This window comes from Sphingobacterium sp. UBA6317, from assembly GCF_002440385.1.
GTDB lineage: Bacteria > Bacteroidota > Bacteroidia > Sphingobacteriales > Sphingobacteriaceae > Sphingobacterium > Sphingobacterium multivorum.
The window spans coordinates 672-58,342 of sequence record NZ_DJTD01000035.1 but is presented as its reverse complement, the minus strand read 5'-3'; the positions used below and the strand labels follow the sequence as shown (position 1 = coordinate 58,342).

Annotated in this window: 34 protein-coding genes (1 of these 34 only partly in view); 5 read left to right on the top strand and 29 right to left on the bottom strand. The window is 38.7% G+C overall.

The window, feature by feature from the left end; genetic code table 11:
• The 15 genes from B3E92_RS10630 to B3E92_RS10560 all read right to left on the bottom strand — a co-directional run.
• Positions 1–2,382 carry the 5' portion of a SusC/RagA family TonB-linked outer membrane protein gene (locus B3E92_RS10630; protein ID WP_286778572.1) on the bottom strand. Its footprint begins 564 nt before the window's first position, so the window shows 2,382 of its 2,946 coding nt (coding positions 1–2,382); it begins with the start codon at positions 2,380–2,382; its stop codon lies beyond the left edge, outside the window.
• Between the two features lie 289 nt (positions 2,383–2,671).
• On the bottom strand, positions 2,672–4,300 hold the full coding sequence (locus B3E92_RS10625; RefSeq protein ID WP_070561736.1) for a DUF6377 domain-containing protein: 1,629 nt from the start codon (positions 4,298–4,300) through the stop codon (positions 2,672–2,674).
• A gap of 164 nt (positions 4,301–4,464) precedes the next feature.
• Positions 4,465–9,015 (bottom strand): efflux RND transporter permease subunit, encoded by a 4,551-nt coding sequence (locus B3E92_RS10620; RefSeq protein WP_115046909.1) that lies wholly within the window; start codon positions 9,013–9,015, stop codon positions 4,465–4,467.
• A gap of 13 nt (positions 9,016–9,028) precedes the next feature.
• Positions 9,029–10,135, bottom strand: a complete 1,107-nt coding sequence (locus B3E92_RS10615) for an efflux RND transporter periplasmic adaptor subunit (protein ID WP_115046907.1) — start codon at positions 10,133–10,135, stop codon at positions 9,029–9,031.
• Positions 10,136–10,319: 184 nt separating this feature from the next.
• On the bottom strand, positions 10,320–10,682 hold the full coding sequence (locus B3E92_RS10610) for a hypothetical protein (protein ID WP_070561742.1): 363 nt from the start codon (positions 10,680–10,682) through the stop codon (positions 10,320–10,322).
• 145 nt (positions 10,683–10,827) lie between these two features.
• A complete protein-coding gene (locus tag B3E92_RS10605) occupies positions 10,828–11,760 on the bottom strand; it encodes an endonuclease/exonuclease/phosphatase family protein (RefSeq protein ID WP_286727355.1) in 933 nt (310 codons plus the stop codon).
• Positions 11,761–11,766: 6 nt separating this feature from the next.
• Positions 11,767–14,058, bottom strand: a complete 2,292-nt coding sequence (locus B3E92_RS10600; RefSeq protein ID WP_115046905.1) for a GH92 family glycosyl hydrolase — start codon at positions 14,056–14,058, stop codon at positions 11,767–11,769.
• 165 nt (positions 14,059–14,223) lie between these two features.
• Positions 14,224–16,146, bottom strand: a complete 1,923-nt coding sequence (locus B3E92_RS10595; protein WP_286727354.1) for a RagB/SusD family nutrient uptake outer membrane protein — start codon at positions 16,144–16,146, stop codon at positions 14,224–14,226.
• Between the two features lie 19 nt (positions 16,147–16,165).
• Complete coding sequence (locus tag B3E92_RS10590; protein ID WP_286727353.1) at positions 16,166–19,420, bottom strand: SusC/RagA family TonB-linked outer membrane protein; 3,255 nt, start codon at positions 19,418–19,420, stop codon at positions 16,166–16,168.
• 158 nt (positions 19,421–19,578) lie between these two features.
• Positions 19,579–20,280, bottom strand: coding sequence for a response regulator transcription factor (locus tag B3E92_RS10585; RefSeq protein ID WP_070561748.1), 702 nt, complete (start codon positions 20,278–20,280; stop codon positions 19,579–19,581).
• Positions 20,281–21,603 (bottom strand): sensor histidine kinase, encoded by a 1,323-nt coding sequence (locus tag B3E92_RS10580; protein WP_167450447.1) that lies wholly within the window; start codon positions 21,601–21,603, stop codon positions 20,281–20,283.
• A gap of 88 nt (positions 21,604–21,691) precedes the next feature.
• Positions 21,692–23,986 carry a GH92 family glycosyl hydrolase gene (locus B3E92_RS10575; protein WP_115046902.1) on the bottom strand — a complete coding sequence of 765 codons (2,295 nt, stop codon included), beginning with the start codon at positions 23,984–23,986 and terminating at the stop codon, positions 21,692–21,694.
• A 10-nt stretch (positions 23,987–23,996) separates the two neighbouring features.
• The gene (locus tag B3E92_RS10570) at positions 23,997–24,719 is read right to left on the bottom strand and encodes a basic secretory protein-like protein (RefSeq protein ID WP_046674733.1); all 723 of its coding nucleotides are present in this window, start codon (positions 24,717–24,719) and stop codon (positions 23,997–23,999) included.
• A gap of 10 nt (positions 24,720–24,729) precedes the next feature.
• Complete coding sequence (locus B3E92_RS10565; protein WP_286896678.1) at positions 24,730–27,078, bottom strand: GH92 family glycosyl hydrolase; 2,349 nt, start codon at positions 27,076–27,078, stop codon at positions 24,730–24,732.
• 148 nt (positions 27,079–27,226) lie between these two features.
• A complete protein-coding gene (locus B3E92_RS10560; RefSeq protein WP_115046897.1) occupies positions 27,227–28,213 on the bottom strand; it encodes a LacI family DNA-binding transcriptional regulator in 987 nt (328 codons plus the stop codon).
• 417 nt (positions 28,214–28,630) lie between these two features.
• On the opposite strand from B3E92_RS10560, the gene B3E92_RS10555 reads away from it, so the two are divergent.
• Positions 28,631–30,064 (top strand): arylsulfatase, encoded by a 1,434-nt coding sequence (locus B3E92_RS10555; protein ID WP_286896673.1) that lies wholly within the window; start codon positions 28,631–28,633, stop codon positions 30,062–30,064.
• Between the two features lie 208 nt (positions 30,065–30,272).
• Here the strand turns inward: B3E92_RS10555 and B3E92_RS10550 are convergent, their stop codons facing one another.
• The 12 genes from B3E92_RS10550 to B3E92_RS10495 all read right to left on the bottom strand — a co-directional run bounded on the left by B3E92_RS10550 (position 30,273) and on the right by B3E92_RS10495 (position 50,775).
• Positions 30,273–32,750 carry a phosphocholine-specific phospholipase C gene (locus tag B3E92_RS10550; RefSeq protein WP_286896671.1) on the bottom strand — a complete coding sequence of 826 codons (2,478 nt, stop codon included), beginning with the start codon at positions 32,748–32,750 and terminating at the stop codon, positions 30,273–30,275.
• Between the two features lie 142 nt (positions 32,751–32,892).
• The gene (locus tag B3E92_RS10545; protein WP_286896668.1) at positions 32,893–34,416 is read right to left on the bottom strand and encodes a SusD/RagB family nutrient-binding outer membrane lipoprotein; all 1,524 of its coding nucleotides are present in this window, start codon (positions 34,414–34,416) and stop codon (positions 32,893–32,895) included.
• A gap of 22 nt (positions 34,417–34,438) precedes the next feature.
• Positions 34,439–37,786, bottom strand: coding sequence for a SusC/RagA family TonB-linked outer membrane protein (locus B3E92_RS10540; protein ID WP_286896666.1), 3,348 nt, complete (start codon positions 37,784–37,786; stop codon positions 34,439–34,441).
• A gap of 3 nt (positions 37,787–37,789) precedes the next feature.
• Entirely contained in the window at positions 37,790–38,746 is a 957-nt protein-coding gene (locus B3E92_RS10535) for a FecR family protein (RefSeq protein WP_286896664.1), read from the bottom strand.
• Positions 38,747–38,802: 56 nt separating this feature from the next.
• Entirely contained in the window at positions 38,803–39,357 is a 555-nt protein-coding gene (locus B3E92_RS10530; RefSeq protein WP_286896660.1) for an RNA polymerase sigma factor, read from the bottom strand.
• 303 nt (positions 39,358–39,660) lie between these two features.
• Positions 39,661–41,244 (bottom strand): DUF3843 family protein, encoded by a 1,584-nt coding sequence (locus B3E92_RS10525; RefSeq protein WP_201639788.1) that lies wholly within the window; start codon positions 41,242–41,244, stop codon positions 39,661–39,663.
• Positions 41,245–41,406: 162 nt separating this feature from the next.
• The gene (locus B3E92_RS10520) at positions 41,407–42,204 is read right to left on the bottom strand and encodes a tyrosine-protein phosphatase (protein WP_112374014.1); all 798 of its coding nucleotides are present in this window, start codon (positions 42,202–42,204) and stop codon (positions 41,407–41,409) included.
• A 321-nt stretch (positions 42,205–42,525) separates the two neighbouring features.
• The gene (locus tag B3E92_RS10515) at positions 42,526–44,928 is read right to left on the bottom strand and encodes a GumC family protein (RefSeq protein WP_112374015.1); all 2,403 of its coding nucleotides are present in this window, start codon (positions 44,926–44,928) and stop codon (positions 42,526–42,528) included.
• A gap of 18 nt (positions 44,929–44,946) precedes the next feature.
• A complete protein-coding gene (locus tag B3E92_RS10510; protein WP_112374016.1) occupies positions 44,947–45,732 on the bottom strand; it encodes a polysaccharide biosynthesis/export family protein in 786 nt (261 codons plus the stop codon).
• Positions 45,733–45,805: 73 nt separating this feature from the next.
• Positions 45,806–47,737 carry a polysaccharide biosynthesis protein gene (locus B3E92_RS10505; RefSeq protein ID WP_112374017.1) on the bottom strand — a complete coding sequence of 644 codons (1,932 nt, stop codon included), beginning with the start codon at positions 47,735–47,737 and terminating at the stop codon, positions 45,806–45,808.
• Between the two features lie 250 nt (positions 47,738–47,987).
• The gene (locus tag B3E92_RS10500) at positions 47,988–49,979 is read right to left on the bottom strand and encodes a DUF4836 family protein (RefSeq protein ID WP_115046885.1); all 1,992 of its coding nucleotides are present in this window, start codon (positions 49,977–49,979) and stop codon (positions 47,988–47,990) included.
• 91 nt (positions 49,980–50,070) lie between these two features.
• A complete protein-coding gene (locus B3E92_RS10495; protein ID WP_070561817.1) occupies positions 50,071–50,775 on the bottom strand; it encodes a hypothetical protein in 705 nt (234 codons plus the stop codon).
• Between the two features lie 426 nt (positions 50,776–51,201).
• Here B3E92_RS10495 and B3E92_RS10490 point away from each other — a divergent pair, with 426 nt between their 5' ends.
• Positions 51,202–52,806 (top strand): DNA/RNA non-specific endonuclease, encoded by a 1,605-nt coding sequence (locus tag B3E92_RS10490; protein ID WP_286896658.1) that lies wholly within the window; start codon positions 51,202–51,204, stop codon positions 52,804–52,806.
• A 64-nt stretch (positions 52,807–52,870) separates the two neighbouring features.
• Positions 52,871–53,515 (top strand): HAD family hydrolase, encoded by a 645-nt coding sequence (locus tag B3E92_RS10485; protein WP_286778556.1) that lies wholly within the window; start codon positions 52,871–52,873, stop codon positions 53,513–53,515.
• Positions 53,516–53,650: 135 nt separating this feature from the next.
• Here B3E92_RS10485 and B3E92_RS10480 read toward each other — a convergent pair whose 3' ends face one another.
• Positions 53,651–53,857 (bottom strand): hypothetical protein, encoded by a 207-nt coding sequence (locus B3E92_RS10480; protein WP_070561779.1) that lies wholly within the window; start codon positions 53,855–53,857, stop codon positions 53,651–53,653.
• A gap of 210 nt (positions 53,858–54,067) precedes the next feature.
• Here B3E92_RS10480 and B3E92_RS10475 point away from each other — a divergent pair, with 210 nt between their 5' ends.
• On the top strand, positions 54,068–54,346 hold the full coding sequence (locus B3E92_RS10475; RefSeq protein WP_070561781.1) for a DUF4342 domain-containing protein: 279 nt from the start codon (positions 54,068–54,070) through the stop codon (positions 54,344–54,346).
• Between the two features lie 65 nt (positions 54,347–54,411).
• On the opposite strand, the gene B3E92_RS10470 is transcribed toward B3E92_RS10475, so the two are convergent.
• The gene (locus B3E92_RS10470; protein ID WP_286778555.1) at positions 54,412–56,421 is read right to left on the bottom strand and encodes a beta-N-acetylhexosaminidase; all 2,010 of its coding nucleotides are present in this window, start codon (positions 56,419–56,421) and stop codon (positions 54,412–54,414) included.
• Between the two features lie 411 nt (positions 56,422–56,832).
• Here B3E92_RS10470 and B3E92_RS10465 point away from each other — a divergent pair, with 411 nt between their 5' ends.
• The gene (locus tag B3E92_RS10465; protein ID WP_313372308.1) at positions 56,833–57,642 is read left to right on the top strand and encodes a hybrid sensor histidine kinase/response regulator; all 810 of its coding nucleotides are present in this window, start codon (positions 56,833–56,835) and stop codon (positions 57,640–57,642) included.
• Positions 57,643–57,671: the final 29 nt, after the last annotated feature.

The following is a 57,671-nucleotide window of genomic DNA, read 5'->3' as shown; positions in this document are numbered from 1 at the left end:
CTCACCGGTTTCAGGGTTTACGCCATCTGAAATATAACCGAAGAATCCTGCAAGCGATCTTCCGGGCTCATTTTTCACCACAAAATCATTGACATAATCGTTCGTTTTGACATCATAATACACCTGTTGTAAGTCGAGCTGCTGAAGCTTATTTCTGTTGAAAGAGATATTAAAATCTGTGTTCCAAGTCAAGTTACCGGTCAGATTTTTCGAATTTACCGCAAATTCAAAACCATGATTATTCAACCTTCCACCATTTCTTTGGATTGTAGTTGCTTGCTGTCCTGCAGGCAAGCTCGCATTCATTAAAAGATTCTTGGTATCCTTGTTGTAGTAATCGGCGCTGATGCTGAGTCGATTATTCAACATCGTGACATCAAAACCGATACTGGTTGTGCTTGTCGTTTCCCAAGTTAAATCCTTCGCTCTTAAGATTGTTGGTTTATTGATATTTGGTACAGCATTGTCTTTTCCCTCAACAAACCATTGTTGACGTTGGATACCGCTCAATTGCAGGTAAGCATAATCGCCTAATCCGTATTGATTACCTGTCTGTCCCCATCCCCCCCGGATTTTTAAGTCGTTTATCCAGGTTACATCTTTCATAAAATCTTCAGCAGAGATTCTCCAAGCAGCCGATACCGATGGAAAATAGCCCCAGCGTCGTTCTGGACTTAGCTTGGAAGAACCATCGGCACGCATATTTGCGGTCAATAAATACTTGCCATCATAATTGTACATTGCGCGTGCGAAATAGGACATAATCCCCCAATTGGATGCTGTAGATCCTGTTCTATCCCAAGAGATCTTATTTGCAGCATTAAGTGTCTCAATGATTCCATTTGCATAGTTTGAACCATAGATATAGCTTCTGGAGTACTTAGAATCCGTCCATGACGAACCGCCCATTACTTCCAAATTATGCTTTCCGAAGCTCTTCGTGTACGTCAAGAAATTGTCCCACGTTAACACGGTATTTGTATTACGAATATCCGAAGCTTCCCCGAATTGATTTCTTCCCCACGCTGTCGTCCAAGGATCCAAAAAGGTGGTCATCACCCCGGATCTTCGATCTAATGAAAATGAAGTTTTCCATGTTAAGTTAGGCATAAAGGAAATCAATGCACTTCCTGTGGCAACAAGACGGTTTTCGCGGTTATTATTATTTCTTGTCCGGGCTAGGTTTTCCAAAGGACTGGTGATGTTGTTGATCCCATAAAAATTATTATAGAATCGATCTGGATTTGTTGGATCCCATACAGGGGCGTAAGTAGGTGTTGTGATTACAGATGTAACTACTCCACCACGGTTAGAACCCAATCCGGAGGTAATTCCATTATCATTGTTATCGGAATAATTGATATTCGCATTCACCTTTAGCCATTTTCGAACTTGGTTATCAATATTAGCACGAAAATTATATCGTCTAAAAAAGGATCCTTGTAATGTTCCTTTTTCGTTCAAGTACCCTCCACCTAAATAGTAACGAAGCTTCTCATTACCATCCGAGATGGATATTTGATGATTTTGTTGAATACCTGTCTTGTAGGTTTCTTTGAACCAATCCGTTTGATCCAACAATCCCTCCGGCAGATTGATCATACCTATTTCATCCTGTAAGTCTTTGTATTGACTGGTATTTAAAACTTTAACCGTGTTATTGACAACATTGGCCGTCCACTGTGTTCCAAGCGTAATTTTTGCTTCGCCGGCTTTTCCTGATTTTGTCGTAACCAAGATGACACCGTTTGAACCACGCGAGCCGTAGATCGCTGCCGATGAGGCGTCCTTTAGAATTTGAATGTCCGTGATGTCATTGGGAGACAAGAACTTAATATCTTCCACAGGAACTCCATCAACAACATATAAAGGAGTGGTATTACTATTAAAAGACGTTATCCCCCGAATTTGTATCTGAGGTGCTGCACCAGGCTGGCCACTCGGTTGAATAACAGTGACGCCGGCAGCCTTACCTTGAATGGCTTGTCCAAAATTAGTCACAGGTCGCTTTTCAAGGTCTTTCGTGGAAACAGAAGAGATTGCAGTCGTGACATCTTTTCTTTTAACACTACCATAACCGATTACAATGACATCCTCCAGCATATTGGTTGATGAATTCAATTGGACGACCATGGTACTGTTGGCAGGTAATTCTTTGCTGTCGTAGCCAACAAACGTAAATTGGAGTATACTGCCGATGCTAGCAGAAATTTGAAAACGCCCATCTGCATTACTGGAGACTGCATTATTACTTCCTTTTTGTGTAATGGTTACTCCAGAGAGTGGTTTCTGATCTTGAGCATCCAAGATACGTCCACTGACTTGAACTCGGTCTTGGGCAAATACCAAATTCACCAAAGTAAACAAGAAAGCTAGCCCCATTGAAAAGGCAACTTTTCGTGTAAAGTAAATCATATGAAATAAAAAAATTGGTTATTGTTTAATCTTTTGGTTATTCCAAAATGGCAATGAGTTTCCCCTGCTTCATTGCTCAAAACAAAACTAAGATCACCAAGACGGAGAAAAAAGAGCTAGTACTGAAAAAGTACCAGAAAAAAAATGCAAACAGCTAACATAAAGATTATTACAAATTAAATACAGCATTAAAAAGTACCTACAGGAGCGTACAATCGTCTTTAAAACAGCCAATTTTCGGGTATTACCCTACATTTTAGGCCCGGTCGATCACCGCAATCTGACACACAGCAGCTTCAAAAGCATCGCGGTTTCCCGCAGCCTTATTACGCACTTTTGTTCTATAATTATAAACTGTCCGAAGAGAATATCGAAGGAAACTTGCAATCTTCACAGAATCATCGATCCCTAATCGAATCAATGCGAAAATCCGAAGTTCAGTATTTAACAATTCAGTTTTTTTGGGATAGATTTTCTCGTCCTCCTGAAGTAAGGCATTGAATTCATCAACAAAGGTTGGATATAGATTTAAAAAGATACGGTCAAAATTAACATAGAGTTGCTGCACCTCTCTTTCTTCCATTTGCGTTGACTTTAACTGTTCGCGTAAGGCATCCCACTGCTGATTCGTCGCTTTTTTCAACAGTGCTTTTCTGATATCTTCCATTTTATCGATATAACTCGAACACATATCAAAGAATTGCGCAATATATTCTTCTTTAATATGATTGGATTCAGATAATTTAAGGTTAGTCTGGTTTATTTCATCATTCAATGATCGAAGTTGTTGGTTTGTAGCCGATAATTCCGATCGTATCCTTCTCAAATGTTGCACTTGTCTATAAATAATGACAAGTCCAATGATTACACCAATCAATAAAATACTGACGATAATGACCAAGCCTACCAGTTGCCGATTTTGGCTACTGATTTTCTGCTGATAGGCGGCATTGATTATAGGATAAGAAGAGGTACCTTCAATAATGCGATACCGCACTTTACATAACATCGCATCGTCTATGGCTTTTTCAATAAACTGAAAAGCGCGATCGAAATCCTGTTGGTCGTAATACGTTAGCGCCAGATCATGAAAAGATGCGTTGTCGCGATTAGCCATTTCAATATCTGCACTGGCTGATATGGAAAGATAGTAAATTTGACTTTTTGTATCCTTTTCATATTTGTAAATGAGCCCCATAAAATAGGCTATCAGCGCGCGCTGCTCAATATCCTTTTTGTTCTCATTCCAGAGGACCAACAATTGCTTTTTAGCATCCTCACGATTACCATTAAAAAGTGTTTTTATAGCAATGGTTGTACGATACTCCAAGGAAGACTTTGGTAGTACAGTTAACAGAGAATCACGATACTTTTCACTTGCCTGGTAATATTCCGATCGATTATTGCTCTGACCGTAATGACTATAAAAGGAGCTGTAGGTATCGTAATATTTCGCCAAGAGATCCCGGCCAAGATGAGCGGGCTCAACTTGCTTTAACAATTGTGAAGCTTCTATATACCGTCCAATGGTGGAATACACCCAGGCCAAATCGAGATGAATAACCGCCTGTAAGGAGTCATTATTCGGTGGAGCGAGCTTTTGACACAGTAAAATATAAGTAAGTGCTGCGTCAGAATCAAACTTCTTATAATTTTCAAAGATTTCGTAGTTCTTCTTCAAAAATTGAACAGGATTACTTTCTAATGCTTTGGCCTCCTGTTTTAATTTCTCCAATTTATCTTCACGGTTCTTGATGTAAATTTTCTGATTTTCCATCAAATATTCCAATCGTTGCAAAACCCGGGTACTATCGGAATCTACTTGCGCAGATAGGTAAAGACTAAAATGAGCAAAAAGAATAAAAAGAAAAATGCGCTGCAACATAATAAACTCGGTTCAACATCGTGTAGACTAAACTACATAAAAATAACAACAAAAAAGAGGACGTCTCCCGACGGCCTCTTCCCCCGACCCAGTTAAGGGTCCAAGAATTAACAAGTTAATTCTTTATCGCATGAAAAATAGTTTTCTTTTTAATGTATGGCAACCTATTGCCAACCTCCTCCCAAGGCTTTGTATAGTAGAATCTGGTTTAACGTGTTTTCTTTCTCCAATTCTACTTTTCCGATTTGGGCTTCCAGCGACTCCTTCTGGGCTGTAACGACGTCCAAAGAGGTCACCCGTCCAGCAATAAATAGTTCCTGTGCGGCCTCGATAGAGAGCTTTAATGCTTGAACATGCTCATCGACAAAACCACGTCGTCTGCCTATTGCCTCTTGCGTCATAATCACATTAGAAACCTCATTATAAGCATTCAGAACCATTTTTTCATAATCCAAAAAAGCAATCCCATAGTCCGCTTTTGCAATCTCGTACTGCGTTTTCAGTTGCCTTTGGTTAAATATCGGAAGCGTAATACCGCCAAATAAGTTATAAGCAATAGATTTATCCAAATTAAATAACTTGTTAAAGCTAAAGCTCTGCAATCCGATAAATGGACTTATTGCTACAGAAGGCAGAAAAGCCAAACGTGATGCTTCCTGATTATTCGAAGAGGCAATCACTTTCAAATAAGCAGCCTTGATATCGGGACGTTGGTTGACAAGATCATCCGGTGTACCAAAATGCATTGCATGATATAAATCCGCATTTTCAGCATATGTACTTCGTACAATAGGTTGATAAAAACGTCCTAATAAACCGTTTATATGGTGTTCCCAAAGTGCTATCTCTTGGATCAATTGTTCTTTAGCAGCTTTAGAATTGGCCAAAAGCGCTTTAAACTGTTGTACAGAAAGCTCAGTCGCATAACCAGCATCTTTTTTTACTTCAACAACTTCCAGTGCATTCTTATGCAATTCAATATTCCGATTATATACTTTTATCTTTTGATCCAAAGCAATTAGTTCATAATAAGCTGTTGCAATATTAGAGACTAATTCCGTTTCCAAGAGACGCTTTCCCTCCTGCTCTGCTAGGAAGCTAAAATAAGCAGCTTGTTTTTGGCTCTTTAACTTTCCCCAAAGATCAATCTCCCAAGATGAACGAAGTCCGATAAAATAATCTGGGATAAATGGTTCGGGTAATTTTTCATCATTTTTCAAATTCTCCGAGAAATTTGAATCGTAATTACCGATCCCTGACTCAGTATAGTGGCCATACTTCCGTATTCCTCCTTCTACTGTGGCCTCGACCCTAGGACCTAAAGCGGCTTTCCGTTGCTTAAAATAAGCTTGCGCAGATTCCAAACGTAGGATGGATTGACGAATATCCAAATTGTTCTGCAACGCCGAATCAATTAAGGAAACCAACTGCGAATCTTTAAAAATTTCCTTCCAAGGCCGGCTTCCCACATTTAAACTATCTGGCGAAAGATGTTTAGAAAAGGAATTCGGTACGTTTACTTTCTCCGGTTGGAGAGCTTTTTTGGGAACCGAACAACTTCCAAATAAAATAAGTGCGGCAATAACCAAAGAGGCTTGTTTCACAACTTGTTTCTTATTCTCTTTTTTTGAAAATAAGATCACTAAGCCTGGGATGACAATTACCCCCAGTATGGTTCCAATGAGCATTCCACCCACAGCAGCAGTACCGATACTTCGATTACCCAATGCTCCCGCTCCACTGGCCATCATCAAGGGTATCAAACCTGCAATAAAAGCAAAGGAAGTCATTAATATCGGGCGTAAGCGGGCAACTGCTCCTTCGATCGAAGCTGTCACGATATCCATTCCTTGCTTATATTTCAAATTGGCATATTCCACAATCAGAATCGCATTTTTACCTAACAAACCAATCAGCATGACCAATGCGACCTGCGCGTAGATATTGTTTTCCAATCCAAAGACCTTCAAGAAAATGAAAGCACCAAAGATCCCCGCCGGAAGACAGAGCAGAACTGGTAACGGCAATAAGAAGCTTTCGTACTGTGCACATAACAACAGATAAACAAACAGAAGACAAAGTGCGAAAATATACAAAGCCTGATTTCCAGAGATTTTCTGTTCCCGAGTCATACCAGACCATTCGATACTATAACCTTGAGGAAGAGATGACGCTATTTTTTCCACTTCTTCGATCGCTTGTCCAGAACTAAAGCCTGCTGAGGATTGTCCTGTAATCATGGCCGAACTAAACATATTGTAACGGGTAATTTGTTCAGGACCATAAATTCTTTCCATCGAAATAAAGGCATTGTATGGTACCATCTCACCCGTCTCATTCTTCACATATAAACGTAATACATCTTCTGGTCTTTGGCGATATTCGGGACCAGCCTGTACCATGACCTTATACATCTGTCCGTAACGGATGAAATTTGTCGCATAAAGACTTCCCATTAAGGTCTGCAGCGTATTCATGGCATTCTCCACCGATATTCCTTTTTTTGCAGCCATATCGTAGTCCACCTTCAGCATATACTGTGGAAAGTTCACATCAAAACTGGAGTTGATATCCTGAAGAACATCACTTTTTTCCATATCGTCCATAAACTTCTGCAGCACTTCGGCCGTCTTATTGAGATCTTCATTACCACTACGGTCCAATAGACGTAGTTCAAAACCTGATGAGTTACCAAAGCCTGGAACTGTTGGTGGAGGAAAGAAATCAATTTCCGCATCGGCAAAGTCCTTGGTTCTCTCGCGTAAATCTTTAATGACATCATCTACTGTCTGATCTCGCTCTTTCCAGGGCTTCAGATTGATCATCCCCATCCCGTAGGAAGCGCCGGACACTTCGGTAATAATACTATATCCCGATAATGTAGAAACGGTTTCCACAATATCAAGCTGACGTGATACAGAGTCAATTTTATCCAAAACACGTTCGGTACGGTCCACCGTTGCTCCAGGAGGTGTGGTTACAGCGACATAAATCATTCCCTGATCCTCGGTTGGAATAAAGCCCGAAGGTAAGATCGCGCTACTTCCCCAGGTGGCGACAAAGAAAACGCCAAGTAAAAGCAAGGTCAATCCGCGCCGTGCACTTGTTTTTACCAAAATCCCCTTGTAACCAAAGGCTGTCTTATCATAAACTGCGTTGAATTTTTTAAAGAAACGATCGAGCCAATTATTCGATGGTTTGCGATCGTGAGGCGATTTCAAGAAAAGCGCACATAAAGCGGGTGTCAATGTCAACGCGTTGATACCTGAAATAACAATGGCAGCCGCGAGCGTCAATGAAAATTGACGATAAAAAATCCCTACTGGCCCCGATAGAAAGGCAACAGGAACAAATACCGCAGACATGACAAGTGTAATAGCCACAACAGCGCCACCGACTTCTTTCATTGCTTCCAATGTAGCTTCCATAGGCTGCAAATGTTCTTCTTCCATCTTTGCGTATACAGCTTCGACGACCACAATACCATTATCGACCACAATACCTATTGCCAGTACCAGTGCAAATAAGGTCAGTAAGTTGATCGAGAAACCGAGCATCTGCATAAAAAATAAAGCCCCAATTAAACAGACCGGGACAGCCAAAATAGGAATAATAGTCGCCCTAAAATCCTGTAAAAAGATAAATACAACAATAAAAACCAAAAGAAAGGCTTCCAGTAAGGTCTTGATAACGGAAGAAATCGAAGCATCTAAGAAACGTGATACGTCATAGCCCATTGTATAGGTCATTCCGCTTGGAAATTGTGTCTGTTTCAATTCTGCCATGCGATCTTTCACACGTTGAATAACCTCCTGTGCATTTGACCCTGGTAATTGCTTCAACATAATGGAAGCTGAAGGCCGACCATCGGTTTTGGAAACCATTTCATAGTCCAACGAGCCAAATTCGACATCTGCAACGTCTTTAATACGGATAATGGAACCATTGGAATTCGCCCGAATAGGAATATTAGCATATTCCTCTATTTCGGTGAATTTACCAGGATAACGTAACACATATTGTTGCATATTGCGCATCTTATCCGAGCTAATCCCTGTTTGCCCCGGTGCAGCCTCAATATTCTGCTTTCGCAATGCTGCCACCACATCTTCGGTGGAAATATTATACGCTGCCATACGATCAGGTTTAACCCAAACACGCATAGCGTAATCCCGCATTCCCATAATCTGAGCGAGACCGACGCCTTCGATCCGTTTCAGTTCCTTTAGAATGTTGATATCTGCGAAATTGTAAATGAATCTTTCATCCGCAGTTTCATCATCGGTAAAAACATTCAGATACATCAGCATGGAGTTGACCTCTTTTTCGGTGGTTACCCCTGCTTTGATGACCTCTTCAGGGAGTTCATCCAATACCGTTGTTACCCTATTCTGTACGTTTACAGCCGCAATATCTGGATCTGTACCAACTTCAAAAAAGATTTGAATAACCGTGCTGCCGTTATTGGTAGACACTGAATTCATGTAAGTCATCCCAGCTACACCGTTGATTGCTTTTTCCAAAGGAATAGCGACAGCATTTGTACTCACCTCAGCATTGGCACCTGTATAATTGGCATTGACGACGACCGAAGGTGGTACAATGTCCGGAAATTGCGTGATGGGCAATGTAAATAAGGCCAACAACCCTAAAAGTGTAATAAACACCGAAATAACCAACGACAATATGGGTCGTTTTATAAATGTTTCAAACATAATTTATCCTCCCCTACAGTTTCCTCATTTTTGGATTAATCTTCATTCCACTCCGCAGTCCCTGTACTCCCTCATAGACAATCTTGGCGTTGGGATCTAAACCTCCATCCACAATGTAATAATGCCCCACACGTGGGCCCGCTGTAAAAGGTGTCATTTTTACGGTACTATCTGCCTGTACAGTATAAACGTATGTTTTGTCCTGAATTTCAAATACTGATTTTTGGTGTACAAAGGTATGTTGCCCTGTCTGCATTGGCACTGCAATCTTACCTGTTGCACCATGCTTTAGGATATGCTCGGCATTGGGAAATTGAACCCGAAGGGCAATGGATCCAGTATTGGCTTCAAATTCACTTTCTACCAAATGGGCAATTCCCTCGTGTGGATACAGTTCACCATTAGCCAAAATTAACTTGACCGATTTTTGCGTCTCCTTACCGTCCAACTTATCACGCATAAGTGTCAGATACTCCCTTTCAGAAATATCAAAATAAACGTTCACTTTACTTAAATCGGAGATCGTCGTAATTAAGCTACCCTCGGTCAATAAAGAGCCTTCTCTCAATAAGATACGGTCTATACGACCGTCAAAAGGAGCCTGTATAACAGTATAGTCCAATCTTGTCTGTGCCTGATTTACCAAAGCTCGGGCTTCTTCGATTTTAGAATTGGCCGCTTTTAATTGAATTTTCAATAAATTATATTCGGAAGAGCTCACAATATTCTTGTCAACCAATTTTTGAGTTCGTTCCATTTCCAGCTTGATCTTTTGTGCTTCCGCAATGGCATTATCATACTGTGCTTTGGCCTTGGCTAATTCCGAACGATATTCCTCATTATTATACTTAAACAGCATTTGGCCTTTCTTTACCCAAGCCCCCTCGTCTACATAAATTTTATCCAAAAAGCCATTCAATTTGGAACGAATTTCGACGTTTTTTAAGGCTTGAACATCCGCAATATACTCCTGATAAACAGTCGTATCCATTACCATTAAAGGTACTACTGGTATATTTTTGAGTTCTTCTTTCGAATCAGCGTTAGCGTTGGATGAATGGCATGAAGCCAGCATCCCAACCATACCCACGAAAAGGCACAGTAAAAGTAATTTCTTCATAAACGATAAAAAATGTAAAATGTTAAACCCTCCTACGGTATTTTAAAATCAGTCGTTAGGAGAATGTGTTAGATGGGAGCTACAGCAATTCTATAGCGTAAAGAGCGGCCCAAAGCCTTCCATACCATATATAGAAATAAAACTAAATTGTTGCAGCCTCCGCTAGAAAATTAGAGGAGCGTAACTAGAATGGCCTAAAACGGGATAGGAAGCGATAATACCCTGGTAAGCATAGGGTTTTAGATCGGTAAAAAGGATGTTCATCATCTTTTGCAAAACATAATGCCGTAAAGACGATTCCAAAAACAAAAATAAAAATTGGTAGTACTTGACTATTGAGCGAAAATATACGATAATCATCTTGCAATAGTACTTTTTCTTCTTGGGAAGAATGAATGGGTTCCAAATCCAATACGTCATCCAAAAAATACTCCACAATGGTCTCACCTGCATGCAACACCTGTCCAGTTGCCGAGGAGAAAGACTCATAGGTCAACAGATTAAGGTATGCAAAGAGTGTTAAAAAATGAAATATTTTGCCTAACATATCGAAATTTCGAATCACAAAGGTATGACTTTAAATAGCTAAGATTATTTTATTCATGTAAAAAAACCATGACAGCCTAAAAAATTAGCTGTCATGTCCTTAAATATCTCTAGTTTATTAGATTAAAGTCGATAAATTTCAAATGTTACAATTTGATTTTCACCACTAATGGAAAATGATCCGATGGTAATCTTGTCTCGTACTGTTTAAAAGAAAGTTCTTTAGGGAAATCCCCCTTTTTAACCTCTTCACTATTTTCTTTAGCACTACGATAAGATTCTGTTAAAACAGCATAATGCTTTACTTTAATCCGAGGAGTTACGAATACATGATCTATACGGCTGTCTGTCCAAAGATTATTATCGAAAGCATTAAATGTACCGTTCCATGTAAATTTAGTCGGAGCAAGCTCAAAACTATCTTCTATAAAATCGGATTCTTGTAGGATGTTATAAATTTCATTATTTTGATCGACATTGAAATCACCGGTCAATATAGCTAGTTCCCCTTTTACAAACTCTTTCATTTTTTTGACAACCAACCGACTACTTTTTTCCCGGGCTTTGACACCAACATGATCCATATGCAAATTAAAGTACCAAAATTTCTTCCCAGAATTAATTTCCTGCAACTGCACCCAAGTACAAATACGAGGTAAGGCAGCATCCCAACCTTTTGAAGGGCGATCTGGCGTCTCAGAAAGCCAGAAGACGCCACTTTTTAATTTCTTAAATTTCTTCTTTTTGAAAAATATAGGCGCAAACTCTCCCGCAACTTTACCGTCATCCCGACCAACACCAACATAATCATAATCAGTAAGACGTTTTTTCAAATCTACCAATTGATTTACCAATACCTCCTGTGCTCCAAAAACATCGTAATCCACAAAATCAATTAAAGAAGTGATTACTGGAAATCGCTGATCCCAACCGTTACCATTTTTACGATCTCCGTCATTGTCATAACGGATGTTGTAGCTTCCTATTGTAAGACCTATTGAATTTTGTGAAAAGGCATTTAAAACAAATAAATTGATTACAAAAATAAGACTTAGCGATATAATACGTAATTGCTTCATAATATATTATTTTATTTTTTCGTTACTAAAGGAATATGGAGCATCTTCTTTTTTTGTACCTCTATTTTTATTCGGTTCTTCGCTCATTTTGAAATCAAGTTTGGCACCCTGCAATAAATCTTTATAACGGATATAATTATGATTATAAGGCTTTCCATTCCAAGTTAGTTGATCTACGTAGACCTGATTTGCTCCCTGTTGTTTAGCTTGGATATTCACTTTTTTCCCATTTTCGAAATTTAGTGTCACCTTATCGAATTGTGGTGAACCAATCACATATTCGCCCGAGGCAGGAGAAACTGGATAAAATCCCAGCGAAGAGAAGACATACCAGGCTGAAGTCTGCCCGTTATCTTCATCACCACAATAGCCATCTGGTGTAGGCAAATAAAGTTTATCCATTATTTTGCGTACCCAATATTGTGCTTTCCAGGGCTCTGCAGCATAATTATACAGATAAGGCATATGTTGGATAGGCTGATTTCCATGCGCATACTGTCCCATATTCATCACCTGCATTTCACGCATTTCGTGGATCATTCCGCGACTTTTCATACCCTCATAACTCGGAATAACAAACACCGTATCCAACATGGACACAAATGATTTATTACCACCCATCAAATTAATTAAACCTTGAGGGTCATGGAACACACAAAAACTCCAATGCCAAGCATTTCCCTCCGTATATTCTCTTGACCAGGCACTTGGATCAAAATCTGAGACGAACGATCCGTCTGCTTTTTTCCCACGCATAAGTTTTGTACTTGGGTCAAACAGATTTTTATAGTTCATCGCGCGTGTTGCATAAATAGCTGTTTCAGCTTCCGGTTTGCCCAATGCTTTGCCAAATTCATAAATACACCAGTCATTGTATGCATATTCCAATGAACGTGCTACATTTTGGTCTACTTTTACATCAGCAGGTATATAGCCCAATTTATTGTAATATTCATAACCGAAGCGTCCCGTCGAAGAGTGTTTCGGATAGGCACTATTGGCCCCATGCTTGAGCGCTTCCCATAATAGGTCTTTATCATAGCCTTTCCGATCAGTGATCAAGGCATCTGCGACAATAGAAGCGGAATTGTTTCCAATCATCGATGCACGATGTCCTGGCGAAGCCCACTCCGGAAGGTAACCACTCTCCTTATAAGCATTGACCAAACCTTCTTGCATGCGATCGTTCATGGATGGATATAATAAATTCAACAGCGGAAACAAACTTCTGAATGTGTCCCAAAAACCTGTATCTGTAAACATTTCGCCAGGCAGGACCTGCCCATTGTAGGGGCTATAATGCATACGCTTGCCTGTTCCATCAATTTCAGAAAAATCCCTTGGAAAAAGTGTTGAACGATAGAGGCTGGAATAAAATGTACGTAACCGGTCAATATTATGGTCTTCAACCTGTACACGTCCGAGGATTTCGTTCCACTGTGCTTTACCTTCGTCAACAACCTGTTGAAATGTTTTGGACTTCACTTCTTTTAAATTAAGTTCTGCCTGCTCAAAACTTATAAAGGAAGAAGCAATACGGGCTGTGACCTTCTCCCCTCTTTTCAAGGAAGAGAAGCCCACAACTGCTCCGGCGTGATTGTCCTGAATTTCCAATTCATCTTTACTTATCGCTCCGCTTTTAACAGCAGCTTTGTAGGAGAATGGTCTATCGAAAGTAATGACGAAGTAATTCTTGAAATTCTCCGGAACACCACCGCTATTTTTTGTTGAATACCCGATAATCTTATTTTCCTGCGGAATTACTTTAATATAAGACCCCTTATCAAATGCATCAATAATAACATAAGCACTGTCTGTTTTGGGGAAGGTGAACTGAAAGATTGCTGCCCGTTGTGATGGAGACAATTCTGTTGTCACATCGTGATCCGCAAGGTAGACGCTATAATAATAAGGTTTTGCAATTTCCGCTTTATGTGAAAACCAGCTTGCCCGCTTTTCCTGATCAAATAGCGGTGTGCCTGTTATTGGCATGATTGAAAACTGACCATAATCATTGTTCCAAGGGCTTGGCTGGTGCGTTTGCTTAAATCCTTTAATTTTATCAGCCGTGTAAGTATATACCCAACCATCGCCCATATTTCCAGTCTGCGGGGTCCAAAAATTCATACCCCAAGGCCGAGCGATCGCAGGATAAGTATTGCCATTAGACAATTCATACTTCGATTCTGTACCGATCAACGGGTTAACGAAATCAACAGGTGAGGTTTGTTGCGCCATTCCAGCATGCGTCGCGAATAGAAAAAGAATACTACCTGTTAGTTTTTTAATATTAAACATAAATGAAGCGTTTGGTTAAGCTTAAAATTATTAGCAAAAAAGCTAAAACGTATTAGTAAATATAGGTAAGAAATTTAAATATAGTAGATTACCCAGGTCTTTTTCACAAGATGGTTACAAAAAAAACCGCAATCAAATGATTGCGGTTTTTATATCACACTAATACTACCACCCAGGGTTCTGCCCTAATGAGGGCGATTTTTGGATCTCTGAGTTTAAAATAGGAAATAAGTAATGAGTTGGAGCAGTAAAAACTCTACTTTCAACAAAGAAACGTTCCATTTTATAACGTTTATCACCGATTTGGATTTTACCATTTACATCTTCAACAGCTCTCATACCATTAATCATATTTTGAAGTTTCGGATAAGCTGTATTATTATTCTTCCAGTAGTTTATACTTCGTTCATTATTTGTACTACCTGATGCAGTAAAGGTCTGGTATTTAGTTTTCTCCACCGAGCTACTGGGCTCTAGATATAGGCGACTATCAAAAGCTCTCTTATTCTCATAGAAGAATTCGACCCTTCTTTCACGGTAAATGTACTCACGCATCAAATTTTTATCAGCAAGCGTTGTCATAGGCATTGGTGCCATAAAGGATCTAGATCTTACCTGATTAATTAAATCATAGATCTCTTGTGTTGGTCCATCAACTTCGTTAACCGCCTCAGCATAAATGTAAATAAAGTCTGGCAAACGCCAAACTGGAGGCGCACTAATGATAACACTGCCATTCTTATTCCAGGCTTCCTGCAAAAATTTCCTCAGATAATATCCCGTGCGCGTTGCATTATTCGCTCCGATCTGATCGGCACCACTCGCAATATTTGTCTGGGATGGATTATTGTTACCGCCGCGGAATGCTGCACCATGAAATATAATGTCGCGATAAAAACGTGGATCCCTTTTTACTGAAGTATAAGGATTTGCGTCATCATACCCGTCCTGTTTAGCCTTGGTACTATAAATCGGGTAACCAAAGCCATCTGGCGACAAGTACTCATACTCATCTACTTGTTCTTGAACGGGCATCTGACGAGCTCCACCACCGCGGCTTGGCGGATATACATCACCAAACCACCCTTCACCCTTATAGCGCGTAAAAAACAAAACATACTCATTTTTGAACGCCTCCATATCATAAAACATCTGCCATAAGCGTGTATAAACTGTTGAGTTACTCGTGTTTTGACCACCACTATCTCCAAAATCGGTATTTGAGTATTTCTGGTAAAGACTATAACGTTTTCCACCTGCAACCTTACTTTCAAGAACTGCCTTAGCAGCCTCTTTAGCTTTCACCCAACGCTGAGGATCATATGTAGCGTATTCGGACTCAAACTTACGTGTCCCATTATAACCTTTTGCGGCAGCTCCATTCCAAAGTGGTGTAGCGGCCATCCACCGTGCTTCTGCTATCAGCCCAAGACATGCCCCTTTATCGATACGTCCAAAATTCTGCCCCTCCCATTTTTCCGGGACAGCATTATATGCTGTTGTTGCATCAGCTACAATTTTGTCAATAACTTTATGAACTGACTCACGCTCGAAATTCATGTTCTCTGTTGCCGTAACAACATGATCTATGTAAGGTATCTCACCATATATACGAACAGCCATTAAATGAAAGTAAGCTCTTAAAAAGTAGACTTCACCCACGCGCATAGGCAGTGAACCTGGTTCTAGGATATCATCTGGTGTACTATATTTTTTTATTCCTTCCAAAATAACGTTTGTTCTACGGATCCCGTCAAACATACTATTCCAGAATTGACCATTGTCTCCCGGTAGTTCATTGATATTCCAATCACCCGTATTATATCTATTCGTAATATTTCCTTCTACTGTAGAGCCTTCGGCCTCATCGGTTATCGCAGCACTCGAAAAATGATAGAACCACGAAATCGGTTGATTGACATTCTTCGCTTTAGTATATACATCCGTAACGAGCTGATTTACTTTTTCATAACGAGTAAAAACCTCATCTTCCCGGATCTGATCGTCGGGTAATTTGTCCAAATATTTGTTGCAACTTGCGATCATAAAAGCAACCACACCTGCCATAAAAAAAAGTATTTTTTTCATCTTCAATACATTCATAAGGTTAGAAATTAAGATTTATTCCAAAGTTGTAGACTTTTAGAATCGGGTACCAATAACCGCTCGTATTTCCCATTTCAGGATCTATACTTAAATCCTTTAAACCTGACCAGGTAAATAGGTTCATCCCTTGCGCATAAACGCGTAATTGATTTAAACCAATTCTTTTAATAAGATCTTTCGGCAAATTATAACCGATCTCTATATTTTTAAGTCTTAAATATTTAGCATCATATAAAAATAGACTACTATTGCTATTTTTATTATTTTCAGAATTACCTATATGTAAAGCGGGGTAAGTTGCAGTTTCGGCCGTTTCCGGTGTCCAACGTCCCATATGAATTGGTCGAACGGAGCCGAGTTTATCTTGATCAAAAGTCGGGAAATCCCATACAGCCGCATCTTTCAATAAAATTGAAGAATTTAACGCTCCTTGAAACAAAAGACTAAAATCAAAACCCTTGTATTGCAGCGATATTGGTAAACCAAATTGAATCTCCGGGCTCCTAGGATTTCCCATCACTGTGCGATCCCCTAAATCTGTAATTTTACCATCACCATTCAAATCCTTATATACGACGTCGCCAGGTCCTACTGTTCCCCAAGGTTGAAAATTACTCTGATTTAATTTGTCCGCCTCGGCCTGATCTCTAACGAAGTGATCGAAAACATAGACAAAATTTTCATAAAGTCGTTTCCCCGTTGCTTGTCTGTATTCATATTGTCGTGGCACCTCTTGTCGGTAGATCAACTTATTTCTAGAAAAGGTGAAATTAGGTTTTAGAGAAAATCTGAAATTATCCCCAATCATATCTGAATAACTCATCTCAATATCAATACCACGGTTGCGGACCTTTCCAATATTGATCAGCGGAGAGCCTTTACCAACTACGCCAGGAAAACCAATGTCATCCGCCCCCAGTTCAGTAATAATATCATAACGATAATCTTCAAAAACATCAATACTAAAGTTCATCTTATTCTTTAAAAAGCCCATATCAAGACCGATATTGGTTTTTCTAGATTTCTCCCATGTTATATTTTCGTTTGCCAGGCGTCCTTCACGAAGGCCACTTAGTCCATTGTTAAAATTCTGTTCCCCAAAACTATAACCATCTCCTCCCTGAAAAAATGCGAGATATCCGAATCGAGCGTCACCTGGCATTTTATCATTACCCACAAGCCCCATCGAGGCCCTCAGCTTTAAAAAGCTAAGCCAGTCTTTGGTATTCGACATAAATTTCTCCTTGCTAACCACCCAACCCAATGCTCCAGCCGGGAAAAATCCATAACGTTTTCCCTCTATAAAATTTTCGGATCCATTGTAACCAAAGTTAAATTCCGCCAAATATTTTTCTAGATAATTATAGGTAAACTGTCCTGTCATACCTTGATAACGGATATCAACACTGGCTCTTGAATTCGCCGCATCATAGACAGACTGGCTCGAGCGATTGAAAAGCAACATTCCAGTAACATTGTGTTTATCTTTAAATAGACGGTTATAGTTTATTTTTCCTTGAATGAAAGTTCTATTAAAAGGACTACTTTGTGTAAATGAATTTCCAACAGTTTGATCTACCCTATATTTGTTCCCATTTTTATAAGTACCCTCATAGTATTGCGGATTCATAAAAAGATCGATACCATCTGTAGGCTGAAAAGTCGCATAATTGGGATATACCCTATATCCTTCACTATAGGTACCCAGCTCGCGTCTGACCCATTGTTGCTCTCTAGCATCATAGGAAAATATTCCGTCAACAGAAAGTCCCTTGGTAATAAAATCCATATTCCAGCCGGCAGCGAAACTTCCTTCCAAATAGGTGTTTTTTTCTGTATGATATCCTGACCTAGTCAACTCCCCAAGAACATTAAATCGGTAAATTTGATTACCAAACAACAAGCCCGAGGGATTATTCAGCAGATATCCCTGTGTAGAAGGTTGGCTATTGGGTTCGAGAATGATGGGTAAATACGGGGGCTGTGTCATTGCTAGAGTCATCAATCTACTTGCGGAAGTTCCAGGTGAAGTTCGATTGGTAATACGAGCACCTAAATTGAGTTTTACCCACAAGTTTTTAGTAATGTTGACATCAATATTGGACCTAAAATTATAGCGCTGAAATTTAGGAGAGACATTATATTTAGATAAGTCAACATGGTCATAATTATTATCTTGTCCCATATAACCGCCCATCACAAAATATTTCGCAATATCATTACCACCCCTTATTGATAGATTATATTCGTGCTGAGGTGCAGTTCTAAAAATATAATCGAAATAGTCCCAGTTATAACCTAACCCGTCCGAATTATCACCCTTTGCCCTTCGAAAATTGTCTATAGCATCCTGACTAAATAATTTCAAGTTATCGATATTTCCACCAGACCGCTTCGCATCATTCATTAACGCTTCATTGTAGAGAGTCGCGTAATCTGCAGATCCCAAAAGCATAGGCAATTGTGCGGGCGTATTTAGGCCATACGACGCTTTGAAGTCTACGGTTGCTTTATCGGCGGATTGTCCTCGTTTTGTAGTAACAACGATAACCCCATTCGCTCCACGAATTCCGTAGGGTGCCGTAGCTGCTGCATCCTTCAAAATGGAAACAGTCTCAATTTCGTCTGGAGCCAAATAGCTCATATCGCGTTCAATTCCATCCACAATTACAATGGGGGATTGATTACCATAAGTTGACTTACCACGAATAAACAATTCTGAACGATCTACTCCTGGCTCTCCTCCAGCATATTGGTTGACAACCAGTCCTGGTAATCTTCCTGCAAGCATGTTATTAATATTTGCTGCAGGACTCTGTACAAGATCCTTAGTCGTAATCGTTGCGACGGCGCCAACAACATTTCTTTTCTTCTGTGTTGTGTATCCAACAACCACAACATCCTCTAGTGCTTTTACATCTTCTACTAGGCTAACCTGTAACGTTGACCTTCCGCCCGCCACAATTTGTTGAGGCTGAAAACCAATATACGAGAAGGTCAATACCGCATCCTTATAGGGAATTTCTATTCGATATCGACCTGATGCATCTGTTTTCGTTGATTTGCCACTCGCCTTAACCACAATGGTGACACCTTGCAAAACTTTCCCTGTCGAACTGTTTAAAACTGTTCCCTCTACAATAATACCCTCTTGTTGGAAACTGAAGTGGATAGACGCAGCTTTCAATTCGGTCCACAAATTGAACGTGCTACACACCGAAAGCGTAAAAAATAATGGAATTACCTTTCTTTTCATAAATAATAATTAATGATTGGTTTACTAATACAAAAATTGGTCATCAATTAGTTATTCCTTTGGAATGAACATCTCCAAAGAAATCAACCTTAAGCTGATAAACTAATTCGTTTTAGTAAAATTAAAAAGAAAGAAAAGAGAAAGTTGTTAATCGATTGTTAATGACAATTATTGAAATCGACCTCTAAAATAAATCCCACCTTATAAACAGTTTTAATAGCAACATACCGCGATCTTTTCAGCATTTTTCTAATCTTGCATATAAAAACATCAAGACTTCGTCCCAAAAAATAATCGTTATCTCCCCAAAGAGCAAGTAAGATCTCTTCTCTTTTCAAAACAATATTCGGTTTGCTTGCTAAGAAAGTCCAAAGTTCAAATTCACGTGGTGATACAACCTGCCGAGATTTATCATTAAATTCTATTGCAAGTAAATTACGGTCAAGTTTAATGTCACCAATATTGAGTTGTAATTGACAAACAACAGGCTGCTTAACCATATAATTTTGAAGTTTCAGAGACAATTCTTCAACATCAAACGGTTTTGTTATGTAATCATTGCCCCCTAGACGGAGGCCCTTTAATCGATCTGGTTTAGACAGTCTTGCTGTAAGAAAAAGCACAAACTGGTTTTTATTTAACTGAGAAATATATTCAACGAATTGAAACCCATCCCAGTTGGGAAGTTGTATATCTACTACAAGGATATCATATTTATTAATCTTATAATAAGATATTCCCTCTTCAGCAGACATTGCATGACTAACATCAAATCCGAAATTTGACAGATAATCTATGAGCATTGTCGCTAAATCAAGATCATCTTCAATCAGCAATATATGTCCATATTTTGGTATCATCTATTTTATTATTGGTATTGAAATAGAAAATATTGTTCCAGGTTGGGTATCTGATTTAACGTCAATTTTCCATCTATGAATCCGCATGACTTCCTTTACGAAAAAAAGCCCCAGGCCCAGCCCATTTGAAGAAGCTTCTTGTTTACCCCGATATCCCTTCGTGAAAATATACGGCAATTGGTTATGTGAAATACCTATTCCATTGTCTTGTACAGTCATCACCACCGTATCTCTAGCGCCAATACTCAAACGAATATGAATATGCTTTATTCGCTCTTTATTATACTTCAGGCCATTATCGACCAAATTGTTTACCGCGGTAACAAACATAAATGGGTTGACAAGCACCCTAGCCTCTTTAACGTTTTGATCCACTAAGATTTGAATCGTCGCACTTTCTGATACTAAAATCGCAAGATCTTGTTCTAATTGATCCATAAGTTCTACCAAAAAGTGTTCCTCTAGACTCACCTCTTCTTGATTAAACACACTCAAATCAATCGCTTTGTTAACTAATCGATCCAAACGGTTTATCTGACGCATCAAGGTGTCCAAAGTTGTTGACATTTTTAACTTATCATCTTTCGAAACTTTTACCGCCAAATTGGTTAAACCAATTCGTATGGTTGTCAATGGTGTATTGAACTCATGTGTGACATTGTTAATAAAGTCGGAAGCCATTTCTGCCATTCTTTTTTGCTTTATCCAGCTACTATATGTCATCAAATACAACCAAACAATACCAATTATACAGCAGCCCGATAGTAATAATAATGGTAAAATGGCTTTTAATACAGAAAAATTTGTATCAATATTCCCAACATACAACGTAAAAGCCACACGGTTCGACATCTTACTATTTGCGGTTATTGCAATCGACGATACGATATTGTCTTTGTCAATAAACCGAAATTCCCCTCCAATAGGAATATGTTGATCTTTGCCAAAGTCCAGGATTGGTATAAAGGTCTTCGCATCAAAAGTCACCGAAATATCTCTCAACACAATGGCATAACCAAAGCCTTCACCCAAATTGACTTCGGATCTGATGACCTGGAATAGGCTATCCATCGCAGGATGATTTCGAAGCCTCATTATCAAGGTCTTCGCGATACTATCTTTCAGACTATTGAAAGCATTTCTATCGTCTTGATAATAAGATCTCAGACGAACTAAATGAGGCATTAAGGTTGAATCGACAAGTTTCTGTCCGCCCGGGAATATCTTATCGTTGGAAATATGCTTATCGTAAACAACCTTAATTTCCTTTTTTTCTTTTTGAAATAGTTCGCCTCTTTTGATCTCATATGATCTTGCAATCATGAGATACTGTAATATCAAAAACAAAACTAAGCAACAGATAGCTATCCATTTATATACACCTGACCGTCTCATTTTTGCAAACAGACTATTATTTGTTCGGTTTATTACTCATCTCAAAGATTAATTCACCGCCATTTATAATGCTGCTATAAGGTAATAGAAAATCAGCCAATTTCCGCCCATTTAAAGAAACGGATTTAACGTAAACATTCTTCTCAGACTGGTTACGGGCAACTATGGAAAGACTGCGTCCATTTTCAAGATTAACCTTTGCCGATTTGACCAAAGGACTGCCAATCCAATAATTATCTTCCCCAGGTGCCACAGGATAGAAGCCTAATGCAGTAAATAAATACCAAGCAGACATTTGTCCACAGTCATCATTTCCCCCTAAGCCCGCATGACCATTATGATACTGATTCCGTATGATTTGTCTTACACGTGCCTGAGTTTTCCAGGGACTCTTGGTTATATTGTATAAGTATGCCACATGATGGGAAGGTTCATTTCCGTGCACGTAATTTCCGATAATACCATCCCGGGTAATATCCTCCGTATGTTCAAAATATTTATCCGGTAATTCCATGGTAAACAGTGAATCCAAATAAGACTCTAAACGTTTTTTGCCTCCCATTAATGCCATCATTTCAGTAGGTTGATGCGGTACATACAGGCTGTAATTCCATGAATTACCTTCAATAAATCCTTGCCCATGTGTATCCAAAACATCGAATTTCTCCTGAAATTTACCCGCTGAATTCTTCGGACGCATAAATCCAATAGCGGAATCATAGAGTGATTTCCAACTTTCAGCCCTTTTGGAAAAGGTCGTGTAAATATCCTCTTTTCCCAATTTTTTCGCTAATTGCGCTATACACCAATCGTCATACGCATATTCCAATGTATTAGAAACAGATGTTCCCGATACATCTGCAGGAACATACCCCTTATCAATGTAAGCGCCGATTCCCTCATACTGACGTGTATTTGCCGTTTGTACGCAAGCCGCTAGTGCGGCTCCTGCATCGCCTTTGTAAATGCCCTTAAGTATTGCATCAACAATAACAGACACCGAATGATAGCCGCTCATGCACCAATTATCATTCGCATAATGCGACCAAATCGGCAACATCTTCAATACATTCTGGTCATAATGAGCCATCATGGATGCTACAATATCAGCATTACGAGAAGGGTTAATTAAATTCAACAGCGGATGAAAAGCCCGATAAGTATCCCACAGCGAAAATGAAGTATAATTCGTAAAACCTTTGGCGCGGTGCACCTCCTGATCCAAGCCTTTATATTCACCATTCGTATCCATATAGACTGTCGGCATTAAGCTTGCATGGTACATGGCTGTATAAAAATTGACCAGGTCTTCCTTGTTCAACATTTCAGCTTCTATCTTATGCAGCTCCTTTTCCCAAGCTTCTTGGCCTTTCTTAACGTAGCCATCAAAATTCCAGTCCGGAGCCTCAGCCTCCATATTGGCCAATGCATTCTTCATGCTTACTGGACTTAAAGCTACTTTCAGAAGGATGGATTCTTGTGCTTTTGTATCAAAATCCAAGTGTAGCTTAATATTGTGCGCTGCAAGGTCGGGGAAATTATTTTGTTGATCAAACTTACGCCAGAAACCATTATACACAGATTTTCCATCTTCATACTTGGCGCCATAATTCTTAAAAGCTTTTGAGGTCTTTATTGCAAAGTATACGGTGCGCGTTCTCGACCAACCGTTTGTTTGACGGTAGCCTACCAGTGTTGAATCGTTCAATACCTTGACAACGGTCCAAACATTCTTGCCATCATAATTATAAATCCCAGCAGTTAGATCTACGATAAGATGTGAAGCGTCAGACTCTTTGAATGTATAACGGTGGAGCCCTACACGTGTTGTAGTCGTTAATTCAGCCTTAATCTGATGTTTATCCAGTAGAACACTGTAATAATTGGCCTCAGCTCGCTCATTGGCATGTGAGTAGGATGATCGATAACCGTCTTGCGGTCGATCAGCTGTACCCGGATTCAATTGAACTTTTCCTTGTGTCGGCATGATCTGTATATCACCAAGATCGGAGTGACCAGTGCCACTAAAATGTGTATGACTAAACCCGACAATCGTCGGATCATCATACTGATAACCAGCACAATATTTATAAACATCACCGTTGTACCGTCCATTGACAGCATAAGATAATGTATCCGTATCAGGACTTAATTGTACAGCACCGAATGGAACTGTCGCCCCCGGAAAAGTATGTCCCATCTTCGCCGTTCCGATGAGTGGTTTGACATACTGAACTAATTTAGTTTCTTGTGCCTTTAATAGATATGGGACACTAATTAATCCCAAAAAGACTAAACTTCTGATATTCATCGCTTATGAATTATAGTGTGGGATTTTGGCTATAATCGGCCCATAGCTCATCAATAGTTTTACCCGTCTCCACTTTCCAAAAAGCATCACTATAGCTTTTGCTACGCATCGCTGCATCCAATTTTTTGACAAAATCCTTCTTTACATGTAGATTGATCCAGTACAAAAAGCGCGCTGTAATACGATAAGAATCGGTGTATTTCTGCTTTTCGTTATATTCTGGCAGCTTCCAGTTTGCCCCCGCATTATCTATGCCATCATCAAATCGGACAAAATCGGCTATCCCTTCCGTAATCCACCACGGGCCCGCCCCATCGGGGTATGCTTGAACAATATGCATGACTTCATGGGTAACCACGTCAATATCCCCTGGATTTTTGGCAAACCAGGCTGGACTATAACGGACAATCCCACCCGCTGTCGCTGCCACACCTTTATAGTCCGGATCAATAACAAAAGAGACCTTTTTTATAGTCTTTTTATTATATTTCTTGGCTAGTTTAGGATAGTTGGTAAAATATGCCGCTACCAGCCTTTCTTTTAAAGAAGCACTAAAATCTTTGTCTTTATTAATCCAAATTAGGGTATAACCACCTTTACTGATACTATCAATATCCACAGCAACCTTGCGGTCATTTTCGGTATGTTTCCAGTTGTCCTGCGCAAAAAGGGAACAAGAGTATACCAAGCCAAATACAGTAACAACGATTTTTAAGTTTTTTAAGTTTATCATAACCTAATGATTATTTCTTTTTGTTCGATTTCAACTTGATATTTGTTTGCAAATCTGTTGTCATTGAATAAGGCGCTGAATTTTTGGACGCTCCCCTCGTATAATTAGGCTTTGCCGCCATGTCAAAATTAAGTGTCCCACCTTCATGCAATGCTTTGTGACTTAACCAGTTTTTACCATAGTCCTTACCGTTCATTTGCAATGTATTTACATATACATTTTCAGTAGAATTCTTTGGAGCATCAATGGTCAATGTCTTACCATTTTCAAATGTTAGGGTCGCTTTTTTAAATAATGGAGCTCCGAGCACATATTCATCCGTCGCCGGACAAACAGGATAGAATCCAAGCGCTGAAAAAACATACCATGCAGAGGTTTGACCATTATCTTCATCACCACAATAGCCATCAGGTGTAGGCTTATACATTCGGTCCATCACTTGACGCACCCAATATTGTGTTTTCCAAGGTTGGCCAGCGTAATTGTACAAATATGGCATATGCTGAATTGGCTGATTACCATGTGCATATTGCCCCATATTCGCAACTTGCATTTCACGTATTTCATGGATAATACCACCATAATAGCTGTCGTCGAAATCTGGGGACTGAACAAACACCGAATCCAACATGCCCACAAAAGTCTTTTCCCCTCCCATCAGATCGATCAGCCCCTGAATATCGTGAAATACGCTCCACGAATAATGCCAGCTATTTCCTTCTGTGAATGCGTCACCCCATTTCAATGGATTAAAAGGAGCTTGGAATTTTCCATCTTTATTCTTTCCACGCATAAGATTGGTCGATGGATCAAATAAATTCTTATAGTTCTGTGCACGCTTAGCATACAAATCAATTTCAGCCTTCGGACGGTTCAATGCTTTTGCCAATTGGTAGATCGTGAAATCGTCATAGGCATATTCCAATGTACGCGCTGCATTTTCATTGATTTTAACATCATATGGCACATAACCCAAACTATTGTAATATTCAACGCCTTTTCTTCCAACAGCACTCATTGGTCCTTCGTTATTAGCACCGTGTTGTAAAGCTTCATATAACTTATTGATATCATAACCGCGCAATCCCTTCATATAAGCATCCGAAACCACCGAAGCAGAGTTATTACCCACCATGATATCAGCATACCCCGGACTGCTCCATTCAGGAAGAAAGCCTCCTTCTAAATAGGCATTGAGAAGACCTTCCTGCATTTTCTTATTAATGGAAGGATACATAAAATTTAAGAATGGGTACAACGCCCTAAAAGTGTCCCAAAAACCTGTTCCTCCAAATAAATAACCAGGAAGTGTTTTTCCATTATATGGACTGTAATGTACAGCCTTTCCTTGCGCATCAATTTCATATAACTTGTTCGGGAAAAATAAAGTCCGATACATGGTCGAATAAAACGTGCGCAACTGATCGATATCATCACCTTCTACTTTAATTTTCCCTAAGGTCGAATTCCAGATCTGACGTCCGTCTTCTTTTATTTGATCAAAAGATTTGTTACCTAACTCATTTAAGTTTAATAAGGCTTGTTCGGCACTGATAAAGGAAGACGCCACTTTCACCTGCACTGGTTTCGTTTTGTCTTTTACCTTAAACCCGACGATTGCACCAGTGTGATCACCTTTGATCTGAAGTTGCCCATCCTTCTTCTCTTTGCCTTCCCAAGTAGCGACACTTGCAAAAGGTTGATCAAAAACCAAAACAAAATAATTCTTGAAATTAGCTGGCAGTGGACCGCGTGCATATTTCGAAGAATAGCCAATTATCATATTTTTTTCTGGAATAATCTGAACTTCAGATCCCTTTTCATAAGCATCCAAAACAATATAAGCATCGTCTGTTTTATTAAACGAGATCCTAAACATGGCTGCGCGTTCTGTTGGTGTCATCTCTGCAGTCACATCGTGATCCGCTAGATAAACCGAATAATAATACGGTTTTACAATCTCCGCTTTATGCGAAAACCAGCTCGCACGCTCGTCTTGATCAAATACAGGCTTTCCAGTTACAGGCATGATAGAAAAAACACCGTAATCATTCATCCAGGGTGATGGCTGGTGAGTCTGTTTTAATCCACGAATCTTATCAGCGGTATATTGATACTGCCATCCGTCGCCATTTTTTCCTGTTTGTGGTGTCCACATATTCATTCCCCAAGGTCTCGCAATCGAGGGATAGGTGTTACCATTGGACAACTCAAATTTGGATTCGGTACCCATTAATGGATTAACAAGATCGACAGCTTCTAGCTGCTGTCCTCTAAATTTCTGAGCCAAAACCGGTTTTGCGTAAAACAAACCCAAAGACAATAACGACCCTAGAAAAACACTTAAAGATTTCTTCATTATTTAGGATATATAAAAATATTTCTACTAAAACGTATTAGTAAAGATATAAAAAAGAATATTAAATCAAAATAAAGACCTGGAATTGGACAAACACGTCTTATGATTTTTACAATTCAATTTCTATATATTCATTTGCTGTCCCATTTTAGCGTCGCATCAATTTCGTTGAGATGATATATTCTTTTGGTGTAGAAATCCCTTGCTCTATTTCCTTTAACAAAACTTTCACACAAGTTTTAGCTAGAGCTTCCAATGGTTGTTGAATACAGGAAATTTTAGGATTCAAAATATCAAATAATTCATGGTCATCAAAAGAAAACATCGGAAAATTATAGCTATTCTCAGGCGCCGACCGCAATACCTTCAATCCGAGAATACAAAGATAATTTGTGGTAAAAAATAGACCATCTAAGCCTATCTGCTTAGCAGCCCAATTTTTCAACATACGCGAACCTTTCTGCTTCAGGTGCTGATAAGGTAATTGCAATATGCGAGGTTCCATTCCGTATGTGTCACAAAACTCCAAATAAGCACGTTTACGTGCCAACATTTGTGGTTGATCCGAATCGATGGTTACCAGCCCAAAATTTATACAACCAATAGATTTCAAATAGTCACATGCATTCTTCCCACTAACTTCATTGTCAATATGTATATAATGGGTTTCCACTGTTGGAGAATTTCTATCAAAAACGACCAACGGGACCTTATGCTCCAATATTTTGCGCTGATATTCTTCCAGATCTACTGTCGGAGCCAAAATAATACCCTCCACTTTCTTTTCCAACATCGAATCGATGATATCGCGTGCATTTTGCGAATCTCCAAGCGTACTACTGTAGAGGACATGATAATTTTTCTTTCGGAACAATTCCTCTACATACAATGCAAATGGACCAAAAAAAGAATCCCCAATATTCTCTACAATTAGACCAATAGTATTTGACCGTCCCGTTGCTAAACTCTTAGCGAGTGCATTGGGTTTATAGCCAACTTTTTCAACGTATGCAAGTACGCGGCTTTCCAATTCCTTGCTAATGCGTGCTCGCTCGGCTTTGTGATTGATGACTAACGAAACAGTTGATTTAGACACATTGAGTTCCTGTGCTATTTCTTTAATTGATTTGGCCATAAGAGCATTTTCATAAAATTAGGGTGAAATTAGAAAATAAATATGAACATATCGGAGATTACAATTGATAGCACACACTAAATTATTACACAATCGTATGCGTAGGCAGCAAAAACGAACAGATTATCCTATTAAGGCTCTTTCATTACCGTTGTTATCCCTCCACGAGTGCGAGCCAATACAATCAAAAAGATATTTTTGACTAAATTTAACGCTCATTCTTTTTAGAGTAATACTTCTTTAAAATAGAAGTATTACTCTAAAGAACATACGAACCATTATAAATAAAATTAAATAGGACCATAAAATTAAATAGGACCACCTGACTGTTTTAATGGATTAAGTTGCACTGCGATATAAACTAGTGGACAATCTTAGCGAAGAAAAAAATTAATTTTAAGAAATAACCGAATGCAAATGAAAATATCTTTTATGTTATCTCTTTTTTTGACTCTAGCCTCTCTTGCTATAGCTCAAAAGAAGGACCAAAGGCCGAATATTGTACTTATTATGGCAGATGATCTTGGTTATGGAGACCTTGGTGTATACGGTCAGCAAAAAATTGAAACGAGGCATATCGATTCATTGGCTGCCAAAGGGATGAAATTTGACAACTTCTACGCTGGTACATCGGTGTGCGCTCCCTCGCGATCATCTTTAATGACAGGACAGCATACTGGTCACACCTATGTAAGGGGTAACAAAGAAATTGAGCCCGAAGGACAACAACCGCTAGCCGACTCTGTACAAACTTTCGTTATGCTTCTACAACAAGCAGGATATACAACCGGTGCGTTTGGCAAATGGGGACTTGGCATGGTCCATACAACAGGTGCTCCTGATCAAAAAGGATTCGATGAATTCTATGGCTATAACTGCCAACGTCAATCCCATCGCTACTACCCAACTCACCTCTGGCATAATAACGAAAGGATAGAACTCCACGGCAATGGTTTAATGGCCCAAGGACAGTATGCTCCAGCATTAATTCAAGAAAAGACCTTGAAATTTATTGATGAAAATAAAGAAAAACCTTTTTTCCTTTATGTACCTACAGTTCTTCCTCACGCCGAATTATCGGGTCCGGATGACAAATATTATCAGTTATATGCAGACAGGTTTGATGACAAACCACATAAAGGAAATGACTATGGCCCACAAGCGACTGTTTCCGGTTACGCTTCGGTAGAAAAACCGCATGCCATGTATGCGAGTATGGTAAGCCGTATGGATGCTTATGTCGGTCAAATTGTTGATCGTTTACGCGAAAACAAGCTATTGGATAATACAATTATCATTTTTACAAGCGACAACGGATCGCACAAAGAAGGCGGAGCCGATCCCAATTTTTTCAATAGCTCTGGCGGGTTACGCGGCAACAAACGCGACCTCTATGAAGGTGGCATCAAGACCCCTTTCATTGTTTATTGGCATGGTAAAGTTGCGGAAGGAAAAACCTCAAACTACCTGGGTGCTTTTTGGGATATTATGCCGACGATGGTCGAGCTTGCCGGGACAAAAAAACCGCATTATACAGACGGAATTTCATTTTTACCAACGCTGCTAGGTAAAAACAAGCAACAAAAACAGCACCAATACCTGTACTGGGAATTTCATGAAGATGGGGGTCGTCAAGCCCTGCGCCAAGGAGATTGGAAACTTATCTTACAAAAAGTGACAAGTAGCCAACCTACAGCCGAACTATATAATCTCAAACAAGATCCAAAAGAACAACACAATATTGCCCAGGAAAACCCAACGAAAGTAAAAGAATTACGTCAGCTGATTGAAAAAGCGCATGTCGAAAGTGATATTTTCCCATTAACAAGTGTAAATATGCACATAAAATAAGGTTTGGGGAGTAGCAAACTGAGCGTTATTTTCCCCAAAAAACATTAAAATTCCGGAAAGTATAGCAACAGGAAAAAGATACCAAGAAATAGAAATGATTGACTTCCGATAGAGGCACACAAAAGATCCTAGTCCAACGAAGAACTAGGATCGCATAGTTAAAGAATTACCGCCAACAGATGCCACTTATCGATGAATCGTTTGCTTATTATCCTAACTGAGGATCAGTTTTCGAATGGTTACCCGTTTCTACGCGACCAGCGAACTGACGTATAAATTTGGTTCCCTCCACGTGCAGCGTCACATCATACCAACCATGGGTTTTATGAGATTCCACAATCCATTTCGTAGATTTCCCTGCCGCAAGTACAATAGATTTCTTCCAGGTGCTGTAAGCATTATCTTCTACATGTACATGAAATGATTTTTCCCCTTTGTTATGGACCTCCAGTACAAGATTACCCGTCAAAAGACCTTTCTTCCCGATTTGATAGGTCGCTCCAACAGATAAGGGTTCCTCCTGTCCTTTAAATCCTCGCATAAAACCATTAGGTCCGTACACAATCAAATGGTAAAGGTGATCTTTAAAGTCCGCCAAGTTCCAGTCAAAGCTTAGTTCCTGACCAGCAACAACTGCAAATGGCCAAAATTTCACTCCGTCTTTATAACTCGGGCCACTATAGACATTAAATGGGCTATTTAACGATTTACTACCAAATACCTTATTGCCAACTTCTAGTGTCAGATGAATCTGATTGTGTTCCTTAGCAAAAGAGTCTTTGACATAAAGCTCGTAAGCCAACGCGCTGGAGTTTTTCTGACCTTTCTCCTGTCTTGCCAGTAAAGTGGAATGACCTTTAGACCGCAATCCTGCGGCATCCTCTTTCGACCAAACATGAAAATTATTAGGTAGCGGTTTCGATTTCGCTTGATCAATCGCATAAATCTGCTGATTCCGATCAAGGAAAGGCAAATCAACAGCATTCGCTCCCTCAGCTTTCCGAAATATCGATGTCAAATCACCTGTAATGGCCCGGCGCCAAGAGCTGATATTCTCCTCTTTTACCTGCTTGCCCAACTTTTTTTCAAAGAAATGCTCCATAAACTGAATCGTCGATGTGATATCGCAAATCTCCGAATTGACCCAACCGCCTTTTGACCAAGGTGACGCCACAATCAAAGGTACGCGGTAACCGAGCCCCACTGGGCCTTCCGTTGCATTATCTTTTTCTTCACCGTCGGCAAGCTCCTGTGCTAAACTCACATATTCACCGCTATAATCCAATTCCGGAGAGGTCTTTCCTGAATGGCTATCTGCTGGATTAGGTGCTACAAAAGGAGGAATATGGTCAAAATAACCATCATTTTCATCATAGTTCAGAATAAAAATGGTTTTCTTCCAGACTTCTGGATTCTCTGTCAGAATATTCAAAAGCTCCGATACATACCAAGCTCCATACATAGGGGCGCTCGGGTGATCTGAGAAGCTTTGTGGTGCTACAAGCCAAGACACTGCGGGTAACTTTCCAGATTTCACATCATGTTTAAATTGGTGTAAAACATCTCCCTTAGGAACAGTAATCTTTTCACCTTCATGTGTCACCACGCTTGTCTCACGGTAGAAAGAATCACCCTCATTCGTCTGAAAAGCGCGTTCATGCAAGGCACGCTGTTCTTTAGGAAGCTGCTGAAAAGCATGATCCGTAAGACGTGCCAAATGTTTTTGATAGCTATTCAGCTGCTCCTGCTTCTGCTTGAGTTTATTCTGTGTTTTTTGTACACTCTCGGTATTATTATTCGCTAGTGCTTTTTCAAGTTCTTGAATCTCCGCTGGTAATTCAGCAATACGTTTACGCATAAAATCAAGATGGCTTTTCTTGAATTCAATATGATATTGTGCAAACCATTCCAAATTGTTGTCTGTAAAATTTCCCAACAGATCCTCACCGTTTAAGCCACTTTCTATGCTGACTTCATTTTGGTAGACTTTCCAGGAGATCCCTGCTTCTTCCAAGCGTTCCGGAAAAGTCTTCCAATGTGCCCAACGGTTAAAATAGATATCTGAATTCCGCACCAATGGCTTCGCCCCTTTATGTGGCACACAGGTTCCCGTCCAGAAGAAATGCCTATTGGTTGTTGTACCTGTAATAGACGAACAGAAGTGCTGGTCACAGATGGTAAAGGCATCAGCCAATGCATAATAAAAAGGGATATCCTCCCGTGTATAATAACCCATTGTCAACGGAATCTCTCTCAAGACCTTTCCTCCTGGTCTTTTCGCTTCAATCCAGTTATCGTGTTTTCCCTGATTCCGGGCAGCCATCTGGTTTTCCCAGGAATGTGGTAAGTTTCCGGTCCAGGCAGCGTTTGAGTTTTTGATATCCAGTCGGAACGGCGAATAAGTCTTACCTGCAGCCGACGACTGCAACCATACAGGGTTACCATTAGGTAATTTAATCGCCCGTGGGTCATTGAATCCCCGAACCCCACGAAGTGTTCCAAAACTATGATCAAAAGAACGATTCTCTTGCATTAATAATACAATATGTTCGGCATCTAAAAAGGTACTTCCTGTTATAGGTTCAATCGCCAATGCACGCTGTATGGCATCTGGCATAGCACTCTGTAAGCCAAAAACACCGGCTAACAATGAAGCCTTTTTGATAAAATCTCTTCTGCTATCCATAAATAAATTTGTTATCTCTCTACTAAATTCAATGGTCTGAGGCGAATATATCCATTCGCTGTCGTTTTTAATGTAACGTTTTTAACAAAAATCCCCGCAAATGATTGATCTCATCTGCGGGGATTGTTTTTTTTCGAAGGACTTATTTCAAAAGCCACATCAATTGGTTGATCTCATCATTGCCTTTATATTGGCGCTGCATTGCCTCGTCCAAATTTGCAGAATTATAATTGTACTCTAATGATGGGTAACGCCACCGCATCGGTATTTTATCCGGCGCGACTGAATTCAAACTTGATGTTGGATTGATCTTCCATTTAGGATAGCCTGTTCTTCTATAATCATAATATGGAGTCATACGTCCCTGCAAGTAACTGGCTAAATATTTTTGTGTCATAATAGCCTCAAGTTGTGCTTCGAATACGACCGGAAATTGACTTCCATAGGTTGCTACTGCTGTATTGATGTAGTTGGCATCCAATGGCATATTATGAGTATATTGAGCCGTATTCGGCGTATTATCCGCAATAAATTTCATTGCGGCTTCAATTCCTTTCTTATACCAATTAACGGACGATTCGGCAACCCAGCCCCGTGCGGCAGCTTCAGCTATCACAAAACATAGATGTGCATAACTGTATTGTTGTGTTGGTTCACCACTAACTAGTTCCGTATAACGGTCATTCAATTTAGAATAATCATTTTTCTTCTTTAACTCAGCAATTTCACTAAAAGAAAGAGAAGGATCTGTCCCTATGTACGCGCTAAAATCATTAGACTGTTTGCCGTTTGTGATCTGTAATGCGGAAGGATTCGCATAATAAAACAATCTTCTATCTTGATATTGTTTCAATCGGTCAATAACCTCTGTCGAAACAATAGGATAAATAACAAAGCTATTACTAATCTTATAAAAAGGATAAGTTTGGCTGGCTTTGTCCTCATGAACGACCTGAAAATTATCTGCATTACTACCAAAGATCGGTTTACTGGTCAAGATTGATTTAAAACGATCTTTTATCTTCAGATCGGCATCACTTTCTTTTTTGCTTAATTGAATAAGAACATTTAATGCAAAGCTGTTTACCAATTTGCGCCATTTCGTGACATCTCCAGCGAACAATGGATCACCATCAAATTTTTCACCTTCCGAAAAGAGCTTATCTGCAAGCTCCAACTCGTTCAAAATACCCAGAAAAACATCTTTTTGCGTATCATATTTTGGAAAGTAAACTTTATCCGTTTCCCCTTTTAATGCATCTTTATAGGGAATATCTCCGACACTCATAGTCCCCTCGTAAAACTTCATCGCACGAGCAAAATACATCAAACCATTATAAGAGTTCTTAAGTTTTTCGCTTGTTGCAAACTCTCCCATAAAATGAGCATCGTTGATCGAAGTCATTGAGATATCCCATTCTCCTAAACTATTATATTGATATCCCTCCGTCAACTCCGTCCAAGCGATTTCTTTGGTGAGCATATAAGGCTGCATAAACCCTTTAGTAGAAGGTTGACGTACCAAATTTAAAATTATACGAGTAGCCAACATGGAAGGTTTTACCACGGATGGTGTCTCAGGATTAGTATTGATCTCATCAAACTTGGAACAACTTGTCGACACCGCCAAAGTACCAAGGGCGATATACGTCAATAATCTTTTCATGTTCATATTTGTTTTGTAGTTTTTAAAAAGTAAGGTTAATATTGAAACCAATGTAACGCATCGATGGTGAACTTAAATCCTCAGACCCCACATCTGGATCTGAGAAACGGAACTCTTTCGTCCACAACAATAAGTTTTGCCCAGTCACGCCAACACTTGCACGTTTCGCTTTAAACTTCGAAGCGATCTTATCGGGCATTCGGTAACTAAGCGACAATTCACGAAGTTTAATGAATGTTTCGTCCCAATAATTCCATCGGCCTGAATAGGCTCGTTTGTAATACCCCTCATATGAAACCACTTTATCATTTGGAGCAAATACACGCGTATCCTCTGTAATCTGACCGTATTTATCATAGGTCACACTACCGGAAACAATTTTCACACCCGGAGCGATAAAGGTTTTATTGCCATTAACCACTTCCTCATAACGGTATGGTGTATCTGAATCAGGATGAGAACCTGTCTGCCATAAACGACCATTCATTGTTGAGTAGGACATCCCTTTAATTCGACCATCTAGGCTAAAACCAAATGAGAAGTCTCTATAACGAAACTGATTTGAAAAACCCCAAAACCATTTTGGCGCAGTATATCCTATTAATTGATTGGCATACTGAGCTGAAATTGGCATCCCAGAACTATTTAGTATCATCTGTCCATCCGGAGAACGCTCCCAGTCCTTATATTCGATATAATCGGCCCGCAATCCTTCCTTAACATATAATGCATCTTTTGAATATTGAGGATCCAACTTGTGGAAATAGCGCATGTTCTGAGAAAGGTTCATCGTAATATCCCACTGGAAATTTTCACGCTTAATCGGTGTACCTCCCAATGTGATTTCATGCCCTTTAGTCATCTCCTCCTCCTTTGTATTGATCAAACGCTCCTCAAATCCGGTAGTTTTTGAAATCTTAGCTTTGACAATCTGATTGTGTAATAAGCGATAGTAGCGGGTATAATTACCGTACAACCGATTATTCAATACCGCGAAGTCAAACCCGAACTCGGTCAAATCGCGTTGCGTAGGTGAAATCGAGTAGTCTTTGATAATATTTGGATAAGAGGCTGTTGGTAGGCCATTCCAAACATTGCTTGTTACCGAAAAAGTTGAATTTATCTCATATGGATTCAGTACGGATTTTGTAATCGCCCAAGATCCCCTTACCTTGAACATATCCAACCAAAGAGGTTTTGATGGAAGCAGGTCCGTAACAACAACACTTCCCGAAACTGAAGGATAAAAATAAGAACGATGATCCTTTGTTAACGTTGAAACCCAATCATTACGTCCAGTAGCTTCCAAAAAGATCGCATTTCGCCAAGACAAAGAAAGACGTCCATAAAGCCCATTTCGCATTTCTTTAATACGGGACTCAACCGCTTTCGCCGGATCGATTGAATTCCGTAATGAATAAAATCCTGGAATTGACAAACCGTTAACTGTATTCGCGATCAAATTATTATCCTTGCTGTAGAAAATAGACCCCCCTAATAATCCATCAACTCCCCAGTCGCCAAAATTTTTCTTGGCAGTAAAAATCGCATCGTTCGTAGTCGCAAAGCCATCATAATCGGCTTTCATATACTTCCCTTTACTATCAAAACCACCGAAATCTTCAAATCCGCCCCGTGTTCCATATATTCCGATCGGATTTTGCTGTGTTCTTGACTTGCCATAATAATCATAACCCGATCGCACCATGAATTTCGCCCAATCGTTAACCTTATAATTCAACGTAACAGCGGCATTCACCTTATTGATCAATTCGGGAGTAGTTTTTTCGTGCGCGATCAAGTACGGATTATCATACCACCCTTTATACATCCAGTTTTGAGACTGGTCTTTCACTAGCCAATAGTCTTTGTAATCTTTCAAATTATATTCGGGGCCGGTCCACACTAAGATATTATAGATGTATCCTTGATCATTATAGCCGGAACCAAAATTATTAGAGGAAGAACTTCGGTTATACCCAAGCCTAGTCTCTAAGTCAAATTTCTCACTGATCTTTGTTGTTCCTGTCACCGAAATATTTGTCAGGTTCAACTTTTGATTGGGGTACTGTCCTTTATTATAAATATGATTAATGGATGTTCTTATGCTTCCATGGTCCCCTTGATTAGTAAAGCTGACAGTATTATTGGTGATAAACCCTGGTTCCAAAAAGTTTTTAAAATTGTCCTTACCCCTTGACGTAAGCTCACTTACTTCATACTGTTTGCTAATTGGATTCCATTGTTCGGCAGTTCGGCCAATATCCAATTTATCCCCCCAGACATAATCATCATTGTTAAATTTTCCGGACTCTCCCGAAGAATAGCTATGCTGTACCTCAGGCAACGCAAGATAGCCTGAAAAGAACATATTATTGGTATTCACCGTAATCTCTGTTCCTTTCTCTGCTAGACCTTTTTTGGTCGTGATCATGATTGCTCCTCCTTGTCCCTTACTTCCATAAAGGGCGGTAGCGGTAGCTCCTTTCAAGACCGTCATATCCTGGATATTGTCAACAGGGACATCCCTTAGGTCCATATTTTCGTAAGCCACGCCATCAATGACCAAAATAGGTGTCAGTCCACGTACTTCGATTTGTGGTGTTTTGTTAAATTCTGTACTATTCATAACACGTACACCGGAAATACGTCCGGTCAAAGTCGTTCCGACATCTACTCCTTTCACACGCGTCAAATCTTCTCCCTTCACACTTTGAGTTGAATAGCCCAAAGCCCTTTGCTCTCTTTTTATACCCAACGCTGTCACAACAACCTCTTCCAATGCTTCGGAAGATTTGGCTAGTTTAATAGTCCCTGCTTGTGTCGACAAAATTTCAACACTCTCATACCCTATATAGGAAATCAGGAGGATCGCATCGTCAGCGGTATTTGGCAATTTGAAAACACCATTGCCATCCGTAGTAACAGCAACAGCAGTCCCTTTCACACGTACTGTGACACCAGCGATAGGCTGACCTGTTTCCTGATCGACAACCTTACCCCTAATCTCGTTGGAAACAGCGGAAATCGGCTTATCATTCTTACTTCTAACATCATTATTGGTTCTCTTCGAGACCACATAAAGCTTCTCATCAATTTTCTTGACCTCCAGATTTCCGTCCGAAATGGTCTGAATAAATTGAACAATCTGCTCCTTTTTCAATGTACTCAAATCAGCTAAGTCATTGACTTTTTGATTTGATATCGAAGCGTCATAGCCAAATTTGACATTAAATTTTTGTTCCATTCGTGTGAGGATTTTCCCAATTCCTTCACTGGTAGAAAATTGTGATGCCATGGTCTGAAGTGCAAGCGACTGAAAGAGCAAAGCACTCCCCATAAGTTTTAAATAGTAATTGGTTCTTTTCATAAATTACTTTTTATGGATAATTATTTGATTAAATGCGGTATTAAGCATCGTAAGTGATTTTTCTAGATCACTTGCTGGTAGATAACCTGTATAACTTTCCGTCCGGAAAGAGTCTATCAATTCGAGGTTACTATCCGGATAAAGGTTATTGAGATCGGCGACGATCTGGGTAAGAGGAACTTGATTAAACGATAAAAGATCACTCTTCCAATTTGTTGCACTGGTCGTATCTGCTTTGGATACATCAAATTGCTTTTGTCGCTCATCATAGGCAACTTGCTGCCCAGGTTTCACAATGGAATATTCCTTCCCGCGAGATACACATACGCGGCCATGATTTAATACCAAACGGCTGTGCCCCTGCGAACAGTTTAAGTTAAAGGCTGTGCCCAGCACACGAACATCAAAGTCGCCCGAACTGGCTATCACAAAAGGTTGCTCAGGATTTTTGGCGACTTCAAAAAATGCTTCCCCAGAAAGCTTTATCCGACGTAAACTGTCTGTATCGAAATCTGACAACAATTCAATCTCTGCCCCTTGTCGAAGAGAAACATGTGTACCATCTGGCAATATAAGGCGCTTAACAAATTTTGTCGGATTGGAATAATAAACAATTTCAGAAGCTGTCGTCCCATGTTGTTCCTTAAATTTAAATTGGAATAGGCAGGCGAGACCGATCAACAGTAAACAGGCGGCGGCAGAAATGACAGACCAACGCCTTTTCCAAATAGGTATTACTGGCTGAGTCAACGAGGTCCCTGTAATCGTAAAGAAGATATCCTCGGAAGTTGTTTTGTTCAGTTCACAATCGCGATCGTCCAACGCAACGACTTCCTCCACATCTGGAAGTTCATCCCTGTCACAAGATGTCAGTAAATCAAGAAATATGGCGTTTTCCTCGGGACTAAGTTCTCCCTTAAGGAATTTTTTATATAAAGCAGCTATTTTGGAATTCATCATCTATGCCCATCTTTAAATACATATACGTAACTAGATGACCGAAAGACGATGCGGCTCTAAAAAATATTTAAAAAAATCAATAGGGCTATTGAAATCTCAAAATGATCAATAATATATTGCCGAACGAACTTATTGCCTTTGACCAATTGATCACGGACGGTATTAACGGAAATCCCAAGCCTATCTGCAATTTCCTGATTATCCAAAAACTCTTCTTTACTCAAAAGAAAAATATCGAGTCGCGCTTTTGGGAGTTTTGAAATGGCCTCACGATAAACTCGCTCCAAATCTTTAAACCGAATAGCTTCCTCATTCGAATTGTCTACCAATTTGGTCTGATCGATATCTGAAGCTTGAAATTGGAATCTGATCTTTTGTTTCCGCAATTCGTCAAATACAAGGTTTCGGGCAATCGTATAGAGGTAAGACTGCGGATTTTTATTTCTGTCTAATTCCGCCCATTTTTTCCAAATTCGGGAGAATGTTTCCTGGACTAAATCTGCGGCAGCTGGCTCTTCTTTCAGATGTAAATAAGCATATTTATACACTTTGTCCTTATACAACAAAAAGAAAGTTTTAAAATCCAGGGCATTATTATTTTCAATAGGCATTCTTCATCACATATAATTGATCATACAAGTTTAGTGAGAATTTTTTAAAATATGCCCATGAAATACGTAGGATGTGTGGCATGTAAGCTCAAGCAATATAAGTGGTAACAATTTAATTATAATGAATTTATATTAAATTAACACTAGTATCATGGGGTTTTCGATCAACAAAATAATAGCCAGAAGACCGCGCAATCTTATACAACAAAGAATAGCCTGACTTAAATACATAAAAAAGTTCCATTGCAGGTAGACAATGGAACTTTTTATGTATTCCTATAGTTCTTTAGTCGACTACACAAGTTATTTTAACAACGGAAATGGTCCCAAAAAATAAGTTCCTCGCTTATAGAAACGGAGAAAGAAATCAAGCACCGCATCGTTCACTGGAAAGAAGAACTGCTTATCCACCTCCGCCTTAAATAGATTAACATAGTACTTCGGCAACTCACTTGGGAAGAAATCTTCAACCAAAAGATTCAAAAAATACCGTGCATAAGGTACCTCACTTTGATCATCTTTCTGTACAAAGTTGTTATTCTTTAATGGAAAAAATTCCGCTATACCGCCAAAAACTTCTAAACCCGTTTTTGGATTAAAGAATACCGTAACTTGGGCATCTTCCGTAAGATCCAAATTTGATTCTGGAAGTGGAGATTCTTCTTTGCTCGGGTATTTTTGTTGATACTTCTTAAAGAAATCTGTTGCAAACTCCTTCACTTCTTTTCCTTCCATAAACGCAACAGCCGCCTTATGTTCTGACTGGAACAATTTGCCCATATCTTTCAGCTGCTTTTCAGTTTTCTTCAAACTCTTATCCTTACCATTCAAGGCCTCAATGCGATAAGTCATCTCATACTGCTCCGGTAAATCAAAATTTACCTCATCGGTATTCACAACGGTCATGATTCCAGAGAGATTCCAAGCATCTTTCCATGGCACAATTTCCATATAGAAAGATAAGGTTTCCGTAGGTTCAACAAATTGCTGTATAGAGTCCTTAAAGATTTTAAATGCTGTCTTTGTACCGATATGTTTTACATGCACATAAAGCTCGTCCGCTTTTACATATTCAAAAAAACTATTAATACGATTACCTAAAGTTTTGACAATACCATATAGCGCATGTTCTTTGCCAACCACCTCAGCTACAAATTCAGATGCCTTCAATGCAAACAGATGCAGTCTGTAATTATTGAAATGGTTATCTCGAACGCGATAGATCATCTGTTGTAACTGATTCTGATCGTGTTGATATCGCCCTATCTCCGCAACTTGCATCAAATGATTGAGATTGGTGTTATATTCACCCGCTGTCAGGTAATTTGTGGCAACAAGCTTTTCAATAAAATTACGGACTTCAAAATAGTTCGCCCCTTCGTCCAAAACATATTCTAGTTTTAACTTTTCATTTTCAGGAGCAACTTCATAATGTTCTTCCAAGATCGAATAGGCCAAATCTGTAACCAATTGGATCAAACGACCACGGGGATCAATAAATAAATGTGGATTACGTTCACTGAAAAATAACCAGGTCAATACAGCTATATCTTCACTATTAATATCCTCAGCATAATAATCCGTTAGGTCATTATCATTATAAAAAGGCAAAAGTTGATTGTATAGTTCTGTATGGATCGTTCTAAAAGCAGCAAAAATTCCTGTTTTCGCAATAACGTCTTCTAAGTAACACGTTAGATAGATACTCAATGTCTTTAAAGCATCGGTATGGATGAGATCATTTGTCTCTTGCTCCTCAAACCATAGTGTAGATAAACTATCATTGATTTCATTTGCAACGCGTAAGTAATAACTATCTATTTCGTTTGTTTTTTGATAAGTATGGTGTGCTATCCAGTCTTGAATAAAAATTCTGTTTCCTCTCATATGAAAAATGCTAAAACCAAAAGTAGCCAAATTTTCGAAATATCCATACGGGCAAAACACAAGATAGCAGAAATAGGACTCACTATTCGCCACTTTTCTTAACAACAAAATATATTAAGACGAATTAGACTAATTATTTTAGGAATAATAACTTCAAAACTACTAACCAGCAACGTTCACACTATCAAGTGTTAAGTGATCTTGAAGCGACGAGTTAATTATATTACAAGTTTTAAGTAAATCTCTAACAGGATATTTTGCAACGACCTCTTCCAATGCAACTAGATGGCGTTGGTGATGAGTATCTGTTCCGACAAAATCATACATACCCGATTTGATCATGGTTAATGCAGCAGATTTAACTTCAACACCGTAATAACGACTTATCGATAACAAATTTAATTGTAGCATACATCCTGCATCCTTAATCTGCTTATACATATTAAAATTATAATGATAATAGTTATAACGCTCCGGGTGAGCTAAAATTGGTTTATATCCCAAATTCTGAATATCAAGGATAGTTTTAAATAACGCTCTAGACTCTTGAAGATATGACATTTCAATAAGCACATAACCGCCCGGCATTACACACAACTCATTTGAACCGATTAATTTCTCAATCCCATCATCTACCATATGTTCAGCAGCATGAAATATCTCTGGAGAATTTGGTATCTTTTTCAATTCTTTGACCAACAAATCCTTTGATTTTTCAATTGTACTCAAAGTGTTAGGATGAACACCTTCTATTATATGCGGCGTACAGATAAATTTATCAAATCCCATTCTGTTTAAGCCTTTAATTAACTCTATCGACTGATCAACAGATTGACTTCCATCATCAATTCCTGGTAAAATATGGTTATGCATATCGACCTCTAGAAAGGCTAATTTTCCTACAACCTTTATCTTTGAATCCTTTTTCTTGCCCGTAAACAATTTTGACAATATCCCCATATAATAATCAAATAATTTTAAAGTAATTTAATAGAAACTACAAATATAACGGAAAACATAAACAAAACGCTACAGTTAAACATAATTTATTTAAAAAACCAATTCCTTTCTATAGAAAAAACTAAATTAATAGTTGTAACTAATTTTTGTAAAAGCTCAAAATATTACATTATAACCTTTTATTTACAGTTTATGCAGAAATGCTTTGAAACTGCTTTTCAAAAAAACTCCAAATTAATACAGCAAAAAGAGTACCAACAAAAAAGCACCAATACTAAATATTGATGCCTTTTAATAATTGATATAATATCTGATAACTAGCTACTTTTTAGCAGATTTAAATAAATTTCGAAGAAAGTCGAATCTTCTACTACTCTTATCTTCTCTCTCACCATAACCATAACCGTAGCCATAGCCATAGCCATAACCTCTGGCAAAATCGACATCATTAATTACAAAAGCCATATTTTTCAATTTACTTTGTTGATAAAGCTCTTTAGGCACTTGTAACAATCTTTTATCGAGATAATTTGCTCGTGACACATAAATAGTTAAGTCGGCATTATGGGCAATTAATACAGTATCAGTCACTAAGCTCACGGGAGCCGTATCAACCAAAACATAGTCATAATTTCTACGTCCGTACTCAATAACGTCGTCAAAATGACCGTTCATTAAAAGTTCCGCGGGATTTGGAGCGACATAACCCGAATAAATAATATCAAAATTGTAATTCCCTGGTTTCTTTATTACGATATTATCAAGTTCCATGTCGGGATTAATCATATACTGCGTGATACCTATATTGGTGTGTTGAAGGTGAGCAAGTCCCAAATAATCCAAAACTTTAGGACTTCGGATATCTGCACCGATCAGAAGTACCTTTTTCCCAGACATGGCAAGAATTTTCGCTAGATTAGTTGACACAAACGACTTCCCTTCTCCAGACGTTGTTGAAGTAATAAAAATAACTTTCGAATCATTTTTATTAGGTCCCAACATGAAGGACATATTTGTACGGAGTATTCGAAAAGCCTCGGCTAATGAAGAACGATCATTCTCCTGGATGATAGGATGCTCACTTCTAGGAATCTCTCCCAATATAGGAGCTTTTATAAGATCTTCAATATCCTTCCTAGACTGAATTTTGTTATCCAATAAAAACTTTAAATATAATATACCAAATGGCAAGATCACGCCAACAATTAAAGCTCCTAACAACACAATACTTTTCTTAGGAGATACTGGAATATTGGAGCCAAAGGCTTCATCAATAATCTTTAAATTGTCCGGTGTTGCTGCGGCCTTGATCTCATTCTCTTCTCTTTTTTGTAATAAAAAAAGATAAAGAGATTCGACAATCTGCTGCTCTCTTGAAATATCTTTAAATCCACGTTCTTGTTTAGGAAGATTACTCAATTTACCTTGTAACTCCGATTTCTTAGCTTGGGCAGAATTTAGGGCTAATTGTGTAACGTTTCGGTAATTATTTAATGACTTTATCACATTGTTATTCAAGACCCTAATATTATCATTGATATTTTTAATGACAGGATTATCAATAGTAGAAGACTTCAATAAATCATCTCTTTCTAATACCATCTTATTATACTCAGCAATTGTCTTTTCAATTGAAAGATCCTGAAGGCCGATATTTGTAGGCAAAAGTTCGGTATTGTTGGATTGCACATATTGCTTCATATAATCAACCAACTGAAGCTGAGTTCTTTGTTCTACAACTTTCTTATCTGATTCTGAAGCATTTTCAAGAAAAAGCTTCGCTTCAGATTCAACATCAATTAGACGATTCCCTTCTTTAAAACTTTCAGCTTTACTATCGACATGAGACAAATCCCCAGAAATTTTATCGAGTCGCTCGTTGATAAATTTAGACGTAGCCTTAGTAAGTTTATCTTTATCTTGAGTAAGATCTATATTATATTGATTAATTAATTCATTAATAATTTTAGAAGCCTGTAAGACTGAGGCAGAAGTAGTTGAAAAATTAATAATATAGGATTGCTTTTCTTGATTAGGAGTCACATTTATATCCTTCACTAGATTCTCTAATGCATTCAACCTAGGAAGAACTGTAATGTTTATACTTTTATTAATAAAAGACTGAATAATTGGAGTTTGAGGCAAAAGAATAATCTCACCTAAACTTGACTTAACTTTTGTTCCAAGAAGAATCTCTTTTGTATTCTTTCCAAATTCATCTTCGAGAATTACTTTTGTGGGAGAGAGTATATCAACACGAAATCGTCCTTTTATTGTATCTTGGTAAGATATATTTGAATTTACCAAAAAGAGGCGAATTGGGGATTCTTGTTGTGCTAACATTTCTTTCTTAAATCTACCTTCAGAATAAGAAATGTTCAAATTCAGCGTATCGACAACTTTTCCCGCCAATCTTCTAGATTTAAGAACATCAATCTGATCCATTACTTTAGCCGTATTACCAGTACTACCAGTGATAGATGCGAGATCCGCTAGGCCAGCCAACTCACCTTTACCTTCATTTTCATTTGGCAGCAGTATTTTAGCATCTACTTTATATTGCTTAGTTGCAAATTTAAGATAAAGAAATGCACTAAATAATACGATTGAAATAGACAAAACAAACCATTTCCAATAGTAAAAATATTGCTCAAAAAGGGCTTTTATATTTATTTGCTGGTCTTCTTGTGAATCAGAACTCAATTGAGATAAATTATCAGGCATAATAAAATTTGTAAATTTTTAACGTACAATAACAGAAATAACAGTGATAATCAAACCAACTACTGAGATCAACACATTCGTATTCTGACCATAATTAGCATTTCGAATTTGAGATTTATTTGGTTCAACATACACAACATCATTTTGTGCTAAATAATAAAAAGGGGAATTTAAAGCACCTTGTTTAGAAAGATCCACTCGATTAACCGTTTTTTGTCCATTTACCTCTCGTATGACCAAGACGTTATTTCTTACCCCTTTCATCGTCATATCTCCAGCCATACCTAAGGCCTCAAGCAATGTTATACGCTCATTTTGTAATGGAAATGAGCCCGGACGAGCCACCTCCCCAATCACCGTCACTTTGAAATTATTGAATGACATATTAACCCCTGGATCAACAATATATTTCTTTAATTCTCCCCGCAATTTATCCATCGCTTCCATTCTTGTCAAACCCTCCAAACGAATCTTACCTATTACAGGGAAATCAATCATACCCATTTGGTCGACGGTGTAAGTTGGCTTCATTGCCAAATCGGTACTAGTAGCACTATTCATTTGATAGGGGCTAACTTGATTAAATGGCATAGCAGCTTTCAAATCAGCAGCAGAAACAGTTATTGATAAAATATCATTAGGTTGTATACGTGGAATGTATTTTTCGTAATCATTAACAATATTTGTCGAGTCGGATTGGAGGTATATTATACTTTTTCGAGAGCCACATGATGTTAGCCCTAAAACTATGCTTGTTAGCAATAATAATTGAAAATAATGTTTAAACTTAAAATAAGTATGCATGAATAAAGTATTATTTGTATAATTCGTGGTAAAAATATCATTTTTTTATTGAATAATCATCTCAAGATTACAATTAGGTTGCTACTTGAACCCCATCACTATCAAAATCCAATACACTAAAATCTGAATTTTGGGATTTAAATTCTGGAACAATCTCTTTTAAAACTTTTACCAAGGACATTGCGTCCATTTTTTGCAATGAGGTCATAGTAACAAGTTCTTTCAATTTTTCACATTTAAATGCTAGATTTTCATGATTAATTTTTGCAATCATAATTTTAGGATGATGAGTTTCCAAGGTATTTTCACCATTTGCTAACAGCTCTTCAAAGATTTTTTCACCAGGTCTAAGTCCCACTATTTTGATATCAATATCCTCAGGATACCGATATCCTTTTAAACGAATCATCCGTTTAGCCAAATCCATAATTTTGACAGAGCTACCCATATCAAAAACAAATATCTCCCCGCCTTGGCCCATAACGGCAGCCTCCTGAACTAATTGACAAGCCTCCGGAATAGTCATAAAATAACGTGTAATATCAGGATGCGTAAGTGTAAGTGGACCTCCTTCAGACATTTGCTTCTCAAACAAAGGAATAACTGAACCATTTGAGCCTAATACATTTCCAAAACGTGTAATAACAAACGATGTATTACCCTTACCATAACAACTGCTGACATAAATCTCAGCAGCTCTCTTCGTTGCTCCCATCACATTTGTAGGATTTATCGCCTTATCAGTAGATATCATAACAAATTTTTTGACATTATACTTTAAGGAAAGGTCTGCAAGATTCTTAGAACCAACAACATTTGTCCAAATAGCTTCGTAAGGGTTATCTTCCATTAGAGGAACATGTTTGTAAGCAGCAGCGTGAAAAACGATATCAAAATTATACTGATTAAATAAATGATCTAAGAATACAAGATCCCTAACATCGCCAACAACACACTTTATTTTATCAGAATTATTCAGGTTTAATGATTGCTGCAAATCATAAAGTGGAGATTCGGCCTGGTCTAATAAAACCAGTTTTTTAAATCTTTGTTTTGCAATTTGACGAGAAAGTTCCCCCCCGATAGATCCTGCAGCGCCCGTTATCAGAATTACTTTATTCTCAGTCTCAGCTGTTATTGCAGGATTGTTCAATTTTATATTTTTCCTCCCTAATAAATCTTCTACTTTAAGAGGCCTAATTTCTCTCTTGATACCCGAATTTAACAATAAATGGGCCGGAGGCATAATTTTCAACTCAACTTTCAATTGCTGAAAAGCATCTGTTATTTTGGCCAATCTTTCGGGATCGTCATTTTCAACCGCTATAATAACATCAGAGATATCATTCCCTCGAATAAAATCTTTTGTTAAACTAGAAATATCGATTATAGGCAACCCCGCAATACGCTTCCCCACACGCGAGGCCTTATCTTCAACAAATGCGATAACTTGATATTTTGTCCTCTGATCTTCCTTCAGTAAAGAGAACGCAACCAAACCTGGTCTTGAAGCGCCAAAAATTAACACTTGCTTCATTTTTCTATTCCTCAGAAACAAACTTTCATATATTGTACGATAAAAAACTCTGGAGGCAACCAAAGAAACCATCGTAAAAAAGGTATGCATTAAAAGTACACCATATGATAATCTAAGAAAACCAAATATATTCTGATCTTCACCGAAGAAAACCCGAACTATCGCACTTAATAATGCCAAAATCATAAAAGCAAGCCAAGATGTTTTAAATATCTTAACGGCATCACTTAGCCCTGTTTGCCTTACAATACCTTTGTAGGTTTGCATTATGACAAAACAGCTGAGATAAATCATTAATACGATAGGTGCTTTCCACATCATATCAAATATATCTAGACTTCCCTTAAAGCTATTAACAATAAAATTCGAGAAGATATAGCAAAACAAAACTATACCCAAATCAAATATTAATACAACCCATCGTGGATTTTCTTTGCGAAGCCTTCTTCTTATATATGATAAATTCATAAAGATCAAATTTTCCTTGGATTACAAAACCGCCTCAGAATTATCAAAAAACAAACCAAAAAAGAAGGTTATCAATATTTTCTTTGAACCGAAAGCACATTGCATAAAACGAACAAATATACACCAAATTTAGAATTTGATGTATACTAAAAACGACACTTCGTAACTAATTATAGAATTTCATATACCTTTTATACTTTCATAACACATTTTTATCACAACAAAATAAATAATCCACTTTGGGGAGCCGCTACATTTTATTTAATTCCGCCAAAATTTGATCGAGTAAATAACTGATCGCACCATCACTGGTCTGCGGCAATCTTGTCGACATTTCAACCTCAGCACGGTTACCAACCACACCTTTGGAAGTAATTGCGGTACTGCCATATTGATTGAGCTGTGCCAGTGTTGTTTCCCATTGTTTATCCGGTGTAACCCCCATTTCCTTTAACATTGTCGGTAGCTTTTGTAGGTCAATAGCTGCTGACATCTTGTTTTGCTTCATCAGTTTTACAAAGTCTTTATTTCCGGGAGCATTCATCTTTTTCTGACGGATATCATTTAGGGACAATGAGTCATTACTAACCATTACCAAATCTTCTTTCAAGAGAACATACATTGGAAAATCCTTGGCTTTCTGTTTTGAAAACGCATAAATGCCATCATAGACCTGCCCAACTTGCTTTGAAACAGCCATGTCCAAGCCTTTTTTTATCAGACGTTGATCCTTTGATGTGAACATCCAAATAAATACTGGAAGTGTTTCTTCCTTGGTCTTTTTCACTTCGATTGCATTGTAATCATCGTCGTAGGTGTAATCGATATAATCTTTTTTGAACTTACGAAGACCGTTAACAACCACGAGGTGGTCTCCTGGCATTACCTGGGCAATGGCCTTTTCATCTAGTGCTATTTCAAGAGCCATCAGTCCCCATTCGACAAGGTCCTGTTGAGGCCCCAATAAACCGCTATAATATTTTGCCATATAGGCAGGCATTTCTCTCAGATAAGCCTCCGAATTAATATTCACATTAAAAAAACCTAAGGTTTTATCCGTTAAATATTTACTGAACTTCGAATTAGGTTTTCGCGCATACATTCTTTTGGTCATCTCAGCAAGGGCCTTATCTAAACCCACAGATCCCTTTAATTTCAGCACATTCCCCTCTTGCACTAAATCCAATAGACCGTCTTGATAACCCGTCTTGAACTTATCCAGTTTAATTCCCATATAATAATAAGGAAGAGAGGTGGTATAAGGCAATAGACCACGGTACAGATCCTCTACATGAGGAACATACAATCGAATAAGCCCGAGATTCTTTAAAACCTTCTCCTGATCTGCAATTGACAAAGACTTATAACTCCCTGAAAGCAAACGGGTAACTTCATTCAATAACCATTTATCACGTAAGCCGTTACGAATCGAATCGTTTTTCCGATTTTGATCTTCATAGGCCGTATAAAGCGAATCATAATAACCGGGATCATGCATGTCTGCCGCGTCAGCCGCTGCATCCGCAGCCGCAGCCGCAGCAATATCAACAACTGGTGGCAGTACTTCTGTAGCACCTACTATCGTATCAGGTTCCGCAGCTATAGCAACCGGTGGGGATACTGGCACCGCTAGATTTTCATCCGCATCCCAGACTACGGCAGCAGAGTCCATTGCGGCTACAGTTGTATCTGCCCAAGCATCTTCGTCATCAGCTGGACGCCCAACGTAATCCACCTTTTGGATTCCATAACGACTAGCAATCGAATCATTGTCCAAAAAGCTGGTATTTGTCGTTGCCGAAACAAATCGAGCGATAAGATCGTTGTATACTAACATACTCCCCGCCTTGAGGCCTATGCTCGTATAACCATTGGCAAATGCCTTGGGTTCACCCGCCTCATGAAGCAGATTCTCAAATTGCCCCCTGTTGTTCAAGGAAAATATAAATTCCGTAAAACTGATACTATCGGTCTTTCTGGTATAAAAATAGGCCGTCTGGGATAAGTCTACTCCTAAATTTTTAATATCATTGCTCGCTGAGATTCCTGATTTTTCAAAAAAACCTGCTTTCTGAAGCAACTCGTTCAGCTTATTTGCATTAGCCTTCTGTACAATATCTTTTACGTTAAAGGCCGCAATCATTTCTGCATCTTCAGGGATCTGTTTGATCAAGTCCTGTGCCTTTACACCTGTCCCAAAAGACAAACAGGCTAATCCTAGCAGTATAAATTTTGATTTCATTTTATAAATAATTTTTCAGCTACACCCAACCTACGCTATAGAAGCGCTTTCAGCAACTAAATATGGCCCTGGTTTCACCAATGTTATTAGGTTATTTTGTTAATGTGATTTTATTTGCCAAACTCGATTTACCATATACCAAATCCATAAAAGGTAGCTTTAGCAAGACCCCTTTCTTATTTCCGGCAACCTTTCCCTGGCCGTTTGCCTGAGATGCTATCGATTTTTCAAAACGAATAATCTGCGTGTAGAATGCATCTGCAAACTGGGTCGTATTATCGCTTCCCAACTGATTGAATTTTGTCTTCCAGTCAGCAGAAGCCACAAATTTGCGTTCAAACACATTACTTTGCGCGTTATAATAATAGCGGTTTGAATTCGATATCTTCGTTTTAAATCGATTTGCCAATATATCTGAAAAGGCATTCAACGATTCTATCTGACTAAAGTCACATGAAATATTAACGATATAATTGGTAAAATCTGTGCTGTACTGCACATTAGAAATACCTTTAGTCTGCTTGAGCAGCTGAACAGCAGATCGAATCTCTTTCTCCATATCGGCTTGAGAAGGGATCTGTATGCCCTTGATACTTTTCATCTTCATTAAAGAAGCTACCTTGGTCTTGCTTTTACTTAAATTCAATGTCGCTGCAATATGCCCAGAACCATTCGTTTTTAAGTCGATCTGCTCAACAAAATCAAAACAGCTCGATAATGTCAACGCCATTACAACGGCACAGATCATCGTATAAAATCTTTTCAATTTTCCTTTCACTTTAAGTACTTCTTCCATTACAACGTTGTAACGATTAATAATTTGTCGAATCAATATATGTTTTGACATGAACAGCAAACATTGTGCTATTTTTTTCCTATTGACAAATTTATTAAAAACGAGAATGCAGTTTACTACCTGATTTCAGGGAAAAATTATGCAAAACAATGCAATGCTATTACTCCTTCACAAAGGAATTAAAACTGCTATCCTTAGCCCGACGCATCACGAGGACAAAAGCAATATTATTGTCTTAACAACTGTTTAAAAATGCTAAATATACATCCAATGAGATGCTAAAAAACCTGAATAGTCCCTAAAATATCTATCTCAAGATCAATTGAATACAAATCTTACAACCAGTAGCACTGAAAATATAGCTATAATGTATAGTCAACTTGCCTATTTTTGCCGTCACTTTATCAATATATACGAACTATTCATATGACGAACAAGAACACAGCAATCCCGGATCAAAATATATTCTGGATAGCTTACTTTATAATTGCATTGCTTACTTTTAGCTCTTGTCAGAAAACCGAATCTAGAATTGATCGAGCAGCGGTACAATTTACCTCCACCATTGTAGGCCAAATCAATACAAAAACGACAGGGACTTCTTGGGATAAAAATGATCAAATTGGTGTTTATATGTACAGAGCCGGCCAGTCTTTGGTAGCAACGTCGCTTATCAACCAAATCCAAAATCACCCCTTCACGTTTAACGGTTCGCTTTTTCAAAGTAGTAGCCCAGTCTTTCTACCCAATGAAAAAGTAGACTTTATCGCCTATTATCCTTACAAATCACTAGTAGACTTTCAATACCCCATCAATGTAAGTGATCAGTCCAATGTTGCAGCTTTAGACCTGATGTATGCAAGCAATGCCAAAAATATCGATAAAAGCAACAACACAATACCCCTTATTTTTGTACGACAGTTGAGCAGAATCAACATTAATCTATCCATTACCAATACAGCCGCATTGGAGACCAATCAGATTATAGTAAAAATGCCAGCGATAAGCATCCAAGGAGGATTCGATTTGACAACAGGAAAATTGGATGTTAATTCTACCGAGAAAAAGGATGTGCAAAAAAAGGTATCTGTAAATGCCAATAAAACCACTCGCATAGAGTTTGTGCTACTGCCCGGAGAAGATATCACAGGAAAAGCGATTAAATTTATTGCCACTAATGGTGAAACCTATACCTGGACAGCACCCCATAATCAGCAGTTAAAGAATTTAGTAGCGGGTAGCCAGTATAGTTTTAATATCAACATTGACAATGGAAAACTGACGGGAGAAATTGGTGATTCACAAGCTTATCTAGAAATACCCAAAATGAGTAATCTCAGTAGTGATGAGATATTTATACAACATTTTATGCCAGACGCAAGCGATAGTAGGAATTATGCAATGCTATATGATAAAAAGCTAAAAATGGCGTATTGGGTTGCATATCCCTTGTACAACAGCATTTTAGGCTCAGGCAACCGTACGGATGCCTGGGGTTACGACCCTGCTGTATCAACAGCATTTCAAGCCAATCTATTTAAGGGATTTCAACCAACAGGCTACGACAGAGGGCACCAGTTGCCAAGTGCTGACAGGAATTTCAATATCGCTCAAAATAAAACAACATTTTATTTTACCAACATGACAGCACAGGTTTCACGCCTTAACCAAGGGATTTGGGCAAACCTGGAAACGAAAGTCAGAACCTGGACCGCACAGTGTGACACGATGTATGTTGTAACTGGCGCAATACCTAAGACAAACTCTGATAACAGCCTCGATTTTGCGCAGGACAACGACGGAAAAGATATTGCGAAACCAAAATACTATTTCAAAGCCCTGGCAATGAAAAAAGGAAACGAATATTATACCATTGGTTATAAGATAGACAATGTCATCCCTCCCGCAGGAAGCACGTTCGAAAATTATAGGTTAACCGTAAGCGAGCTGGAAAAAATAACTGGATTCACTTTTTTCCCTGATCTAAATGATACGCAGAAAGGAAGTATAAATACCTCCATTTGGAAATAATTAGGTTCCTTTTAATCTCATCATTCCACTATGGTCCTATCTCAATTTTCACTAGATTTATCAGATGAAGCTTATTATATTTGATCTGGACGGAACACTGCTAGACACATTACAGGACCTCGGGGACAGCTGCAATGCTATTCTTGAACAATATGGATATCCAACCCATCCCCTTGTTGCTTATAAGAAATTTGTCGGCAACGGTGTCCAAAAACTTATCGAACGCGCATTACCGCAAGAAGCACGGACAGAAAATATCATCTCAACTTTACTCCGTGCCTTTAAAGTGTATTATGAACAAAAACCTGTATCGCATACACGACCCTACACAGGGATCATACCGCTACTACAAGAACTGAAATCATTAGGCTATCTCATCTCGGTAGCATCAAATAAATACCATGAAGCGGTGATACCTTTGATGGCCGAATACTTTCCCGATATTTCATTTGATCTCGTCCTGGGGCATCGAACAGGTCGCCCCGCCAAGCCTGATCCCGATATTGTCTTCGACAGTATCCAAACACTCGGTGTTAGCAAACAAGATTGCTTTTATGTAGGCGATTCATCCGTGGATATGGATACCGCCAATAATGCAGGGGTAACAGCTATTGGTGTTACTTGGGGCTTTCGGGAAGAGAGCGAGTTAAGACAACACGGTGCACAGCATATTATCCACCATCCACAGGAACTGTTGGAAATTCTATAAAAGAAAAGCGGGACCTAAATCAACACTGATTTAAGTCCCGTTTTTTTCTCGTTCACTCCCAATGGTCTCGAGTAGCGCTCATATACATTTGAAATGCCGATGAGATCGCGAAAAACTTCGCGCGAATGCCACGAATTACATTTTCTCATCCATGAGTTGATCACTCTGACCTTTTGGCTTACCAAACTTCATTTTTACAACAAAAGCTTTATCTGCACTAAACGTTGCCGGAAGAACAATATCATAATATGTATTCTTATCAAGATCCAAACCAATGTGGGAACGTTTAAGAGCTAATGATTGACCATTTTGCAACAAGACAGCTTCTACCGGAATTACCACGATTCTATATAATCCAACTTATTCAAAGACAAACAACACAACTATTCGGGACGATCAATATACTGTTTCTGTAAAAAAGTATTAACCGATAAAAGCGGGTCGTTTACCGAGATTGTCTCGAGATTGGCCTAATGCCCCTCTTCAGGGCCATATTTGCTTCCTATCTTTGAGTCATCAAATAAGAAATAAAAAAATTAAAAAATAAACATCATGGCAACTAAAACAACATTCAGCATCAACAGTAAAACAATTACTAAAGTTTTTCAAGATCTTTTTGATTCCTTCAAAAGCTCCCGTTTAAAAGTTTCCTCCAAGAATGGACAAGAATACTTAAATATCTCCTTGTTATTGGCTGTAATCATCGGAATTATTTTCCCTGTAGCTTTCATTGCATTGATTATTTTAAGTCTGATTGCACCGATTGAAATTGCAATCCTTCAAGAAGTAAAAGAAGAGCATGCTAATCAAAAGATGATTGAGCTCAAATAAATAAAGCTTCTATACCTTATAAAGAGCTAGGGCTTTCCAACGGTTGGATAGCCCTAGCTCTTCTCTTATTTCCTTTCTATCTTATCAAACGCTGTATTAGGAGACAAATTAAATGTAAAATTTCCTTTTGAATCCACACCGCCAACGCCTCTAACGCGGGCTTTGATTTCGTATTTCGATTGGGGATTATAATTCGTCACTGTAAAATTGTAGTAAAAAGGTTTGATCTTGTTGGTTCCCCTAAATTTATCCGCAAGCGCATGATGTCCATCCTCTGCAATGACCTGCCCGTCCTGTAGCAATTGTACGGCATCAATTTCCAGAAAATTCTTCCCCTCCACAAAGAAAAATCCAGCTTGCGCTCGTCCATTATCGTAAATCTTCCTGCTCACGTCAAAAGTTAGAAAACTATACGTTTCCTTGATATCATTAGGTCCCCATGATCCCGCAATATATCCCCCGGGACGATAATAATCAATACGCATGGAATCTAATCTTGGAAGATTGGCATCCAATCGATGGCTGAACGCTGAATAATCTTTTGCTGACTTAGCAGCCCATCCAATTTCAGCAACCGCAAGCAATCGCGGAAAATTCTGCACATTCAGGTCTTTAATATCCTGGGCCAACGCTGTCCACATATTTCCCTGAACACCGAGGACAAGCTGATCCTCAGCCGGACTAAGCCCTGCAGAAGGATCAAATTCATACACTCTTTTCAGCGAGTTTATCTGCGGATAGGCCAGGTCAGTCATAGTCCCATCATTCCGATCGGCCTGTGTAATATCAAAATAGAGATGCGATGCTGGTGTGGCCACGGCTTTAAACCCATCTTTGGTCGCTTCCTTGATCGCTTCTTCACCAAGCCAGCTCATAATCGCTGTACTCTTTGGTAAGTTTTCAGCATCGGCCAAAATATCATTCCACCCGATCGGTTTTTTCCCTTTCTGGACAATGATATCAGAAACGCGTTGAACGAAATAGCTCTGAAGGGCTTTGACATCCTTAATCTGGTGCTGCTTCATAAAATCCTGCACGTGAGCCTCTTTTTCCCACAAATCGTGACGAACCTCATCCCCTCCAAAATGAATATAACTACCTGGGAAGAGATCAGCGATTTCAGTGAACACATTATTTAAGAATTCATACGTAAACTCTTTTGTCGGATCCAATGTATTGGGGGTAAATTGATTTCCCCAATATCCCCAAGATGACACAAAAGGAAAGATGTGATTCGGGTAGGAATTTTTGTTTACCCCAAGTTCAGGATAGGCTAATATGGTTGGCCATGAATGTCCAGGAACATCAATCTCGGGCACAATCGTAATATTACGCTCTCGAGCATATTGAACAACTTCCTTGATCTGCTCCTGTGTATAAAATCCACTGCGTTCTGCAGGTTGCTTTTCTGTTCGATGAAATACCGTCGCATTTTCCATGGTCAATTTGGGATATTTCTTTATTTCGATCCTCCAGCCCTGGTCATCCGTCAAATGCCAATGGAACGTATTCATTTTGTATAATGCCATGACATCCAAATACTTTTTCACGGTTTTCACATCGAAGAATGTCCGGCTCACATCTTTCATATAACCGCGCCAATGATAGCGGGGATAATCTTTAATTTTCACAGCCGGAATATTCCAGCTTATTTCTTTGGTTGGGTTACTACCCTCGAAAGCTGTCGGTAAAAGTTGCCGCAGTGATTGCGTTGCATTGAAAAGCCCATGGGAGCTTTTTGCTGTCACGACCACTCCCCGATTGGAAACCTCAAGCTGATAGCCTTCATCATTAGGTGTTGTCAATTTAGAGTCTAGTCTAAATTCAATACTATTGCTCGCCTGTTTCTTTATGTTCAGGGGATAATGCGTTACTTTTCTCAGCTGCTCAACAAACAAAGACACATCTTTCGCATCGCAGTTCTTAAAAATTAAGGTAGTTTGTGGATTTAACAGAAACTGGCCCGCTCCCATATTGATTTCCTGAGGCTTGGGGATAATAGCAATCCCAGACTGCGCATGGAGCCCTTGCACAAATAAAAGGGATAACGGTACTGAACAGAGGAGTGTTTTCATTAAATTTAAGTTTTTATTTTTAAATAAACAGACAAAAAAAGACCGTTTATTGGTTTCGTTATGCAAAATAAAAAATAAAAAATGATCCTTCTACTCCAACTTTCAATCAAACGATTGTGTAAGATTTTCAAAAAGTAGCTCGTTGACTACAGGCACACCAATAGGATATCATTTTTTAGTATTAAATTTGACTTCCAGACAAAACAAAATAGGCTATAGTTAACTTTTTGGGGTGAAAGAACAATAACGTGAAAAACAGTAAAAAATTATTTATTATCAGGACAGTTTTAATTGCTTTTCTGATTCTTTCCTTGGTTTATATCGGTTCGATATTTACCTATCAATATATTGAGTACCAAAGGACCGAAGCCCGTTTAAATAAAGCATATAGTTCTAAAAATCAATTGACGAATCTTTTCTACGAAGCTCATTAGTTATATTGATATTGATCCCAACATCTCAATCAAAAGCGGAACATATCGTGTACGTCAGATTGTTTCCAATCTGCTGAGCAATGCGATTAAATATACAAATAAAGGTCAGATCGAGGTGAAAGCATTTATCAGCAGCGATCAGAGCTCCAAATTACATATAGTAGTTAAGGATACAGGAAAAGGTATCTCTGCAAAAGATCAAGGACATATTTTCGAACAATATTATATGACCGATCAAAAATCCAAGCATAGTTTCGGATTGGGCTTACATATATCTAAGCTTATGACCGAGCAACTAAACGTAACCTTAAGTGTTAGAAGCCAACAGGGTAAGGAATCCATATTTACATTAGTCGTTCCATTAACCGAAGAAATTAAATACATGAAACAAATAACGAGCTTAGACAAACTTTCAAAAAACTTACGTTTTGTTGTTGTTGACGATAACCCAATTAATAACTTATTTGTTAAACAGGCATTACTACATTTCTATGATGTAAAGATTTTCGAAGATTCCTCCACTGCAATCGCATACCTCGAAAAGAATAACGCTGACATTATCATTACTGATCTCAAAATGTTTGGCCCTACCGGTTGGGACATTTTGAATACTGTCAAAGACAGTAATCTTAAACAGGAATGGAACAGCAAGGTTATCGCCCTCACTTCAGACGAGTCACAAGTAACCGTACAAATTCCCGAAGGGCAGCTACATCAATTTGATGGCGTCATGACCAAGCCTCTGGACAAGGCTATCCTTGCTCAGCTTATAGCAAAGATTTTGTAAGCGTGCTAGTCAAAAACATTAGGGAAGGT

Bases quoted from the DNA above. Each gene is read 5' to 3' on its own strand.
- B3E92_RS10625 (WP_070561736.1), bottom strand. From the start codon at position 4,300: ATGTTGCAGCGCATTTTTCTTTTTATTCTTTTTGCTCATTTTAGTCTT.
- B3E92_RS10620 (WP_115046909.1), bottom strand. From the start codon at position 9,015: ATGTTTGAAACATTTATAAAACGACCCATATTGTCGTTGGTTATTTCG.
- B3E92_RS10615 (WP_115046907.1), bottom strand. From the start codon at position 10,135: ATGAAGAAATTACTTTTACTGTGCCTTTTCGTGGGTATGGTTGGGATG.
- B3E92_RS10610 (WP_070561742.1), bottom strand. From the start codon at position 10,682: ATGTTAGGCAAAATATTTCATTTTTTAACACTCTTTGCATACCTTAAT.
- B3E92_RS10605 (WP_286727355.1), bottom strand. From the start codon at position 11,760: ATGAAGCAATTACGTATTATATCGCTAAGTCTTATTTTTGTAATCAAT.
- B3E92_RS10600 (WP_115046905.1), bottom strand. From the start codon at position 14,058: ATGTTTAATATTAAAAAACTAACAGGTAGTATTCTTTTTCTATTCGCG.
- B3E92_RS10595 (WP_286727354.1), bottom strand. From the start codon at position 16,146: ATGAAAAAAATACTTTTTTTTATGGCAGGTGTGGTTGCTTTTATGATC.
- B3E92_RS10590 (WP_286727353.1), bottom strand. From the start codon at position 19,420: ATGAAAAGAAAGGTAATTCCATTATTTTTTACGCTTTCGGTGTGTAGC.
- B3E92_RS10585 (WP_070561748.1), bottom strand. From the start codon at position 20,280: ATGATACCAAAATATGGACATATATTGCTGATTGAAGATGATCTTGAT.
- B3E92_RS10580 (WP_167450447.1), bottom strand. From the start codon at position 21,603: ATGATTGCAAGATCATATGAGATCAAAAGAGGCGAACTATTTCAAAAA.
- B3E92_RS10575 (WP_115046902.1), bottom strand. From the start codon at position 23,986: ATGAATATCAGAAGTTTAGTCTTTTTGGGATTAATTAGTGTCCCATAT.
- B3E92_RS10570 (WP_046674733.1), bottom strand. From the start codon at position 24,719: ATGATAAACTTAAAAAACTTAAAAATCGTTGTTACTGTATTTGGCTTG.
- B3E92_RS10565 (WP_286896678.1), bottom strand. From the start codon at position 27,078: ATGAAGAAATCTTTAAGTGTTTTTCTAGGGTCGTTATTGTCTTTGGGT.
- B3E92_RS10560 (WP_115046897.1), bottom strand. From the start codon at position 28,213: ATGGCCAAATCAATTAAAGAAATAGCACAGGAACTCAATGTGTCTAAA.
- B3E92_RS10555 (WP_286896673.1), top strand. From the start codon at position 28,631: ATGAAAATATCTTTTATGTTATCTCTTTTTTTGACTCTAGCCTCTCTT.
- B3E92_RS10550 (WP_286896671.1), bottom strand. From the start codon at position 32,750: ATGGATAGCAGAAGAGATTTTATCAAAAAGGCTTCATTGTTAGCCGGT.
- B3E92_RS10545 (WP_286896668.1), bottom strand. From the start codon at position 34,416: ATGAAAAGATTATTGACGTATATCGCCCTTGGTACTTTGGCGGTGTCG.
- B3E92_RS10540 (WP_286896666.1), bottom strand. From the start codon at position 37,786: ATGAAAAGAACCAATTACTATTTAAAACTTATGGGGAGTGCTTTGCTC.
- B3E92_RS10535 (WP_286896664.1), bottom strand. From the start codon at position 38,746: ATGATGAATTCCAAAATAGCTGCTTTATATAAAAAATTCCTTAAGGGA.
- B3E92_RS10530 (WP_286896660.1), bottom strand. From the start codon at position 39,357: ATGCCTATTGAAAATAATAATGCCCTGGATTTTAAAACTTTCTTTTTG.
- B3E92_RS10525 (WP_201639788.1), bottom strand. From the start codon at position 41,244: ATGAGAGGAAACAGAATTTTTATTCAAGACTGGATAGCACACCATACT.
- B3E92_RS10520 (WP_112374014.1), bottom strand. From the start codon at position 42,204: ATGGGGATATTGTCAAAATTGTTTACGGGCAAGAAAAAGGATTCAAAG.
- B3E92_RS10515 (WP_112374015.1), bottom strand. From the start codon at position 44,928: ATGCCTGATAATTTATCTCAATTGAGTTCTGATTCACAAGAAGACCAG.
- B3E92_RS10510 (WP_112374016.1), bottom strand. From the start codon at position 45,732: ATGCATACTTATTTTAAGTTTAAACATTATTTTCAATTATTATTGCTA.
- B3E92_RS10505 (WP_112374017.1), bottom strand. From the start codon at position 47,737: ATGAATTTATCATATATAAGAAGAAGGCTTCGCAAAGAAAATCCACGA.
- B3E92_RS10500 (WP_115046885.1), bottom strand. From the start codon at position 49,979: ATGAAATCAAAATTTATACTGCTAGGATTAGCCTGTTTGTCTTTTGGG.
- B3E92_RS10495 (WP_070561817.1), bottom strand. From the start codon at position 50,775: ATGGAAGAAGTACTTAAAGTGAAAGGAAAATTGAAAAGATTTTATACG.
- B3E92_RS10490 (WP_286896658.1), top strand. From the start codon at position 51,202: ATGACGAACAAGAACACAGCAATCCCGGATCAAAATATATTCTGGATA.
- B3E92_RS10485 (WP_286778556.1), top strand. From the start codon at position 52,871: ATGAAGCTTATTATATTTGATCTGGACGGAACACTGCTAGACACATTA.
- B3E92_RS10475 (WP_070561781.1), top strand. From the start codon at position 54,068: ATGGCAACTAAAACAACATTCAGCATCAACAGTAAAACAATTACTAAA.
- B3E92_RS10470 (WP_286778555.1), bottom strand. From the start codon at position 56,421: ATGAAAACACTCCTCTGTTCAGTACCGTTATCCCTTTTATTTGTGCAA.